General features: G+C 58.2%; 53 protein-coding genes and 1 other RNA gene (1 of these 54 only partly in view). 29 read left to right on the top strand and 25 right to left on the bottom strand.

Annotation, left to right across the window (positions count from 1 at the left end):
* Positions 1-22 precede the first annotated feature (22 nt).
* The 5 genes from RBB77_RS02475 to RBB77_RS02455 all read right to left on the bottom strand — a co-directional run bounded on the left by RBB77_RS02475 (position 23) and on the right by RBB77_RS02455 (position 3,399).
* Positions 23-889, bottom strand: a complete 867-nt coding sequence (locus RBB77_RS02475; RefSeq protein ID WP_353064603.1) for a class I SAM-dependent methyltransferase — start codon at positions 887-889, stop codon at positions 23-25.
* Between the two features lie 78 nt (positions 890-967).
* The gene (gene accD, locus RBB77_RS02470; RefSeq protein WP_353064602.1) at positions 968-1,807 is read right to left on the bottom strand and encodes an acetyl-CoA carboxylase, carboxyltransferase subunit beta; all 840 of its coding nucleotides are present in this window, start codon (positions 1,805-1,807) and stop codon (positions 968-970) included.
* An 81-nt stretch (positions 1,808-1,888) separates the two neighbouring features.
* Positions 1,889-2,419, bottom strand: a complete 531-nt coding sequence (locus tag RBB77_RS02465; RefSeq protein WP_353064601.1) for a hypothetical protein — start codon at positions 2,417-2,419, stop codon at positions 1,889-1,891.
* A gap of 5 nt (positions 2,420-2,424) precedes the next feature.
* Positions 2,425-3,201, bottom strand: coding sequence for a hypothetical protein (locus tag RBB77_RS02460; protein WP_353064600.1), 777 nt, complete (start codon positions 3,199-3,201; stop codon positions 2,425-2,427).
* Positions 3,202-3,231: 30 nt separating this feature from the next.
* A complete protein-coding gene (locus RBB77_RS02455) occupies positions 3,232-3,399 on the bottom strand; it encodes a hypothetical protein (protein WP_353064599.1) in 168 nt (55 codons plus the stop codon).
* A gap of 281 nt (positions 3,400-3,680) precedes the next feature.
* Between RBB77_RS02455 and RBB77_RS02450 the strand changes: the two genes are divergently transcribed.
* On the top strand, positions 3,681-3,923 hold the full coding sequence (locus RBB77_RS02450) for a hypothetical protein (RefSeq protein WP_353064598.1): 243 nt from the start codon (positions 3,681-3,683) through the stop codon (positions 3,921-3,923).
* 20 nt (positions 3,924-3,943) lie between these two features.
* On the opposite strand, the gene RBB77_RS02445 is transcribed toward RBB77_RS02450, so the two are convergent.
* The 6 genes from RBB77_RS02445 to coaBC all read right to left on the bottom strand — a co-directional run bounded on the left by RBB77_RS02445 (position 3,944) and on the right by coaBC (position 9,319).
* On the bottom strand, positions 3,944-4,393 hold the full coding sequence (locus RBB77_RS02445; RefSeq protein WP_353064597.1) for a 23S rRNA (pseudouridine(1915)-N(3))-methyltransferase RlmH: 450 nt from the start codon (positions 4,391-4,393) through the stop codon (positions 3,944-3,946).
* 42 nt (positions 4,394-4,435) lie between these two features.
* Positions 4,436-4,978, bottom strand: coding sequence for a ribosome silencing factor (gene rsfS, locus RBB77_RS02440; RefSeq protein ID WP_353064596.1), 543 nt, complete (start codon positions 4,976-4,978; stop codon positions 4,436-4,438).
* Between the two features lie 164 nt (positions 4,979-5,142).
* Entirely contained in the window at positions 5,143-6,534 is a 1,392-nt protein-coding gene (locus RBB77_RS02435; protein WP_353064595.1) for a methyltransferase domain-containing protein, read from the bottom strand.
* Positions 6,535-6,687: 153 nt separating this feature from the next.
* Positions 6,688-7,287: a nicotinate-nucleotide adenylyltransferase gene (nadD, locus tag RBB77_RS02430; RefSeq protein WP_353064594.1), complete on the bottom strand. Its 600-nt coding sequence runs from the start codon at positions 7,285-7,287 to the stop codon at positions 6,688-6,690.
* A 27-nt stretch (positions 7,288-7,314) separates the two neighbouring features.
* Positions 7,315-7,950, bottom strand: coding sequence for a hypothetical protein (locus tag RBB77_RS02425; protein WP_353064593.1), 636 nt, complete (start codon positions 7,948-7,950; stop codon positions 7,315-7,317).
* Positions 7,951-8,041: 91 nt separating this feature from the next.
* Complete coding sequence (gene coaBC, locus RBB77_RS02420; protein ID WP_353064592.1) at positions 8,042-9,319, bottom strand: bifunctional phosphopantothenoylcysteine decarboxylase/phosphopantothenate--cysteine ligase CoaBC; 1,278 nt, start codon at positions 9,317-9,319, stop codon at positions 8,042-8,044.
* A 160-nt stretch (positions 9,320-9,479) separates the two neighbouring features.
* Between coaBC and RBB77_RS02415 the strand changes: the two genes are divergently transcribed.
* Complete coding sequence (locus RBB77_RS02415; RefSeq protein ID WP_353064591.1) at positions 9,480-10,502, top strand: proline iminopeptidase-family hydrolase; 1,023 nt, start codon at positions 9,480-9,482, stop codon at positions 10,500-10,502.
* A 15-nt stretch (positions 10,503-10,517) separates the two neighbouring features.
* Here RBB77_RS02415 and RBB77_RS02410 read toward each other — a convergent pair whose 3' ends face one another.
* Both RBB77_RS02410 and RBB77_RS02405 read right to left on the bottom strand, forming a co-directional pair.
* Positions 10,518-11,057, bottom strand: a complete 540-nt coding sequence (locus RBB77_RS02410) for a hypothetical protein (RefSeq protein WP_353064590.1) — start codon at positions 11,055-11,057, stop codon at positions 10,518-10,520.
* Positions 11,058-11,110: 53 nt separating this feature from the next.
* Entirely contained in the window at positions 11,111-11,761 is a 651-nt protein-coding gene (locus RBB77_RS02405) for a ribonuclease T2 family protein (RefSeq protein WP_353064589.1), read from the bottom strand.
* 14 nt (positions 11,762-11,775) lie between these two features.
* Here RBB77_RS02405 and ruvA point away from each other — a divergent pair, with 14 nt between their 5' ends.
* A complete protein-coding gene (gene ruvA, locus RBB77_RS02400) occupies positions 11,776-12,426 on the top strand; it encodes a Holliday junction branch migration protein RuvA (RefSeq protein WP_353064588.1) in 651 nt (216 codons plus the stop codon).
* A 222-nt stretch (positions 12,427-12,648) separates the two neighbouring features.
* Here ruvA and rnpB read toward each other — a convergent pair.
* Positions 12,649-13,106: RNase P RNA component class A (gene rnpB / locus RBB77_RS02395), an RNA gene on the bottom strand.
* Positions 13,107-13,438: 332 nt separating this feature from the next.
* On the opposite strand from rnpB, the gene RBB77_RS02390 reads away from it, so the two are divergent.
* From RBB77_RS02390 to hpnI, 5 genes are all read left to right on the top strand, one after another.
* Complete coding sequence (locus RBB77_RS02390) at positions 13,439-13,951, top strand: carboxypeptidase regulatory-like domain-containing protein (protein WP_353064587.1); 513 nt, start codon at positions 13,439-13,441, stop codon at positions 13,949-13,951.
* Between the two features lie 10 nt (positions 13,952-13,961).
* On the top strand, positions 13,962-15,644 hold the full coding sequence (locus RBB77_RS02385; RefSeq protein ID WP_353064586.1) for a carboxypeptidase regulatory-like domain-containing protein: 1,683 nt from the start codon (positions 13,962-13,964) through the stop codon (positions 15,642-15,644).
* Positions 15,645-16,050: 406 nt separating this feature from the next.
* Positions 16,051-17,274: an ABC transporter permease gene (locus tag RBB77_RS02380; RefSeq protein WP_353064585.1), complete on the top strand. Its 1,224-nt coding sequence runs from the start codon at positions 16,051-16,053 to the stop codon at positions 17,272-17,274.
* A gap of 24 nt (positions 17,275-17,298) precedes the next feature.
* Entirely contained in the window at positions 17,299-18,546 is a 1,248-nt protein-coding gene (locus RBB77_RS02375) for an ABC transporter permease (protein ID WP_353064584.1), read from the top strand.
* A 202-nt stretch (positions 18,547-18,748) separates the two neighbouring features.
* Entirely contained in the window at positions 18,749-19,930 is a 1,182-nt protein-coding gene (gene hpnI / locus RBB77_RS02370; RefSeq protein ID WP_353064583.1) for a bacteriohopanetetrol glucosamine biosynthesis glycosyltransferase HpnI, read from the top strand.
* Between the two features lie 346 nt (positions 19,931-20,276).
* On the opposite strand, the gene RBB77_RS02365 is transcribed toward hpnI, so the two are convergent.
* Complete coding sequence (locus tag RBB77_RS02365) at positions 20,277-21,113, bottom strand: alpha/beta fold hydrolase (RefSeq protein ID WP_353064582.1); 837 nt, start codon at positions 21,111-21,113, stop codon at positions 20,277-20,279.
* 134 nt (positions 21,114-21,247) lie between these two features.
* Entirely contained in the window at positions 21,248-22,609 is a 1,362-nt protein-coding gene (locus RBB77_RS02360; RefSeq protein ID WP_353064581.1) for an SGNH/GDSL hydrolase family protein, read from the bottom strand.
* Positions 22,610-22,771: 162 nt separating this feature from the next.
* On the opposite strand from RBB77_RS02360, the gene alr reads away from it, so the two are divergent.
* Complete coding sequence (gene alr, locus RBB77_RS02355; RefSeq protein WP_353064580.1) at positions 22,772-23,959, top strand: alanine racemase; 1,188 nt, start codon at positions 22,772-22,774, stop codon at positions 23,957-23,959.
* A gap of 84 nt (positions 23,960-24,043) precedes the next feature.
* Here the strand turns inward: alr and RBB77_RS02350 are convergent, their stop codons facing one another.
* Positions 24,044-24,901, bottom strand: a complete 858-nt coding sequence (locus RBB77_RS02350; protein ID WP_353064579.1) for an alpha/beta fold hydrolase — start codon at positions 24,899-24,901, stop codon at positions 24,044-24,046.
* 130 nt (positions 24,902-25,031) lie between these two features.
* Between RBB77_RS02350 and RBB77_RS02345 the strand changes: the two genes are divergently transcribed.
* The 4 genes from RBB77_RS02345 (at position 25,032) to RBB77_RS02330 (ending at position 27,485) form a co-directional block, all read left to right on the top strand.
* A complete protein-coding gene (locus RBB77_RS02345) occupies positions 25,032-25,241 on the top strand; it encodes a hypothetical protein (protein ID WP_353064578.1) in 210 nt (69 codons plus the stop codon).
* On the top strand, positions 25,241-26,302 hold the full coding sequence (locus RBB77_RS02340; protein ID WP_353064577.1) for a Gfo/Idh/MocA family oxidoreductase: 1,062 nt from the start codon (positions 25,241-25,243) through the stop codon (positions 26,300-26,302). The genes RBB77_RS02345 and RBB77_RS02340 overlap by 1 nt, the downstream gene beginning before the upstream one ends.
* A 254-nt stretch (positions 26,303-26,556) precedes the next feature.
* Positions 26,557-26,931: an energy transducer TonB gene (locus RBB77_RS02335; protein ID WP_353064576.1), complete on the top strand. Its 375-nt coding sequence runs from the start codon at positions 26,557-26,559 to the stop codon at positions 26,929-26,931.
* Between the two features lie 68 nt (positions 26,932-26,999).
* On the top strand, positions 27,000-27,485 hold the full coding sequence (locus RBB77_RS02330) for a hypothetical protein (RefSeq protein WP_353064575.1): 486 nt from the start codon (positions 27,000-27,002) through the stop codon (positions 27,483-27,485).
* Here the strand turns inward: RBB77_RS02330 and RBB77_RS02325 are convergent.
* The 3 genes from RBB77_RS02325 to mltG all read right to left on the bottom strand — a co-directional run bounded on the left by RBB77_RS02325 (position 27,482) and on the right by mltG (position 30,629).
* Positions 27,482-28,411, bottom strand: coding sequence for an NADP-dependent oxidoreductase (locus RBB77_RS02325; protein ID WP_353064574.1), 930 nt, complete (start codon positions 28,409-28,411; stop codon positions 27,482-27,484). The genes RBB77_RS02330 and RBB77_RS02325 overlap by 4 nt on opposite strands.
* A gap of 184 nt (positions 28,412-28,595) precedes the next feature.
* Positions 28,596-29,480, bottom strand: a complete 885-nt coding sequence (locus RBB77_RS02320) for a LolA family protein (RefSeq protein ID WP_353064573.1) — start codon at positions 29,478-29,480, stop codon at positions 28,596-28,598.
* A 171-nt stretch (positions 29,481-29,651) separates the two neighbouring features.
* Entirely contained in the window at positions 29,652-30,629 is a 978-nt protein-coding gene (gene mltG / locus RBB77_RS02315; RefSeq protein WP_353064572.1) for an endolytic transglycosylase MltG, read from the bottom strand.
* A 148-nt stretch (positions 30,630-30,777) separates the two neighbouring features.
* Here mltG and ruvX point away from each other — a divergent pair, with 148 nt between their 5' ends.
* The 3 genes from ruvX to RBB77_RS02300 all read left to right on the top strand — a co-directional run bounded on the left by ruvX (position 30,778) and on the right by RBB77_RS02300 (position 32,630).
* A complete protein-coding gene (gene ruvX / locus RBB77_RS02310; protein ID WP_353064571.1) occupies positions 30,778-31,323 on the top strand; it encodes a Holliday junction resolvase RuvX in 546 nt (181 codons plus the stop codon).
* Positions 31,324-31,422: 99 nt separating this feature from the next.
* Positions 31,423-31,902, top strand: a complete 480-nt coding sequence (locus RBB77_RS02305) for a GreA/GreB family elongation factor (protein ID WP_353064570.1) — start codon at positions 31,423-31,425, stop codon at positions 31,900-31,902.
* A gap of 89 nt (positions 31,903-31,991) precedes the next feature.
* Positions 31,992-32,630 carry a CDP-alcohol phosphatidyltransferase family protein gene (locus tag RBB77_RS02300; protein ID WP_353064569.1) on the top strand — a complete coding sequence of 213 codons (639 nt, stop codon included), beginning with the start codon at positions 31,992-31,994 and terminating at the stop codon, positions 32,628-32,630.
* Positions 32,631-32,756: 126 nt separating this feature from the next.
* Here the strand turns inward: RBB77_RS02300 and poxB are convergent, their stop codons facing one another.
* Positions 32,757-34,493: a ubiquinone-dependent pyruvate dehydrogenase gene (poxB, locus tag RBB77_RS02295; protein ID WP_353064568.1), complete on the bottom strand. Its 1,737-nt coding sequence runs from the start codon at positions 34,491-34,493 to the stop codon at positions 32,757-32,759.
* A gap of 84 nt (positions 34,494-34,577) precedes the next feature.
* On the opposite strand from poxB, the gene RBB77_RS02290 reads away from it, so the two are divergent.
* From RBB77_RS02290 to RBB77_RS02280, 3 genes are all read left to right on the top strand, one after another.
* Entirely contained in the window at positions 34,578-35,498 is a 921-nt protein-coding gene (locus RBB77_RS02290) for an isoaspartyl peptidase/L-asparaginase (RefSeq protein ID WP_353064567.1), read from the top strand.
* Positions 35,499-35,862: 364 nt separating this feature from the next.
* Positions 35,863-39,561 (top strand): TonB-dependent receptor, encoded by a 3,699-nt coding sequence (locus RBB77_RS02285; RefSeq protein ID WP_353064566.1) that lies wholly within the window; start codon positions 35,863-35,865, stop codon positions 39,559-39,561.
* Between the two features lie 155 nt (positions 39,562-39,716).
* The gene (locus RBB77_RS02280; RefSeq protein WP_353064565.1) at positions 39,717-40,751 is read left to right on the top strand and encodes a hypothetical protein; all 1,035 of its coding nucleotides are present in this window, start codon (positions 39,717-39,719) and stop codon (positions 40,749-40,751) included.
* 12 nt (positions 40,752-40,763) lie between these two features.
* On the opposite strand, the gene RBB77_RS02275 is transcribed toward RBB77_RS02280, so the two are convergent.
* Positions 40,764-41,363 (bottom strand): hypothetical protein, encoded by a 600-nt coding sequence (locus RBB77_RS02275; RefSeq protein WP_353064564.1) that lies wholly within the window; start codon positions 41,361-41,363, stop codon positions 40,764-40,766.
* Positions 41,364-41,447: 84 nt separating this feature from the next.
* On the opposite strand from RBB77_RS02275, the gene RBB77_RS02270 reads away from it, so the two are divergent.
* The 4 genes from RBB77_RS02270 to RBB77_RS02255 all read left to right on the top strand — a co-directional run bounded on the left by RBB77_RS02270 (position 41,448) and on the right by RBB77_RS02255 (position 45,060).
* Positions 41,448-42,551, top strand: a complete 1,104-nt coding sequence (locus RBB77_RS02270) for a nucleoside hydrolase (RefSeq protein ID WP_353064563.1) — start codon at positions 41,448-41,450, stop codon at positions 42,549-42,551.
* An 84-nt stretch (positions 42,552-42,635) separates the two neighbouring features.
* Positions 42,636-43,430 carry an NIPSNAP family protein gene (locus RBB77_RS02265; protein WP_353064562.1) on the top strand — a complete coding sequence of 265 codons (795 nt, stop codon included), beginning with the start codon at positions 42,636-42,638 and terminating at the stop codon, positions 43,428-43,430.
* Positions 43,431-43,490: 60 nt separating this feature from the next.
* Entirely contained in the window at positions 43,491-44,396 is a 906-nt protein-coding gene (locus RBB77_RS02260) for a D-hexose-6-phosphate mutarotase (protein WP_353064561.1), read from the top strand.
* A 61-nt stretch (positions 44,397-44,457) separates the two neighbouring features.
* Positions 44,458-45,060 carry a Maf family protein gene (locus RBB77_RS02255; RefSeq protein WP_353064560.1) on the top strand — a complete coding sequence of 201 codons (603 nt, stop codon included), beginning with the start codon at positions 44,458-44,460 and terminating at the stop codon, positions 45,058-45,060.
* A 9-nt stretch (positions 45,061-45,069) separates the two neighbouring features.
* Here the strand turns inward: RBB77_RS02255 and RBB77_RS02250 are convergent, their stop codons facing one another.
* Positions 45,070-46,008, bottom strand: coding sequence for a M20 family metallopeptidase (locus RBB77_RS02250; protein ID WP_353064559.1), 939 nt, complete (start codon positions 46,006-46,008; stop codon positions 45,070-45,072).
* A gap of 351 nt (positions 46,009-46,359) precedes the next feature.
* On the opposite strand from RBB77_RS02250, the gene lpxC reads away from it, so the two are divergent.
* The 4 genes from lpxC (at position 46,360) to RBB77_RS02230 (ending at position 51,214) form a co-directional block, all read left to right on the top strand.
* The gene (lpxC, locus tag RBB77_RS02245) at positions 46,360-47,277 is read left to right on the top strand and encodes a UDP-3-O-acyl-N-acetylglucosamine deacetylase (RefSeq protein ID WP_353064558.1); all 918 of its coding nucleotides are present in this window, start codon (positions 46,360-46,362) and stop codon (positions 47,275-47,277) included.
* Between the two features lie 96 nt (positions 47,278-47,373).
* Positions 47,374-47,859 carry a 2-amino-4-hydroxy-6-hydroxymethyldihydropteridine diphosphokinase gene (gene folK / locus RBB77_RS02240; RefSeq protein ID WP_353064557.1) on the top strand — a complete coding sequence of 162 codons (486 nt, stop codon included), beginning with the start codon at positions 47,374-47,376 and terminating at the stop codon, positions 47,857-47,859.
* A 94-nt stretch (positions 47,860-47,953) separates the two neighbouring features.
* Positions 47,954-50,371, top strand: a complete 2,418-nt coding sequence (locus RBB77_RS02235; RefSeq protein WP_353064556.1) for an ABC transporter permease — start codon at positions 47,954-47,956, stop codon at positions 50,369-50,371.
* Between the two features lie 135 nt (positions 50,372-50,506).
* Positions 50,507-51,214, top strand: coding sequence for a CADD family putative folate metabolism protein (locus tag RBB77_RS02230; RefSeq protein ID WP_353064555.1), 708 nt, complete (start codon positions 50,507-50,509; stop codon positions 51,212-51,214).
* Here the strand turns inward: RBB77_RS02230 and RBB77_RS02225 are convergent.
* Both RBB77_RS02225 and RBB77_RS02220 read right to left on the bottom strand, forming a co-directional pair.
* Entirely contained in the window at positions 51,207-52,649 is a 1,443-nt protein-coding gene (locus RBB77_RS02225; RefSeq protein WP_353064554.1) for a pyridoxal phosphate-dependent decarboxylase family protein, read from the bottom strand. The two genes, RBB77_RS02230 and RBB77_RS02225, sit on opposite strands and share 8 nt — an antisense overlap.
* 93 nt (positions 52,650-52,742) lie before the next feature.
* A complete protein-coding gene (locus RBB77_RS02220) occupies positions 52,743-54,530 on the bottom strand; it encodes an AI-2E family transporter (protein WP_353064553.1) in 1,788 nt (595 codons plus the stop codon).
* Positions 54,531-54,712: 182 nt separating this feature from the next.
* Here RBB77_RS02220 and RBB77_RS02215 point away from each other — a divergent pair, with 182 nt between their 5' ends.
* Entirely contained in the window at positions 54,713-56,086 is a 1,374-nt protein-coding gene (locus RBB77_RS02215; protein ID WP_353064552.1) for a DUF2252 domain-containing protein, read from the top strand.
* Between the two features lie 18 nt (positions 56,087-56,104).
* Positions 56,105-56,717, top strand: the start of a protein-coding gene (locus tag RBB77_RS02210; protein WP_353064551.1) for an FAD-dependent monooxygenase. It continues 1,040 nt past the right edge of the window; only the first 613 of its 1,653 coding nucleotides appear in the window; its start codon is at positions 56,105-56,107; its stop codon lies off the right edge, out of view.

The raw sequence follows: 56,717 nt of genomic DNA, 5'->3' as shown, positions 1-56,717 counted from the left end.
AAACCGTGTCGGCCATCAAAGCTTACAGCCACGCGCTCAGCAGTCTTCCGGCGCTGCCGAGCGCCCGTAAATTATCCGCTCGACTATCGAAGTAACGCGCGTTGATCTCGGGGGAGCCAAGATCTTCGAGGTTGTAAAAAGCATCGAGTTCTGCGGCGATCTTAGACGGCGTGAAGAATAGTTGGAACGGTTCCCCCGCTAATTGAACCCGAGACGCCAGGGAGTCGTAAGCCAGCTGTTCGCGGAATGGAAGTGCCGATCGAGGTTGTGCGTAATCGAGAACAAGACCCGAACCGCGCGGCCGGGAGGCGATGAAATCTAATGTTGACCGAAAAGCCCCGTGGGTCAGATAGGGCACAACCCCCAACCATGCAAAGAAGGTGGCGGCTTCCGAATCAAAGCCAGCAGCACGCAGCTGCGTGGGCAGATCCTGTGTCTCAAAATCGACAGGAGCGTACACAAGATTTTTGGGCGAAGACAGTGTGCTTTCAGCCAATAACTCCCGCTTCCAACTCTGTGTTGCAGGATGGTCGACTTCAAAGACCCGTAGATCGGAGTAAGGATTGCGATGCGCGAAGGTATCGAGGCCCGCTCCCAGAAGAACGTACTGAGTAACTCCCAGTGCCACCGCATCTCTGAGCATGTCTTCTGCATAGCGGCTGCGCGCCACAATAAATGCACGCAGAGCAATAGAGAAAGGCCGATCCGGACGGATCGGCGTACGCCGCAGCTCCTCGGCATATCTCTCTCCCAGGATCGCGACTGCGATTGGATCGTCGAGGACGAGGGGTTTCGCATCATAGAGTTGATGCGCTGCGCGACGCAGCGCCACGCGAAGAGCAGTACGGGATGGAACTACGGCCTGCATTCGCTTTAAGTGTAGCGACATCCTTACAAGACATGTCGCATCAGCGATGAATTCGCATCCCAACGGGAAAATATTCAGACAAAGATGAACCAGTCGCGCCTAAGAACCCATCCAGCTCAGGGTCTGCGACAGGTACTGTTTCATCTCCTTGCGCGAAACAATCGCATCAAGGAATCCATGCTCCAGCAGAAACTCAGAGCGCTGGAAACCTTCCGGCAGCTTCTGCCGAATAGTCTGTTCGATGACTCTAGGCCCCGCGAAACCGATCAGCGCTCCAGGCTCGGCAATGTTCAGGTCACCAAGCATCGCGAAGCTCGCGGTGACGCCACCGGTCGTAGGATCGGTCATCACGGAGATGTACGGAATCTTCGCATCGTCCATCCGCCCCAACCCGGCAGAGATCTTCGCCAGCTGCATCAGCGAAGCGATCCCCTCCATCATTCGAGCACCGCCCGACGCCGCAACAATAATCAACGGATTGCGTGTAGCCAGCGAGCGGTCCACCGCACGGGCAATTGTCTCTCCCACAACCGCTCCCATGCTTCCGCCAATAAAGCCATACTCCATCACGCTCAAAACAACATTATGTGGCCCAAGCTGTCCAACTGCATTGATGATCGCATCATTCAGGCCCGTCTTGTTCTGCGCCTCGGCAAGACGCCGCTTGTAGGGCTTCAAGTCGGTAAAGTTCAACGGATCGGTAGAACGAAGTTCCAGGTCGACCAGCTCGTAGCCCGGCTCGAGGAGATTTTCGATACGCGTGCGAGCATCGATCCGAAAGTGATGACCGCAGTGCCAGCACACCTTCTGGTTGGCCTCAAGCTCCGCCTTGAACAGAATCTTGCCGCAGTCGGGGCAACGAATCCACAGACCTTCGGTACGAACCGTCTTCTCCGAGTCGTTGACGATCTCGTTATCTTCGCGCTTGAACCAACTCATCCTTGCATGCCCTTTCGACCGTCGCCCTGCCTATTGTAACGACTGAACAGGGTGCGCGGTGCGGTGGTCGTTGAGTTGGAATCAGAGCGCTTCGGCGAGGCGAGAGTAGAGGCCGGCATGATTGGTCTCATACAGAACAAGAAGCCTCTGCCGCATCAGGTAGTACGAAGAAGCCACTTCGTGAAGATAGAAGGGAACCCGCATCTTTTGTCTGCCGAAGAAGGTCGCTAGCATGATCTGAGTAACTGCACGACGCAACTGCAATCCATCGCGGCGCATACGTTCGGCGATGATGATGCCTTCGTCAAAGTTCCAGCGTTCCACATAAGAAGCAAGCGCGATCAAGATCCGGCCATTCTCGCGCATACGCTGAACCCCCTCCAGGCCGCCCATAAGATTCCACATCTCCTCGGGCTCCAGATTGAGAGCATCCTTCTGCGGCACGAGGTGGTTCAGCGCCACCGTCATCACGCCTTTCGACTCAACCCGATGAAGCTGGCCCACCAACTCATCCCACGTACAGCGAGCCAGTCGTCTGGCAGTCAAATAGGAATGCAGGAGCGCAGCACCTAACAGGACAGTAACCAGGGCGGTAATGACTATAGGGGCCATATGGGTTACGTGCGATCGCGGGTCTGAGTGACCTGCTGTAGATCGTACTGCACTCTACTGTGAAGAGCAACCAGATAATCTTTCATTTCTTCCGATAAAGGCGCTCGAACAGTCTCCGGTCTCCAAAAAGAAATGATCCAGTAGCACAAGACTGCAACATACAGAAAAGAAAGGGAATAATCTAGCACATGAAACTCGCGTGTCCAACCCAGGACAATGTGCGCCAGATCGCTCACCAACGCCCCAAAGGCCCAGGCAGTTACCCCCTGAGCCAATGCCATTACATGGTTCCGCCATTCCAGCCCAAGCCTGTTTGCTGCGTAGAGCATCGCGAGGAAGAGTTCGCAGTCCAGAAATGCTGTAAAAAGATTCCCGCGAACCTCCCAAATCCCTAGGGTCGAGTGCGCAAGCGGCTTCACCGCCAGGCAAAGCCCGATAGCAATGGCCGTGCCGATCACTCCCGCGATCACAAACGAGGAGCGCGCATCACGTACCCAACTTCCTGTCGGGCGCAGCACGACTCGTGAGATCTCGAAGATCAGACCGAGTTGAAACAAAATGTCGCCACCACCAAAAATCCAATAGGTGACAGCATAGGCGTGTTGGCTGCCATGTCGCGACACAAGAAAGAGCGTGATCGTGACCATTGCTTCGTAAGCAGCAAAGCAGGTCAGAATAGGAAACTGCTCCCAGCGACGCCTAATCAGCAACACGAAGAGCAGGGCGACGTGCCCGAGGAAGCCCGCCGCCCACAATAGGTTGTCGAGAGCCGATAAATTCATTCCTGCCTCGGTAGAATCACCGAAACGATCTTACAGCCCGGAGAGGGACAGTACGATACTTGCGTAGTCACCAAGCGAGATACCAACCGACACCAACTGTGGATGCGGATTGGTGCCCATGATATTTGCGAACGAGGGAACAGCAGTGGTGAAGAGGACGGCGGCGGTGAGAGCGAGATTGCGGATCGACTTATTCATGGGGAAGGCTCCTGGAGCGCAAATGTGCGCCTGCACCAGCGTAGGCCATGGAAGCTTCCTGAATAAAGAAAAACCCGCGCTAAACCTACACAAAAGAGTTATCTATTGTGGGATGGACGCTAATAGTTTCCTCATTTAGGACGACCACTCTCGCGACCAGAAGGCTTTCTCAAACAGTTCCCGAAGACGATTCTCGGCCCAAGTGAAGCGGAGGCAACAGATACCTCGCGCAACATTCTGCTCCGTCCATGTATCGTGGGTCACAAGGCCGCGGAGGTCAATTGCCGTACATCTATATCGACAAGGTCTTCCATGAGCTCAGGTCGGAGCTGCTATCCGCCATGCACTCTGCCCTCGAGGCGCAGGGACGCAAAGGCCAGGTCGACGTGGACCGGCTCTATCGTGCATTCACTCGCGCGGCCGCCGGTAAATGCGCGAATCCACAACGCGTCTCCGAGAAATGCGTAGCAGAGACGATGACCGCCAAACCTCGCAAGGCCAAAGACGCTCGCATTGACGAGTAGAGATACACCAGTCTCTAAAGTCAGTGACCTGAATGATAGGGGTGGCCTGCCAGGATGGTAAAGGCGCGGTAGACTTGCTCGGCCACAACGACCCTGGCCAGTTGATGGGGCAGAGTCATGAGCCCCAGGGAGAGAAGAAGATCGGCGCGCTGTTTGGCCGCAGCAGACCATCCATCCGCCGGACCGATGGCGAATACCACCCGCTGGGTTCCCTCATCACGAAGCCGCCCGACCTGACCGGCAAACTCCTCAGAGCTATACTGCCGCCCGCGACTGTCAAACAGAATCGCATAGGCACGGGTGCGACCCTGCTGCCGTTCGATCCACTCAAGCAGCGCCTTTTCCGATTCAAACGCCTGCGATTCGCAAGGAGTATATCGAGCAATGCGGCTGACATAGTCGTCGAACCACCGTCCCCCGGCCTCGGGGAGCGATCGCGTCGATAGAACCGCTGCGAGCGTGATCTTCATACTTAGTCAGAATCTACCGCTCATCGATCGAGCATCAAGAGATCACTTCTTTGGAGCTTTCTTCGCTGGCGTCTTTCTCGCCGGAGCTTTGGCCACCGTCTTCTTCGAGGTGCTTTTCTTAGTCGCTGCCTTTTTGGGAGCGGCCACAATAGCCTTCTTAACAGCCTTTTTAGCCGCGACCTTCACAGCCGCTTTTTTGACCGTCGTCTTGGCGCGACTTTCCTTGATACGGGCGGCTACCTCTGCATCAAGATCGGCCACACTGATCGTAGTCGCTGATTTTCGCAGTCGCTCAAGACCGTAAAACGCGCGTTTCTCGGCCGAAAACACATGAACGATGAAATCGACATAGTCCATCAAGATCCATTCACCCTGGCGACGCCCTTCGACAGAGTTGGGATAAACACCGAACTCGCGCTTCAGGCGAAGCTCGATCTCATCTGTGATCGCCACGTTCTGCCGTTCATTGGTTCCGTTGCAGATCAGGAAGTAATCGGTCAGGCCGCTCTCGGCCGGATCCAGCGCGAGAATGCGAATATCTTCAGCTTTCTTGTCTTCACACGCGGCCGCGGCGGCGAGCAGCAATTGGTTACTTTCAATTGAGGGCATGAGACTCCTTGGACTTCCATGGTAGCGGGTCGCGCCTCCAGAAGCCAGCCTTTACGCGGACGATAACGACCTCGTATCTCTCAGACGGGCGAGCTCCCGCTCCGCAACAAGCGGGTTTCAAGCCAATGCAGAAGCCCGCGCTATCTCTTTCGAAGGTGAAAGAGGATTCGACCATTGGCCAGAGTCAGCTCCTCAGAGACTGAGAAGTCGTCATAGAAGGCCTCGCGAAAGGATGCCTCGGTAATGTGCTCGTAGAGTGCCGCACGGCCCCGGAGAAGCTCCTGAAATTTAGGATCCGTCGGTGGCACCCATTCCACGATCAGGTGTTGCGTGGTCAGCTTGCTACAGAGCGCGGCGACACTCTTCATTGGTATCTGGTTGTGAAGCAGTAGATGGTGCAACACCGCAAGCATCATCACGGTATCGAATTGGCCGACACAGCGATCCAGAAAGGACGCGCTCTCGCGATTCTCCCAACCAGCCGCCGGGGTAGGATGTGCAAGATCGACACAGAGCGGAAGAATGTTCTTCCCGCTCACCTTCAGACCCGCGAATAAACGATCGACCGCCTGCAGATCGGTGTCGATCGATACCACCTCGGCTCCCGCGTCTGCCGCCAGGTTTGAGTAAACCCCCGTATTGCAACCCACGTCGAGCGCTTTCGAAGGCCGTGCTTTCCCCAGTGCGACCCTCACAAACCTTCGCTTTTCCTCGTGATCGTCGTCGCTGTAGTGGTTCGCGGTCTCAGCATAATCCGACCAGGTCGAGGAGCGATGAGCCGGTGTCACCTTCCGCATCTGCTTCAGTAGAGTTTTCAACGTCCTGAGCAGAATCTCTTTCGCAAGACCGGGATCCTTTACCGATCGCGTTGCAACCGCGCCGGAACTTCCCTTCTTTGTCTTCGCCAACAGAGAAGGGAGCGTGACAGCTGACAGCGCAGGTCGCGTGATCCGCGAAGCCAACGAGAGCGCGGGATAGACCTCCTCCGGTTCATATCCATCGCGGCGCGTCAGCGAAAGTTGCAGCGGCCATCCCAGACGTGAGTGAGCCAGCATCGGCAAGAGAAACGTCCGAACGAACTGGCCATAGGCGAGCCAGATTGGTTGGTGCGGATCGACACGCTCGATGGAAAGCACATCGACGAAGACCGGCCGTGCTCCTCGAAACAGCACATTCAGCGGCGTTGCATCCTTCAGCTGCCAACCGTCCTTGACCAGGTCGCTGCACAGAGTCAACGTAAGCTCCGCCGCGGCAAGCCACATCCCCGGACTCCACTCCCAGGGATAGGATTGAAACGAAATGCGCGGATGGCGCAGCACCAGCGTCTCCGCATCTGTCCCCGAAACGATCTCGCTGGCTACAAGCCGTCCCTGCGCGACCAGTTCGGACGCGAGCGGCAATTCCAGGAAGGCGAGAATCTCTGTGTCGAAAGGAGCGTAAATGCTCCGGTATGCTCCGTCAGGACGAACCTCGACGCTGCCCGCAGGATCGCGAAAGGTAGGAAGGGCGGGGAGTGTCAAAAATTCTGTCATCAAATATCACAATTCTGCTCTTGCGAGTGCAATGGATCCAACAAATAAAAGGGACGCTGGTTAGGCGCACATCTGTACAGACATACTTCTGCTCAAGAAAGTTTCGGAGAAAAACGAAGTTTCTCTCCCGTTCGAAAACTAAATGGATTCGCGCTATTGGTAAAGGTGGTGGCTCTGTATGTAATCCAAAACGGCCGGCGCGATCAGATCGCGACAAGGATCACCCGTCTCCAGTCGACCGCGAAGTCCGGTCGCGGCAATATCTTCATGAACGTTGTTCAGAACGTGTACACGGCTCTGCTGATGCACATCGAGCCCCAACAAAGAGAGGCTCCCAATCTCGAACCCTGGCCGGCTCACAACAATCCACTCAGCCAGTTCCAGTAGGCGTGCTGGCTCGTGCCATCGCGGCAGGCTCAGGAAACTGTCCGCTCCCACCAGATTGAAGCGCTTAGCCTCCGGCATCCTCCGCTCTAATTCGCTCAAAGTCTCCACCGTGTAGTTCGGCAACCCGTCGGCCCGGGGCGCATCGATCTCCGATGCCGTAAATCGAGAATCCTCAAGGCACGCAAGCTCGACCATCGCAAGCCGGTCCTCAAAAGAAGTGACCGTCCCATCAAGCTTCAGGGGCTGACGGCCCGCAGGAGCGAACAAAACAGAATCCAGTCGAAGCGCATTCGCCGCCGCCGTAGCGATGGCAAGATGACCATGATGCGGCGGGTCGAAACTGCCACCGAAGAGAGCTACGCGCATGAACTATTCTCTCGCGAACCGTCGCTACTAGAACGGAAGATGGAACACGAAGCCCATGCTGACCTGTTTGATCGGATAGTTATGGCTATTGTTGCCGAAGGGATCAAGACCCCCATAGCCGAACTCGGCGACGCGGTAGTCAAGGACGGGCAGCAGCTTGATATCCAGCCCCGCCAATCCCTCATATTCAAAGTTGTTGTAAAGGATATCCTGGCCGGTGGATGTGGTATTCGAGAGACCATAGTCACTCCGACCAAGTCCAACCGAACCTTGAATATAAGGTTTAAGCCAGTTCTTCGGTGTATGAATGACGCCGCGAACCCCTCCGAGTACTGAGTAGATGCGCGTTCCACTGGCGTTGAAGTTGACGTCTGCGCCTCGCTTGGTCGTCAGAATGGTGCCGCGCAAATCCGCCCCCAGCGTGAACGGTCCAACCTTTTTGAAGTCGTAGTAGACTCCGCCCGTCCCACCCAGTGGATCCACCGTGTTGGTGACCGCCGCAGATTTCCCATCTATAAATGGCGGCGGCGCCAGAGGCGAAGACTGAATATTGCTCAGCCGGTCAACGGTGAACATGCCATAAACGCCAAACTGTGCGTGAGCGGAGGCGGTACTGACAACGGCAACGGAGGCAAGAAGGAGAACTGCTTTGCGGAAACTCATGTGCCGTTAGTTTACTAGTTGACGCGCCCCGAATGCACCGCCCGCCACGATTTGTGCCCCACACCACCACCGCACACCCAAAGATATCTCCTCAATGAGCAGTCCCGACCCGCAGCTTCAACACCTCGTCCAGGATCCGTTCCGCCATCTCCGCCTTGCTCATCACCGGAAACTCAACCATCCCATCCTTCGTCAAAAAGCTCCCCGCGTTCTGCTCCGAATCGAACCCAATCCCTTCCTTCGAAACATCGTTCACCACCACCGCGTCCACGCCCTTACGCTCCAGCTTGCCGCGCCCATTCGCTATCGCATCCTCGGTCTCCGCCGCGAACCCGACCACCAGCGTCCCATCCCGCCGCCGCCCCACCACCTCGCGCAAAATGTCTACCGTTCCCGCAAGCTCCAACGAAATCGCCTGCGCCCCATCGCGTTTCATCTTCCGGTCCGCAACATCCTTCACCCGATAGTCACTCACCGCCGCAGCCATCACCACCACCGTAGCCTCGTTCAGCTGAGCCATCACAGCCGCCCGCATATCCTCCACGCTCACCACCTGCTCCACCTCAATACCTGCCGGACAAGGCAGCGTCGTCGGAGCACTAATCAACACCACTCTCGCCCCCCGTCGCATCGCCGCCTCCGCGACCGCATATCCCATCCGTCCACTCGATCGGTTCCCGATATACCGCACCGGATCGATCGGCTCCCGCGTCCCACCCGCCGTCACCAGCACCACCTCGCCGGTAAAATCCCGCCGCCCCTGCTGCCCTGCGTCATCTCTCGCATCTTCAGCCAACATCTCCGCAACCGCAGTCACAATCGACGCAGGCTCAGCCAGCCGTCCACCCCCCACCATCCCGCACGCCAGATACCCGCTCCCCGGCTCAATCACCTTCACGCCCCGCGCCCGCAGCGTGGCCACATTCGCCTGCACTGCAGGATGCTCCCACATATTCACATTCATCGCCGGAGCCACAATCACCGGAGCCGTCGTTGCCAAATACATCGTCGAAAGAAAATCATCCGCCAGTCCATGCGCAAACTTCGCCAGCATATTCGCCGTCGCCGGAGCCACCACCAGCAGCCTCGTCGACTGTGCCGCCTGTATATGCTCCACGCTGCTATGCTCGGCCTCGGGATCTTCCTCAGCAGAACCCGTCCCGGCCTCCTCGCTCCACAACGAAGTAATCACCCTATGCCCCGAGATCGCTGCAAACGTCAGCGGAGTCACAAACTTCTCCGCAGCAGCCGTCATCACCACATGCGGGTCGTACCCTGCATCCTGCAACAGCCGCACCAGCTCCACAGACTTATAGGCCGCAATCCCCCCGCAAACCCCAACCGTAACCTTGATACGTTCTGCCTTCATATCTTCTTCTCTCTTTACCATCTCGAGCACACAACTCTATCGTACCGAAGCCACTTCCGAGAACAGAGCCCGTCTACCCAATCCCACTTTCGATATGATTTCAAACAAGAACCGTTGAATCGCACACAATCATCCCGCGAAATCAACTCAAGGGGCGTTCGTGAATCGTCGTAGTTTCCTGGCTTCAACCGCTGCATCCGTACTAGCCACCGCGACTGGCAATAAAGCCCTGGCATCTGTCTCCACCCCGCAGTTGTCTCGCTACACCGCGCCGCCTAGAGACACTCTGAATCCGCAGGGTATCCGCACTGCAGGAATCCGTATGGTTCCTGTCGTCCAAGGCAAGTACAAGGTGTGGACCAAGCGGCTCGGCAGCGGTTCCACCAAGGTGTTGCTGCTCCACGGCGGCCCCGGCTTCAGTCACGAGTATCTCGAAGCGATGGAGTCCTTCCTGCCCGACGCAGGCATCGAGATCTACTACTACGACCAACTCGGCTGCAACAACTCCGACCAGCCCGACGACCCTTCCCTATGGACACTCGCCCGCTACACCGAAGAAGTCGAAGAGGTGCGTCGCGGCCTCGGGCTCGATCAGTTCGTCCTCTACGGCCACTCCTGGGGCGGCATCCTCGCCATCGAGTACGCCCTCAAATACCAGCAGCACCTCAAGGGCCTCGTCATCTCAAACATGACCGCCGGTACGCAGTCTTATCTCAAGCGCACGGCCAAACTGAAGCACCAGCTTCTCTCCCCAACCTCTCTCAGGACTTTGGAAGCACTCGAAGCAAAGAACGCCTACGACTCCCCCGAATACGAAAAGATCATGATGACGGAGCTCTACCCTCAGATGATCTGCCGCACCAAACCCTGGCCCGAGCCCGTCGACCGCGCCTTCCGCCACTCCAATCAAAAGATCTACAACCAGATGCAGGGCGTCAGCGAGTTCGTCGTCACCGGCAACCTCAAAGACTGGGAGCGCTGGGACCGCCTGCACGAGATCAAAACCAAAGCCCTCACCATCGGCGCACGCTACGACGAGATGGACCCCAAGGACATGACAAAGATGGCCACCCTCATGCCCAACGCATCCTCCTTCATCTGCCCCGACGGCAGCCATCTCTGCATGTGGGACGACCAAGCCTTCTACTTCAAAAACCTTCTAAGCTATCTGCAAACCTTATAGCCCTTGGTGTTGATCTTAGGGGGAAACATTAGCTGAAGGGCTTGAACCGCATTGGTCCTGATTACTGAAGGCGCCGCCGCCTGCCTTAACCCAACCGACTGATCCATCCGTTCGTTTAACCCGGACCCACCACGTGGTCTTCGGTTGACGTTTGTCTCCTGCCTCCGCATCGTAAGTCTTCCCGTTAAACCAGATCAGCCAATAAGACTCCCCTTCGTAATGAAGAACGTAGAAAACATCCCCTGGATGAATACTGGCCTCTGGAACATCACGGCTCGCAACAATCCGCAACGGTATGGAATATGTTGCACCATCTAGCGCCTGAACCCACTCTCCCTTCGCAAGTTGAGAGACCTTTTTGCCATTGGGCTGGTCAAAGACCACCACTGTTCTCTCTGCAAGCCACTTCCGATAGACACAGCATTCGAAAGGACAAGCCCCCACATCGATATAAGGGCTGGGCGGTTTCAGAGCAGAAAAAGCGCTCACTCCATGTGTCAGAAGAGTTACGAAAACGAGAATCCTTGCTAGAAAAACTATGTCCTGTCTCTTCATGTGTGAAGTTCTACCTCTTTGAAAGGGTTCTCATGAATATCGGGTTCACGCGATCACTCTCTTGAAGTGGGCAAAATCTTCACGGCCTCCGAATCGCATCCGTGCAGACCCTGACAAGAAATCGGCAACAATCCATCCTTCGCCAGACAAACCTCAACCGCTGTCAGCCGTTCCTTCGCGCAACTCACAACGATGCTTCCTTGCGGGAACGAAGGATTAGCCTTCGCAAACAAATGGAGGATATCTTTCGGCCTCAACGGCTCCTCGTGCTTCAGATCACGCAGCTTCTTCGGAATCCTCACCGAATGAAACGCCTGATGTTCCAACCCAAAGAACTCCTCCGGCGACATCGTCGTACACGTCCCATGTTTCTTCCACTCATGATCCAGCAGCGGAAGGTCGGGAGTGATATCTAAATTCAGCTCAGGGTGCGACGGCCCCGAACGTTCCGCGCAGTTCACCGGATACGATCCGTTGTAGTTCTGCGGCCACAACCCATGCAGCACGAATCCACGTGGTGCCTTACACTCCGAACCCGCCCCCGGAACCGAACAGAACTCCGGTCCCCACGCAAGATTCATCAGATAGAAGTCGAACTTCCCCGGCTCTCCTTTCTCCTGAGCACCGCTACGCAAACAACAAGCCACCAATACCAGCAATGGCAGACAGGTCGCCATAAAACGCCGCACAGAGAAAGTCTTCATAAGCCAACATGCTAATGCAGCACCACCGAACAAACCCAAACCAACACGCTACAATCACCAACAGCATGATCGCCCACCTTCGCGGACGCCTCCTCTCAAAGACTCCCAATCAAGCCATCCTCGAGTGCGCTGGCGTAGGTTACGACGTCACCATCAGCGTCGCCACCTTCTCCGCGCTGCCCAACGAAGGCACCGAAGCCACGCTTCACATCCACACCCACGTCCGCGAAGACCAGATCGCCCTCTTCGGATTCTCTGAAACTCAGGAGAAGCGCCTCTTCGAAAAGCTCCTGACCATCTCCGGCATCGGCCCCAAGCTCGCCATCACGGTCCTCAGCGGCATCGACGCCAGCCGTCTCATCACCGCCATCCGCTCCGGCGATCACGCCACCCTCACCCGCATCCCCGGCATCGGCAAAAAGACCTCCGAACGCGTAGTCCTCGAACTCAAAGACAAACTCGACGACCTCGCCACCGCCATCCCCACCACCACCGGAGGCCCACACCACGGCCCCGCAGGCGACGATGCCCTCTCCGCCTTGGTCAACCTCGGCTACCCCCGCCCCATCGCTCAGAAAGCAATCGAAACTGCCATCACCAAGGACCCCAACGCCGCCCACGACTTCGAAACTCTCTTCCGCGCCGCCATGGCCGCCATCCGCTAAAAATAAATCTCAAAAAGTTGGCGTATTTTTCGTCGCCCAAAAGCGTGCTCTTCCAGCCACGCAAAACACCACAACGTCACCACGTTTCACCATCCAAAACACCACATTACGCAACCATAATTCGCAAAAAACCCAGCAAAAACGCCTCTCCACCACATCCAAAAAAAATACGCAGGAAAATGAGACGGCCCCGAAACCGTTTGAGCGATTTCGAGGCCATAGGTTTGCAGACGGCCCGTAAGCCGAATTCTGTTTTAGACGATCATTCCTCTACGCGACGCATTACTGCGGCGCTTTAGCAACCTACCCGCAAGTTTCGGCTCTCTTTCGAGTCTCTCCGCCTGGGCGCATCGGGCCGATACGCTCACGCCGCCTGAAGAGGAGCGGCGAGATCCCTGCCTATTTGGTCTTGCTCCGTGTGGGGTTTACCCTGCCGCGTCCATTACTGGCCGCGCGGTGCGCTCTTACCGCACCTTTTCACCCTTACCCCAAGCCGCTAACGGATTTACCGAAGTAAATCACCAACCTGAGGCGGTTCATTCTCTGTTGCACTTGCCGTCCAGAGGTCTTGAAACCTCCGTCCCGGACGTTATCCGGCACACTGCCCTGCGGAGTTCGGACTTTCCTCCCCCGCCAAACACCTTTTGGGTGAAGGCGGCAGCGATCATCCAGCCGCCTGCAGGTATAAGTGTATCCCACCGGTTGTTGGGTGGTGGGCAGCTTAGAGTCCGAGATAGTCGAAGTTGCCGAAGCCCCCGTTTTCAAGGAACTACCGGACGTCACTTGTCCGACAAGCCGACCACTCGGCAACTAGCCTTGATCTCATTTGTTGATGAGTGCATCGGCGATTTAGCAACAACTGAGCTTGTACCATGTACTATCGGAAGTTGCCGATTCAAGGCCGCGTCGAACAGGCAGGCCCCCATCGCAGTAAATGGCTTCTCACAGCCCAGCAGGTAACAGTCAACCGCTGCCTATTTGATTGTAAAATCACGACATTTGGCGGGGATCAATGGAAGTCCAGATTTTTCGGACACTCGGAGGCATTGCGGGGCTGGCCGGATTGGCCATTGGGATGATCCTGTTCTTGTATCGCGAGATTCTTCGTAAAAACGTTTTTCCGACCCTTACCAAAAGGGATGCCTATCGACTTTTGAGAAACATTGCAATCCTCTCGTGGAGTATTGCGATGTTCGGGATTCTCGGCTGGGCCTGGTCGACAGCAATTCTGCATAGGAGTCAACCTGCACCCGACGGCGTCGCTGCCGCACCTGATGAAGCGCTGGTCATTGCCGGAACGGTGGTGGATCAGTCAACTAATATGGGGATTGGCCAAGCTACCATCGTAATTGACGGGCAGAGTTCCAGTTTCACCTCGGAAGATACCGGCAACTTTCGAATTGCATTGCCCGGAATAAATCGGGATCCCGTTCGGCTCTCGGTGACAAAAAACGGCTATTTCAAAGTAGATCAGTCAGTGATTCCTCCCACCCACGCCCTGATTCTGCAGATGCGGCCTAAGTGAAATCATCAAAATGATCAAGACGCTCCCACGCTCGGTTTGCCTCTGGTTCCTTTTAGGTTCCTGCGTTGCCGCGCAGGACAAAGTCACCAAATTAAGAGGAACCGTTCAGGATGCAACAACCAAAAACCCTGTTGCCGGGGCGACTGTCAGTGCGTCGGGAGATACTGCGCAGCAGAGCGAAATCACCGATGGTAAGGGATTCTTCCGGCTCCTAATCGAAGGGGTCCCTCCAGGGGACCTGGTACACATTCGCGTGGAGAAGGCAGGTTACGCCGCTTACGATCAGCAGTTTGCCGCGTCGGAGGAGATTCCTCTCAACATTTTGCTTCGGCGTACAACCACAGCAACACCACCGCCTAATCGGAAGACGATCGAGCCAGCCGCGCCAGTCGATCCGGTCACCGCTCGCTTTGTCCAGGAGATGAAGGATCCTAATTACACGGTCCGGCTCAATGCTCTTAAGGTGCTGGTCGATAGCGCTCCGACCGACAGCGCCGCGATGTCGGCGGTAATTGCAGCTGCGCTCGATTTTTCTTACCAGATCAAGCTGAACGCTATACAAGCCATTGAGCGGTTGAAACCCACCTCGAAGGATGCGGTTACGAATCTCCTGGTCGATCTGCACGATATCGAGCCTCTTGTGCAAGCCCAGTCAATTGACGCTCTGGGCAGCTTCCCCAAAGACAAGGATGCGCAAGCTGCTCTCTTTCGATTGCTGGGGACTCCACCGTCAATCAACGAACGAGCGATGTACAGCCTGGTTCGGTCAGGAGTAGAGGATCCGCGGCTTTCGGAGGCCATATTCTACGAGGTAACGATTGGGAACCAGTATGCGGTCGGTGTGATGTCGAAGGAAACTCCCTTATCGCCGGAGTGGATCTCCCGGCTAATTGCGGAGCTGGGAAAGAACCTCGATTTTTCACAAAGCTTCAAGGCGCAGGGAATCATCCGGGTTTTGCTGAAGGGTGGCGGCGAAGCGGGGCATAAGGCGATGCATCAGTTTCTGGCTACCGCCGATCCTTACCGCCAGTCGCGCCTTGTACTGTGCTGGCTCGAAGTAGATCATAAGGCAAAGGACGAGATTCTTCAGGTCGTTCGCGTAACCGATATCACTACCGAGTTGAGAAAGGCGTTGGCCAGCACGCAGCCGGAGTCGGTCTTCCTTTCGTACGTGGTTTATGTTTCCGATGCACCTACTGGTTGCTCCCGCGGTGTCACGCTGAGAGCAGCGATGGGTATGCTGATGCTGGATCTGGAGCCTCACAAAGATGCGTGGGACGCCCTGGCCTTCGACCTGGATCGCACCCACCATTCTGAAGTGGCGTGCAGCGTCTATTCTGGTACTGTACTTGTCTGGCTCGGTCAGTCTCGGGCGAAACCAATAATCCCGTTATTGATTGACGACCTGCGATGTAATGGGAGCCCACAGTTCGATTTTTCGGAGGAGCCTCCCACCCGCCCGGGACAACGTCCCACGCAGCCTCAGCCTCGACCTTCCGTGAACCGAGATTTAATACTGATTGTGAAGACCACACTGGTCAAGATTGGCGATGAGGATACGATAACCCTTCTTCAGCAGTATGCAGCACAGGGGATGATCATCTGCGGGCATAAGAGTGAAGATCCTGATCCTGATGGGAAGAAGAGGCTAGCAGACTTGATCGCCCGCATTCGCAGCCGAACCGATAAATGATCAGGAACGACAAAAGTCGGCCTATCGGCAGTTGAATCTCAATTGGCAAGAACAGGCCATTGCGCTCATCGAACTATTCAGATCGATCTGTGTTTTGGGCAACTGGCCGTAAAACCGGCTATCCGGAAAGGTGAGGCGGACCCTGTCTGAAAAGTCGGGTTTTCGGCAAGTTGAGTCGTTCACATCAAACTGACCGCTGCCGGTTGTTGGGTCGCGCGAACAATTCTCACTCGAATGCCGGAGGGGCGGCTGGATGGAGGACGGGCACTTTTTTGGAGGTGAAAAACAGGCACCTCTCTCACTGGGCGAACAAAACCCAGCTCGATTGCGTATGAGAGGCAAGGGAAATCTCGCTTTGGAGACTCCCTGGCTGATAGTCTCTAGCGTACCCAAGGTAGACAAGGCTATGGAATTCAAAGAGGCGGTAAAGATCGCGCTGCAGTCGCTCTGGGCGAACAAGCTTCGCTCTGTCCTGACCCTGCTTGGCGTCGTCATCGGCGTGGCCAGCGTGATCGCCGTGGTGACGCTGGTCAACGGCGCGAACACCTACGTCACGACAAAGTTCGCCAGCTATGGTGCGGACGTTTTCACAGTCTCGAAGATGCCGCAGATCATTACTAGCCCGGAGGACTATCAGCGGTATCAGAAGCGCAAGAACATCCTCTACCCTGACTTTCAATATGTGGCTGCGAACTGCAGGCACTGCGTCGGGATTGGCGCACAGCAGACCGTGATAGGGAAGATCGTGCGTGGGACGGAGTCCACGACCGATACCAGCATCCGGGGCTATACGTGGCAGATGCCTTCGCTGCAGAACCTGAACATCATGCAGGGGCGCGGGTTCACGGAGGCGGATCAGGAGCATGCCTCGCATGTGGCGATCATCGGGACCGATATTGAGGACCATCTTTTTGCTGGAGTGGATCCGCTGGGACAAGAGTTGCGGGTAGACGGCACGCCGTACACGGTGATTGGGATCAGCGAGAAACAGGGGAGCACGTTTGGTGCGAGCCAGGACAACTGGGTCGCCGTGCCGCTGACTGCGTTTCAGAAGAGCTATGGGACGGCGAAGACGCTAATAATTTATGTGAAGGCGGGCGAGGCTGGACCGGTGCTGGAGACGGCGGCGGACGAGGTGAGGGTTCTGGTGCGATCGAGCCGGCATGACGCTCCGGGAGCCGAGGATTCGTTTGAGTTGGATACGAACAATACGCTGGTGGGATTCTTCAGCATCGTGACCCGGTCGTTTGGGGCTGTCGCCGGGGCTGTGGCGCTGATTTCGCTGGTTGTCGGCGGCATCGTCATTATGAACATCATGCTGGTGAGCGTGACTGAGCGGACCCGCGAGATCGGCATCCGAAAGGCTCTCGGCGCGCGTCCAAAGGACATCCTGATGCAGTTTTTGATCGAGTCAGGGACAATGGCGCTGGTCGGCGGAGTCTTCGGCGTGATCGGAGGAATTCTGGTGGCGCAGGTGATTACGATTCTGGCGGGATTTCCTTCGACAATTGCGCTGTGGAGCGTCATTGCCGGGCTGGTGATGGCCACCGGTACGGGAATCTTCTTCGGTGTCTATCCGGCGCGAAAGGCCGCGCAACTGGATCCGATCGTGGCGCTGAGATCGGAGTGAAACACGGGAGCAGGGAGGTCGTTGATGCGGATCGCCGATACGAAAGAAACGGTAACGATGGCTCTGGATACGCTGCGGGCGAACAAGCTGCGCAGCGGACTGACGATTCTGGGAATTGTGATTGGCGTGATGACGGTGATTATCATCTCGTCGGTGATTAATGGATTGAACTCGAGTGTGGCTGGCCTGGTGGAGTCGCTGGGGACGAATGTGATCTGGGTCTTCCGGTTTCCGGTGATTGGGGTGCGGCCTACGACAGAGATGCTGACGCGGAAGCAGTTGACCTATGAAGATGCGATGGCGATGAAGGATCTGCCGCATGTGTTGGCCGTGACGCCGGGATTGCAATATCGGGACAACAGCGGGGTGGAGGGCACGGTAGCGGTGAAATACGGCAGCAAGATCCTGGAGGGGACGACCCTTGAGGGTGACACGGCGAGCGTGAAGGATGTGTATGAGCTCAACTTGAAGGATGGACGCTTCTTTAACGAGAGCGACGTGGAGCGGGCGGCGAACGTTGTCGTGCTGGGGATCGATACGGCGGACGGGCTGTTCGGCCCGACGGATCCGGTGGGCCAGGATGTGACCATTGCGGGCATGACGTTTACCGTCGTGGGTGTGATGGAAAAACAGAAACAGGCGTTTGGGGGAGGCAAGAACCCGGAGGACAACAAGGCGTTCTTCCCGGTGACTACGTTCCATAAGATCCACCCCGAGATACTGGACTACTGGATCAGCCTGAAGTTTGATGACCAAAAGAACAAGACGCTGGTTCAGGATGAGATAGAGGAGCTGCTACGGCGCAGGCGGAAGGTGAAGAACGAGGCACCGAACAACTTCGCGATCTTTGGAACCGATTCGCTGACTCGTTTATGGACAACGATCACGGGCGGCCTGTTTTTGCTGCTGTTTGCTCTCTCCAGCGTGGCGTTGTTGGTGGGAGGGGTCGGCGTGATGAATATTATGCTGGTCAGCGTGACGGAGCGAACGCGGGAGATCGGGGTGCGCAAGGCGATCGGCGCGAGCAAGCGGACCATCCTCGCGCAGTTCACGCTGGAGGCCATTACGCTGTGTGCTGTTGGCGGCGTCATTGGCGTACTCATTGGCAGTGCGATCGCTTTGGTGCTGCACCTCTTCTTTCCGTCGATGCTGTCGGCGCTGTGGGTTGCCCTTGCCTTCTGCTGCTCGTGCGGGATCGGACTTCTCTTTGGGATTTATCCGGCTTGGAAGGCGGCGAACCTGAACCCGATCGAAGCGCTGCGGTACGAGTAGGGTCACTGCCCACTGCGCGTGGGGCGGTCACTTCGTGACTTGTATACCCCTTCGGTTGGTGCTCCCGTTGGTCGCGGAGAGATATTTTCGCCGACCATCGGGAGGCCCAGGGCGAAGCCGGTATACGTGTCACGAAGTGACCGCAGCCCGCGCAGGGCGTACTCAAGCCAGGCAACGCGAGACTGTTCGGTAGACTACTTAGATGGCCACTGCAATTGAGGCGATCACGACACTGCTGACCCTTGCCGGGCTCGCTTATCTGCTGCTGGCGCTGTGGGGAACCCGGAACTTCGTACATTACTGGCAGCGGAAGAGTGTCGACGCCGGGTTTGCGCCCGATGTCACTATTCTGAAGCCGGTGAAGGGCGTGGACCAGCGCATGTATGCGGGGCTGGTGAGCCACTGCCGCCAGGAGTATGCGGGGAAGTTTGAGATTGTCTTTGGTGTGAGCAGCCTGAACGATCCCGCGGTGGGTGAGATCGAGCGGCTGCAGGCGGAGTTTCCTGACTGTGCAATCCGGTTGGTGGAGTGCCGGGAGCGACTGGGCACCTCGGGCAAGGTGAGCAACCTGGTGCAGATGCTGCGCGAGGCGAAGTATGAACATGTGCTGATCAACGACAGCGATATTCGCGTGTCTCCCAAGTATTTGGCGCGGGTGATGCAGTGTTTTTCGGACGCCAATGTTGGTATGGTGACGGCTCCGTATATCGGGCGCACTGCAGAGAAGGGTGGCGCGCTGACGGTGTGGTCGCGGCTCGAGGCTTTGGGAATTTCGACCGATTTTCTGCCGGGGGTGCTGACGGCGCGAAGGCTCGAAGGCGGGATTCGATTTGGGCTGGGCTCGACGCTTGCTACGAGCAAGGGAGTGCTGGCGAAGGCGGGAGGGTTGGAACCGCTGGCGGAGTATCTTGCCGATGACTACGAGATGGGCGCGCGTATCGCGGCGGCTGGATATCGCGTGGAGCTTTCGAACGAGGTGGTGGAGACGACGGTGCCGGAGTATCACTATCGCGGGTTCAGGGACCATCAACTGCGCTGGGCGCGGTCGACTCGGGACTCGCGAAAGCTGGGGTATCTGGGGCTGGGCGTGACCTACGCGTTGCCGTGGGCGGTGATGACCTGTGTTGCTAGCGGGCTGGCGCTTTGGAGTTTTTCTTTGCTGAGTGTTGTGCTGCTGGCTCGTGTGGCGGTGGCGCTGTCGGTGGGCGTGGGGGTGCTGGGCGATGAGCAGGTTCTGCGCGACCTTTCGCTGTTGCCATTGCGCGACTTCTTTGGGTTGGGCTTCTGGGCGTGGAGCTTCGCCGGCGATACGGTGGTTTGGCGGGGGGAGTTGTTTGCGTTGCGCGATGGGCGCATCAGCCCTGTCCGTCCTTTGAGTTCGTGAGGGCGGGATTTGGGTAGATCTGCGCATGGCTGATGCTTTCCGGGGGGTGCCCCCTGGGGGGTTATCCCCTTTAACTTGCTTTGAATGAGTTATTTGCGATTTTTGATGTCTGTAAATTCGCCCATTCAAATGGGTTACAGGTAAATTCGTCTTTCTAAAAGGGTTAGCGAAGGACAAAAGGACGGCCCCAGCGGTTTGGTCGCGGGGGCCTTCTTTTTCTCTCTGTTTCAATGATAGCGGAATGGGCGTAACTCATGCGCCACACGTATCTTGCTCATTTTATGGCTGATATCGGTTTTCGGGGCTTGACAGGTTTTCGGCACCTATACCCGTAAGCAATCTGTACTCAGAAGTCATGGGATTGGAGAAATCCGCTCACCAAGGAGAAGAAGGCTTCGGGTTTTTCCAAGTACATCAGATGGCCGGTATCGGGAACCACGACGCGAGCAGCTCCGGGTATTGCCATCACCAAGGCCCCAGCCACAGCCTGATTGTCTGCTATGTCGCCGGAGCCGATGAGAATCAACGTGGGCATGCGAAGTTGTTGCACATAAGGGAAGACTGGTTTTTCCGGCAGTGGCATGTCGTCGTGATCATGGTCCTGAGGTGCAGCTTTGAGCAGTCTACGAAGATGCTCTCGGGCAGCATCATTCCCCGGCACGATGAAGTAGGTATTTTGAACGCGTACTTCCGTTTGGTCCTTCGCGTTCTGAAATGCAAGCTGGTTCATCACAAAGTGCTCAGAGTACGGAAAACCTTCTGCCTCAGGACCTACGAGCACCAATTCACTCACTTGTGCGGGGTAACGCAGAGCGAAGCTCATGGCAATATTGCCGCCATGCGAGCTGGCCACCAGAGCGGCCTGAGATACCTTGCGATCATGAAGGAGAGTCGCGACATCATCGGCTTCGATATAGGGCTTCTTCGTGGCGGGTGAACGACCGTAGCCCCGTCGATCAAAACGAATGGTATGGAATTGTTTGCAAAACGCTGGCCATACATCATCCCAGACGGCTGAATCGACGACACCGTCATGGAGCAGGATGACAGCTTTCGGTCCACTTCCACACTCTTCGTAGTAGAGCCGTGAACCATCGACCTCCACAAATGCGCCCGGCGAAACTGTCGCACTCGGTGTTTGCGCTGACAGAATTCCTACCCCAATAGCTGATGCAAAAAGCATAAGGACGGCGAAGATTTTCATCCACACAGACTATGTTGAAGGATGATTAGCAGCAAGCCGTGCGGCCTGATTGCCTGCGGTGAGATGGTTGTCTCCATAGAGCCGCGCGGGAATTTTCTTTTCTTCTCCAGTGTCTAATTCTTTGGGCTTAGGAGCGCGGAGATTGGCTTTCCGGCACTGGCTGGGATGATTCTTGGGCGGGCGGAGGGTGCTACCTGGGCTGCGAGGTTGGGCGGCCAGAAGGGATCGGTGGCAGCGACGGGAGCGAGGGGGATGTCGGGGATCTTGGTGTTGATTCCGGCGTTCATGGTGTCGATGAAGGTGTTGGCGATGACTGCGTAGCCGACGTTGGTGGGGTGGATGCCGTCAAGGGCGAAGAAGCCGCCGAGGAAGCTTGAGTTTCCGGTGTAGCCGCTGATGGTGAGGCCGTTCGCGGAGACGGTGTTGAACAGGGCGTTGATGTCGACGAGGGTGGCGTTGGCGGCCTTGGCCTGGGCGGCGATGACTTGGTTGAAGGCTGCGACCTGGGCCTGTACGGTGACGACCTCGGCGGCGGAGAGGAAGCCGGCGTCAGTGATGGGTCCCTGCTGCTGGCCTTTGAGGATGAGCGGAATCTGGGTGGTACCGGCGAGGTTGACGAGGTCGCCGGGAACGATGCCTAGAATCTGGCTGAGGGCGGAGGCGGGGAGGCCGGTTTCGGCGGAGACTTCGCCGAGGACCAGCGCGGCGGGGGTGAGGTAGGGGACTTTGGTGACGTCGGGGATGTTGGCGATGACGAGGTGGGCGGGGGCCATCGTGGTGAGTTCGGTGATGAGGGCCTGGTATTGGCTGGTGAAGTTGGCGACCGAGGTCATGGTGGAGGGCATGCCGGTTTCGTCGGCGACGAGGGCGTCGTTATTGCCGATCCAGAGGAAGATGGTGGTGGGTTGAGCGTTTACGGCGAAGGTGGCCTGGCTGTTGGCCTGTCCGTAGCCGAGGCCGGGGAAGCCGAGGACTAGCTGGTTGAGTTGTGCCTGGCTGCCGGGCGCGGGGTTGACCTCGGGGATGGTGTTCATGACGTCGTTGAGAAAGGCTCCGGGGACGGCGAGGTCGGTGACCTGGGTGGCGAAGTTATCGCGGCCGGTGGAGGTTCCGGCGACCGGGGTGATGACGGGCGGTGGGCCGAGGGAGTCGAGATGGAGGACGTTGGGGGCGCCGGGGTAGGCGATGAGGGGTTGGATGATGTTGAATCCGGCCTGAGCGGCGAGGACGGGGGCCCAGCCGTGGACCTGGGTGGTGTCAAGGAGGGAGCCGCTCTGGAAACCGGCGGTGAGGGAGTCGCCGAGGAAGACGGTGTTGGAGAAGTTGCCGGCGTTCTTTGCCTGCTGCGCCTGGAGGGCGGCGAGCTGCTTGGAGGCGCTGCTGCTACTGCTGTCGTTGTTGCAGGCGGTGAGGGAGAGTGCGAGGGCTGCGGCGAGGCTGGAGTGCAGCAGGACTGAACGGCTATTCATTTTCATGGCGACGAACGGACCCCTTGGAGAGGTCGCGGACTTGGGAAAGTTCGCGACGGTGTGTGCTTTCTTTAGACGTGGCTTTGTATCACACTCGGGGTGCGATGGGGAACAAGAGGTATTTGAGGAGGTATCTGCGGGAGGGGGTGGCGACGGTAGGATAGGGATGTGAAGAGCTGGGTGGAGGTTTCAGAGCGGCGGCTGGCGGGGAACTACAGGCTGCTGCGGGATGCGGCTGGTGGGGATACCGCGGTGCTGGCGGTGGTGAAGGCCAATGCTTATGGGCATGGGGCGGCTGTTTGTGCTCCGGTGCTGGTAAGGGCAGGGGCGGAGTGGCTCGGGGTGACGGATGTCGCCGAAGGGGCGGCGGTGCAGAAGGCGCTCGAGGTGGCGGGGGTTGCGCGGAGGGAGCGGCCGGGGATCCTGGTGATGTCCGGGCTGCTACGGGAGGATGCGGAGGAAGTGGTGCGGCTGGGGTTGACGCCGGTGGTTTGGCTGCGGGAGCAGATGGAGTGGTTGGCCGAGGCGGCGAAGCGGCTGGGGATGGGGCCGGTGGGGGTGCATGTGGAGATTGATACGGGGATGGCGCGGCAGGGGGTGGCCGTCGGGGTCGAATTGGAGGAGTTGGTGGCGTGGGTGCGGGGGGAGTCGGGGATTCGGGTGGATGGAGTGATGACGCACTTTGCTTCGTCGGAGGTGGCTGGGTCGGCTCAGACGGTGTTGCAGCGGAGGCGGTTCGAGGAGGCGATTGGTGTGGTGCAGGCTGCGGATCTGCGGGCGTCGTGGGTGCATGCGGGGAACTCTTCCACGATCGACAACGAAGGGGTGCGGAATGTGGCTTGGCTACAAGGGGTGGCGGAGATTGTGGGGGCGCGGTCGATGGTGCGGACGGGGATTGCGTTGTATGGGTACTGCTTGCCGATTGAGGGTGAGGGTTTGAGTGAGGTGCGGCAGAAGCTGCAGCCGGTGATGACGTGGAAGACGCGGGTGATTGGGCTGCGCGAGGCGGAGGCGGGAGATACCGTGGGATACAACGGGATCTATTGTGTGCCGCGGGCGATGCGGTTGGCGCTGCTGCCGGTGGGGTATGCGGATGGAGTGCGGCGGGAGCTCTCGGCTTCGAATGCGCGGGCTGGTGGGTGGGCGATGGTGCGGGGGGAGAAGGCGCCGATTGTGGGTAGGGTGTCGATGAATCTGACGATTGTGGATGTGAGCGGGATTGAAGGCGTGGCGCTGGGGGATGAGGTGGTGGTGCTTGGGGATGGCGTGACGGCGGAGGATCATGCGCGGCTGGCGGGGACGATTGCATATGAGATTGTTTGTGGGGTGCGGCCGGCTCATCGATCTGGGGTTTAAATACGCCCTGCGCGGGCGGCGGTCACTTCGTGACTTGTATACCCCTTCGGTTGGCGCTCCCGTTGGTCGCGATTCGTATTCGTGTCACAAGGTGACCGCCCCACGCATGCTCGGCCTGTCTGGCAGGACTTCTGTGATGAAAGCTAGCATGGCGGCGTTGAAGATGTGTGGGCGCTGGAGCGGTACGAAGTGGCTTACGCCTTTGAGGATGATGAGCTTGGCGTTGGGGATGGTGCGAGCCAGGTACTCGGCGTGTTCGTCCTTGATGAACTCATCGTGTTCGGCTTGCACAATGGCTACGGGCACACTGACTCTGGCGAGGTCTTGTGAGGTGTAGTTGGGTTGGGTGTTCATCATGATGCGGACGGCGTGGGCGAACTCGTTGAACTGGTCGGGCGTCGGTGAAAGCTGGGCGTAGTCCATTGCGTGGCGTCCGAGGCAGCGGTGCAGGAGCGGGTTGCGCTCGTTGATTTGTTTGAGGCCGCTGGGGTCCATGTTGCACCCGAAGAAGAAGGCTCCGGCGACGCGGAAGGGCGCTTGATCGGCGAGGATGAGAGCGATGCAGGCGCCGTCACTCCAACCGACGAGGGCTGCTCGTTCGAGGTGCAGTGTATCCATGACGGCGAGGACGTCTGAGGCCATTAGTTCGTAGGAGTAGGGGCGATCGTCGCGCGTACTGCGGCCGTGTCCACGGCTATCGATGAAGATGACGCGGTGCCCGGCAGTGAAGAGGTCGGGAAGCTGATAGCTCCAATTGCCGCTGTGTCCGAAGCCTCCGTGGAGAAGGATGACGGGTGAGCCGGAGCCGTAGGTGGCGTACCAGATTTGGGCTCCCTTGTGTTCGACGTAACCCTGGGTGTCTGGGTTCGCAGGAAGTGTGGCGCCGTGGGCTTCGAAGTTCGTCAGATCGTCGTCGCTGAATTCGTCGTCACAAAATTCCAAGTCTGCCTCCGTCTGCTTGTGTCTGAGGAGAAGTCTATCGTCTGTTTATCGTTGAGGTGAGGAGGCGTATTTGCGTGCATGGCATGTGGGCCGTTAACATCAGCTGAGAGACACCGAGAGGAAACATTTCATGGAATCCATCAGCACGGCGCGCCGTACCGAAGATATCGCGCTCGATCTACTTAAGTTCGTTGCAGCGCAGGCCAATGTCGGAAGCAAGTCCGCTGGATCGACTGGTTTTGGTCTGCCGAGCTCGCCTAAGAGTGATGACCAGGTGACGCACCTGCTCGAGCTGTATGCCCGCTGCCGCGAGGCAGTTGAGGCTCCGGTCGAAAAATAGTGGCGGATACGCGGGCGCTGCGGGTTGCAGTGGTTGGGGCGGGAGCCTTTGGGCGCAACCATCTGCGGGTGCTGCGGGAGCTTCAGCAGGCGGGGCAGGCGGTCGAGCTTGTGGCTGTGGTGGACCGTGATTCGGTAGCTGTGGCTGCGGCATCGGAGAAGTTTGGCGTGCCGGGCTTTGAGACGATCGAGGCTTGCCTGGCCGCTGTTGGCGGGCTCGATGCTGCATCGGTTTGTGTGCCGACGGTGCATCATGCTTCCGCCGCTGTGCCGCTGTTGGCAGCTGGTGTGGATCTGCTGATTGAGAAGCCGCTGGCCGCGAGTCTCGCGGATGCTGATTTGATTCTTGAGTTGGCCGCGAAGCATGGGCGCATCGTGCAGGTTGGGCATCTGGAGCGGTTTAATCCAGCTGTGACTGCGGCGAAGGCGCATCTGCATAAGCCGATGTTCTTCGAGGCGCATCGGCTGAGTATCTTTACGCCGCGTTCGCTTGATGTGGATGTGGTTTTGGATCTGATGATTCATGATCTGGACATTGTGCTGAGCCTGGTGGCTTCGCCGGTGCGCGAGGTAAGGGCTGTGGGGCTTCCGGTGCTGTCGCGCAAGGTGGATATTGCGAATGTGCGGGTGGAGTTTGAGAACGGCTGTATCGCGAACTTTACGGCCAGCCGGGTGAGTACGGAGCGGGTGAGGAAGCTGCGATTCTTTCAGCCGCATCAGTATTTGTCGCTGGATTTTGCGCGGCAGGACCTGTTGATGATCGATGTGACTGCGGCGGCTGGAATGGATCCGGCGATGTTGGCTGCGTTGGCTGAGAAGGCGCAGCAGGCGGGGGCGCTTCCGGGAGGACATCCTTCGGCGGGGTTGTCGCTGAAGAAGGTGGCGGTGGAGTTGGGGGAGCCGTTGCGACTGGAGATTGAGTCGTTTTTGAAGGCTGTGCGTGAGCGCACAAGGCCTGTGGTGTCGGGTGAGGATGGACGCGCGGCGCTGGCGCTGGCGCTCGAGATCAACGAGGCGATTGTGGTGCATGCGGAGCGGGCAGGGCTTCGGGACTTTATGTAACTGCGAATGTTTCCCTGTTTGGAAACGGTGCTGATAGGCGGCCGCGCGCCCCAGTCCTCTATCGGGAACGGCGATGATTTCTTTACAGCCGAACTGATTTCGAAACTCCACAGGGGATATAGTTGGCTGGAATGACCGTTCATACCTACTGCCGCTCTATATTTCGGCTCGTGTTGCTTGTCTCCGCTCTGACCAACTGCTCTGCTCAGGATGGCGGCTCTTCCGCTAAAGCGGTGGAGGTTCCTGAAACAGTTATGGCTAAGCGTCTGGACCATGTTGTTGCGCCAAAGTTGCCCGAGGGGGCAATAAAAAAGTGCTCGAACGCTATGGTGATACTGAAGGTTGCCGTCGATGAGAAAGGAAAAGTGAGTGACGCGGAGTTTGTGAGTGGGTATGACGAACTGAAAGACTCGGCGATGGTAGCGATCAAGGAGTGGACATATAAACCTTACGAGAAGCACGGACACGCGATTGCCGTGCGCACCAGCGTTTCAATCTTCTATCTCGGAGATGGCGAATCCTTTCCGGTCTACATGCCCGACGGCAAAGGTGGCGTGAAGGGTGGAAACATGATCCCGTTGCCTCCTGGATGCGGCTCTGGGCCAGTCATCAAGAGGACCCCCAGTTAGCCTTTCACCGAAATATAGCGACAGTTCTGATATGGGTTTATTTGAAGTTGCGGTCTGAGTGTCTGAATATGAGAGCTTCTCGTGTTGTGACGTTTGCTTTGTGGGTGGGGCGCATTGCGCTGGCGATGACGCTGCTTTCGGCTGTGGCCGACAGGTTCGGGCTGTGGGGGCCGTATGGGTCGCCTCGAGCTTCGTGGGGGGACTGGGCTCACTTTGTGGCTTATTGCGGAGTGGTGAACAGCTTTGCGCCGAAGGCGCTGATTCCTGCGCTGGCTTGGATTGCGACAGGGTTCGAAGTTGTGTTTGGGGTGGGGCTGCTGATTGGATACAAGCTGGAGTATGTCGCGTATGGGGCGGCTTTACTGTTCGCGCTGTTCGCGCTGGCGATGACGTGGAGTGGGGGGATTAAAGGGCCGCTAAATTACTCGGTGTTTGCGGATGCTGGAGGAGCGCTGTTGCTGGGGGCCTTGGCTTCTGCAGTGAAGAACGAGGGGCGGTCGAAGCGCGGTTCGTATACGGTGGCGGATGCTGGCGCGCGCTGGGCGGAGGACTAGTCGGCGAGGGTGATGACTACTTTGCCGTAGCCTAGTTTTTGCGAGATGGTTTTGGCGTAGGCAGCCGCTGCGTCGTCTAGTGGGACGGCGGCGCTGACGAAGGTTTTCAGCGATCCGGCGTCGAGTAGTTTTGCGATTTCTATGAGTTGAGTCTGGCTGGGCTCGACGATGAAGAAGCTTTCCTTGGCGCGAGGGTCGGTGCTGGTTTCTGCGTCGGCGGCGATGGTGATCATGCGGCCTTCGGGTTTGAGAATGGGCCAGGAGAGGTCGCGGGTTTCGCCGCCTACGGTGTCGAAGACGACGTCGATTTCGTGGACGAGATCTTGGAAGCGTGAGGTTTTGTAGTCGATGACCTCGTCGGCGCCGAGCTGCTTGACGAGATCGAGGGTTGGGGTGGAGGCGGTGGCGATGACGTAGGCTCCGTGGTTGTGCGCGAGCTGGACGGCGAAGATGCCGACGGCCCCGGCGCCTCCGTGGATGAGGACGCGCTGCTTGGGCTGGAGTTTGGCGTGGTCGAAGAGGCCCTGCCATGCGGTGAGGGCTCCGATGGGGATTGTTGCGGCTTCGGCGTGGGTTAGAGTGGCCGGTTTAGGCGCGATGCTGGTGGGGATGGTGAGGCAGAACTCGGCGGTGGCTCCTTCGGCGAACCAGTCGTTCATGCCGTATACAGACTGGCCGAGGGTGAAGCTGGTGACGTCTTCGCCGAAGGCTACGATGGTGCCGGAGAACTCGTGGCCGGGGATGGCGTTTTCGCGCTTGGCTCCAGCCTTGGAGTGGGTGGTGGGGTACCAGTCGAGTTCGGTAGGGGTGACTCCTGCGGCGTGGACCTGGATCAGAACCTCTGCTTTGCCGGGCGTGGGTTCAGCGACGCGGCCGAGGTGGAGGGAGACGCCTTCTGGAGACTGATAGAGCTGCATCGCTTTCATGGGTCACCTTTTTGCACCGGAACCGTGAACTTGGATGCGGAAGGGAGATTTGTCGATTCAGTGACTGGAGTTCGCATGCAGAGGTGAAGAACAGACATAGGGTCTCTCCGCTTCGTTGGAGATGATGGGGCTATTGGGATGTGGGAGGAGAACGGGCAATGACTGGAAGTCGGCGCGGAAGGAGCTAGTCCATGTTTTTGACTGGGACGGTGTCGGGGATTCTCAGCTCGAACTGGTCGTCTTCGAGTTTTTGATTGAGGGTCAGCTTGGTGACGGTGATGGTGAGGTTGTACTGGTCCTGGGGGCGACTGATCTCGATCTTCATGGGGAAGGGCGTGTCACCGAACTTCTGATAGTTGCTGTAGAAGGCGCGGGTGACGATGGTGCCGTCGGGGCCGTAGATGTCCTGCTGGTAGGGCAGGAGGTTATTGCGGCCGATGTGAATGACGCGGACGGCATGGGCGGTTTTGCCCTCAGGCTGAGCCAGAAACTCGAGGTCGTAGTCCTGCTCCTCGACGAGGTCCTTTTTGTCCTTGTCGTTTGCGACCACTCGCGTGTCCTGGGTGAGGACGACGACCTGATCGGGCCCAAGACCGTGGACGAGGAGCGAGTCAAAGAAGACGGCGGGGCGGAGGTTTTCGAGGCCGTTGGTGGAGGGCTTGGTGACTTCGCTGGTGCCGATCATGGCGAGGTTGCGGCGGGGGACCCAGAGCTTCCAGGTTTTGCCGTTGCTGACCATGTCGAGCGCCACCGAACCGAGAAAGGGCACGCGGAGCAGGACGCGAAGGTCCTGTGGCTTTCTGATGAAGATATACCCGCCGAAGCTGGGGTAGGTGGTTTCTTTGCCCTGGCGGCCGCCGCCGGTGGTGGCGACGATTTCGATGGCCGCGTTCATGGTCTGGACGGCTTCGAAGCGCTGATCGACCTGCTTGAGGAGCTGACCGAGCTCGGCGTTGAGGACGACGTCGGCGGGGCGGGTCTTGGGGACGATGCGGGTATGGGTCAGGCATCCGGTGAGCGCCGGAGCCAGCCCAATGATTGCCATCGCCGCCGCTTGTCTTATCCTCATGAGCACAAACTTCAAGTATATCTTTCCCGGCTCGGATGCTCTTGCTGGGGGCCGTGATGCGTCCGCTCTCGATTATTTCTATACGGTTTGGATGTGTTGGGGTTCCGAAGTGTTTCTCAAAGTTGAAGGCTGAACGGAAGTTAGCTGGGGCGAAACGCTGATTCGGGGGTGCTAGTGTTTTTGGGCCTGGCGGTAGGACTGGACCTGTTGGGCGTGCTCCTGGAGGGTGGCGGAGAAGCGGGTGTGGCCGGCGGCGTCGCTGACGAAGTAGAGGTAGTCGGTGCGGGTGGGGCGCATGGCTGCGCGGAGGGCGGCGATGCCGGGGTTGGCGATGGGTCCGGGGGGGAGACCGGCGTGTTTGTAGGTGTTGTAGGGCGACGGGGATTGCAGGTCGGAGGCGTAGATGGTGCCGCGCCAGCGGTTGTCGAGCAGGGCGGCGTAGATGACGGTGGGGTCGGTGGCGAGGGGGATGCCTTTGGCGAGGCGGTTGACGAAGACGCCGGCCACGAGGGGGCGTTCGGCATCCTGGCTGACCTCCTTTTCGATGAGGGAGGCCATGATGACGGTGTGGGACACGTCGTGGATGAGGCCTAGCTGTGCGGTCTCCTGGTGAAAGCGGCGGACCATGGCGGAGAGGATCTGGAGCGGGGTGGCGTGGCGGGAGAACTGGTAGGTGTCGGGGAAGAGATAACCTTCGAGAGAGGCGGGGGTTGGGCCGTCGGTCCAGGCGGCGATGAGCTCGGTGTGCTGGCGTTCGGCGGCGAGGAAGGCGTCGCGGGAGCCGAAGCCGGCGTCCTGGACTGCCTGGGCGATGTCGAAGATGTTGAAGCCTTCGGGGATGGTGAGGGGGCGGGTGTAGATGTCGCCGTGGAGGATGTGCTGGTAGACGTCGGGCATGGGGAGCTTGCGATCGAAGCGATACTCGCCTGCCTGGAGACGGCCACCTTTGGTGAGGCGGAGGAGATAGAAGCCGTAACGGCTGCGGATGACGCCGCTGCGCTCGAGTTGGGCTGCGATGGATTCTGTGCTGGTGCCGGGGGCTATGTCGACGAAGGTCTCGGTGGTGGGGCCGTAGGGAAGGTAGATAACGCCGGCGGCGACGGCTGCGACGATGAGCAGAAGCAGCAGAAGGGTACCGAGAAACTTCAAGGGGATGCCTCCGGGTTTGAGACTTAGAGCTTAGTGATCAGGGCTTAGCTGCAGGCTGTGGTTAGGGTTGCCGGGCTGCGAGTCAGTCGCGTCGTCGCTCCATTTTACGGCTGAGCTGGGGAGGCGGTGACCAAGTAGACTCAAATTCGTGACTACCGATGAGAATCCGAGGGTAGATGAGGACGCCGAGGATGTTGGGTCGGGGTCTTCGGAGTCGACGGGGGCGCTGGTGGCTCGCGTGCTTGGGTTCGACGTGGGCGACCGGCGGATTGGATTGGCGATCTCGGACCCGCTGGGATATACGGCGCAGCCTCTGTTTACGCTGCATCGGACGGGGCGGCGAGCGGATTTGAAGTCGGTGGCGCGGGTGCTCCGCAAGCATGGGGTGACCGAGGCGGTGGTGGGCAATCCGTTGTATATGTCGGGGGACCAGAGCCCGCAGGCTGCGAAGGCGCAGGCGTTTGCGGAGGATCTGAGGACGGAGTTTGGCCTGACGGTGCATCTGTGGGATGAGCGGCTGACCACGACGCAGGCTCACCGTCACCTGGATGATGCCGGACATGCGGCGATGGGGCGCAAGGGGATCATCGACCAGGTGGCGGCGGTGTTGATTTTGCAGTCTTTTCTTGAGGCTAGAGCGAATGAACGGGGCCGGGCGCTGGGGTCGTCGGGCAGCGGCGGCGAGGCCACGTAATTGGGGTTTGATCTTGCGCCATCGTATAATCGAGTTTTGACCAGAGTGCGCTGCTGCGATAAGGCGAGCGCGCTCGCCTAGTTTTAACCGGAAGGCCCCATGCCAGAACAAGTAAAGAAGAGGCTTGCAGAAGAGATTAAGTTGTTGGAGCACGAACTCACGACTGAACTTCCTGCAGAGATTAAGAAGGCCGTCGCACTGGGCGACCTGAGTGAAAACGCCGAATACCACATGGCCAAGCAGCGCCAGGTTTTCGTCAATGCCCGACTGGGGCAGTTGAAGAAGCGGATGGGCGAACTTGCCATGGTGAACCTGGTCAATATCCCTAATGACAAGGTTGGGTTTGGCTCGCACGTAACGGTCTTCGACTCAAGCAAGGACGAAGAGATCAAATATCAGCTGGTTACGAGTGAAGAGTCCGATGTGGCCAAGGGGTTGATCTCAACGACTTCGCCGATTGGACGGTCGTTGCTGGGGAAGCAGGTTGGCGATACGGCGACGGTGATTACGCCGAACGGCAAGCGCGAACTTGAGATCCTGAAGCTGTTGACCATTCACGACGTCGCCGACGGAGAGTAACTCAAGGCGTCGACGGTGTCCTACACACGTTGCGATGTGGTATCAAGAAAGCGGTAAAAAGCGGGGTCTTCTCCCCTGAGGATTAGTTTTTGACCTGGACAAGCGCATTCGGCAAAGGCAGCGGCTGGCTGCTGCAGAAGATCGTGAACGGCCTTGCGCTGACCCGCATCTCGCCTAACGCACTGACGTTTATTGGACTGGTGATCAACATCATCGCCGCGTGTTTTTTTGGATTTGCGCGCCCCAATAATGCCAACCGGATGTTCTTGTACGCTGGGTTGATCATCATTGGAGCGGGCGTCTTCGACATGGTCGACGGACGGGTGGCGCGGAAGACGAACCAGGTTTCGGTGTTCGGCGCGTTCTTTGATTCGGTGATGGACCGCTACTCGGATGTCGCGATTTTCTTTGGGCTACTGATTTATTACGCGCGCGGCAACCGGTTGTTTTATGTGGGGCTGGTAGCGTTTGTGATGACGGCGTGCGTGATGGTGAGCTATACGCGGGCGCGGGCTGAGGCGCTGATTGGGACGTGCAAGGTCGGGTTTATGGAGCGGCCTGAGCGGATTGTTTGCGTGATCCTGGGGGCGTTGTGTAATCGGTGGGGCGTTATGGCTCCGGCGCTGTGGGTGCTGGCGCTGTTTGCTACGCTGACGGTGATTCACCGCATCCGCTACACCTATGTCGAGACTGAGCGCAGGAAGAAGCTGATTACGCAGACGAAGTAAATGCCTTAAGGCGCGCCCTGCGCGGGCGGCGGTCACTTCGTGACTTGTATACCGGCCTCGCCCCGGGCTTCCCGATGGTCGGCGGAAGGATCTCAACCGACCTATGGGAGAGGCTAGCGATTCGCACTACGACAGAAGTCGCTGGATTACGTTTGTCTTTGCGAGGTCGATGATCTCGTCGCCGCGTCCGCTGAGAACACTCTTTGCCATGTAGAGAGAGAAGCCTTTCATCTGCTCGAGGCTGATGTGCGGCGGCATGGAGAGTTCGAGACGATTCACCATCACTTCGACCAATGCAGGGCCCGAAGTTGCAAAGGCGGTTTTTAGCGCCGACTCGAGTTCGCTTGGTTTCTCTACGCGAACGCCTTGAATGCCAATTGAATTGGCGAGAGCGGCGAAGCTTGGGTTGTCGAGATCGGTGGCGTAGGTGACGATGCCTCCGGCCTTCATCTCGAGTTCGACGAAGGCAAGAGCACCGTTATTGAAGACGACCATTTTGATTGGTAGCTTTTGCTGGCGAAGGGTGAGGAGATCGCCGAGCATCATGGCCAGGCCACCGTCGCCGGAGAGCGTGACGACTTGACGGTTGGGGAATGCTGATTGGGCGCCGATGGCCTGGGGGACGGCGCAGGCCATTGATCCGTGGTTGAAGGAGCCGAGGAGACGACGGCGTCCGTTCATGGCGAGGTAGCGGGCGGACCAGACGGTGGGCGTACCTACGTCGCAGGTGAAGATGGCGTCATCGGCTGCGAGTTGGTCGATGAGTTTTGCGACGTATTGCGGATGGATGGGGGTCGTGTCTCCGTCGGGACCGGCCAACTCGGTGAGACCTTCGCGAACTTTTTTGTAGTCTTTTGTCTTGGCGTCGAGGTGGGCTCGGTCGGTCTTTGTCGTAAGCAGAGGTAGGAGAGCGGAGAGGGTCTCTTTGATGGAGCCGATGAGACCAAGATCGACTTTGGCGCGACGGCCAATCTGGTTGCCACGAAGGTCGATCTGAATGACCTTTGCGCGTTTGGGGAAGAACTGCACATAGGGAAAGTCAGTGCCTAACATCAGCAGGACGTCGCAGTCTTCCATCGCGTGATAGCCGGAGCTGAAGCCGATGAGACCGGTGAGGCCTACGTCGTAGGGATTGTCGTACTCGATGTACTCCTTGCCGCGGAGGGCGTGGACGATAGGTGATTTCAATGCCTCTGCGGTTGCGATGAGCTCTTTGTGTGCGTCCTTGCAGCCCGCTCCGCCGAGAATCGTGACTTTGGCTCCTGCGTTGAGGATTTCGGCGGCATCGCGAAGTTCGTCGTCGTTGGGGCGTATGACCGGACGGGCAAGCCTGATGGGGGCGGAGTTGGACTCGGAGGGGGCGCTGTGGAGGGCGACGTCGCCGGGGATTACCACGACAGAAACGCCGGAGAGATTGATGGCGGTGCGCATGGCGATCTCGAGGACGCGCGGCATCTGTTCGGGGATCCCGACCATTTCGCAGTAGTCGCTGCACTCCTTGAAGAGATTTTGCGGATGAGTCTCCTGAAAGTAGTTGGAGCCGATCTCGGTGCTGGGGATGTGGGCGGCGATGGCGAGTACAGGCACGCGGTTGCGATGGCAGTCGAAGAGGCCGTTGATGAGGTGAAGATTGCCGGGGCCGCAGCTTGCGGCGCAGACTGCGAGGGTGCCGGTGAGGTGGGCGTCTGCTCCGGCGGCGAAGGCAGCGACCTCTTCGTTGCGCACGTGGATCCATTCCATGGTGCCGTCTCGGCGAAGCGCGTCGGTAAATCCGTTGAGAGAGTCGCCAGGAAGACCGTAGACGCGCTTGACGCCAGCGTTCTTCAGGGTTTCCACGATTAAGTCAGCGATTGTCTTTGCCATTTGATTCCTCGATTTGTTTGGTGCTACGACGAGCTGGTGTTGATTTGAAAACTGGAGAGGTGAATCCCGTAGACTTGAGATGCGATGAGTGTTCAACCAGTTCTGTTAATTCATGGCGGTGCGTGGGCGATGCCTGACGATGCCATTGCTGCTCACGAGGATGGCATCGCGAATGCGCTTGCTGCCGGTTATGCGTTGTTGGAACGAGGCGCTGCGGCGGTGGATGCTGTGGAGGCTGCGGTTGCGGTGATGGAGGATGACGACACGTTCGACGCGGGTCGTGGATCGTTTCTGACGCAGGATGGCCGGGTGCAAATGGATGCTCTGCTGATGAATGGGGAGAATCTTCGTACCGGCGGTGTGGCGTGCGTGGAACGGCTGCGGAATCCGATACGGGCAGCGCGGTTGGTGCTGGATGAGTCGCCGCATGTTTATTTTGTCGGGGTAGGGGCTGAGAGGTTTGCACGACAACATGGGATGACGCTTTGCGACAACTCTGATCTTGTGGTGCCGCGGGAGCGGGAGCGGCTGTATAAGGCTCAGGCGGACGAACTGGCGGGGCTGCCGGATGTGACTTTTTCGGGGAGTCTTGAATCGCACGATACGGTGGGGGCGGTGGCGCTCGATGTTCACGGCAATATTGCTGCTGGGACGAGCACGGGCGGGACGCTGAATAAGGCTCCGGGCCGCGTGGGGGATTCTTCATTGATTGGATGTGGCTGTTATGCCGACAATCTTTCGGCGGCTGTGTCGCTGACCGGTTGGGGCGAGCCGATTATGAAGCTGGTGCTGGGTAAGTGGGCGGTGGATCGAGTGGCGGGCGGGGCAAGTCCTGATGAGGCTGCTCATGAGGCGATCGATTATCTGTTCAATCGTCTGGGTGGGCATGGCGGGATTATTCTGCTGGGGCCGGATGGCCGGGTGGGGATGGCGCACAATACGCCGCGTATGGCGTGGGGGCTGCAGACTTCGGCTGGGAAGCAGTTGGGTGTCACTCGCAATTAGTCTTTCCGTTTTACCGAACGGGATCTGAGGGTGAAGCAGGCCGGTCGCTGTCTCACCATGTCGTTATTGACTCGGTTGGATTGCGGTAGCGCTCTAATGCGTGACATGTGGGTCCCGTTTTGCACGTGGCGGTGGGTGACTGGCGGGGATCACCGCGGCGGGAGTTGGGAGAGCGTGCAAAATCCACAAAACATGTGACGTTGGAGACTGTTCGCTCAAGGGGATTGATCAGTTAAATGCAGGGTGTCCGGTTTCCTCTTGCGTACTGAATGGTCATTCATGTAGAACATCGCGTCGTTAAAGTTGTCAGTCAGGCCGTTGCCAAATGAGTTGGGGCCTGCTGACACAACGGGGAGCAACACGCATGTTCAAAGTCAATTCGCGGCTTTTTGTCTTCAACGCTCTGGCCGCTGTTCTTCTTCTGGTGTGCTCTTTTTCCACCGGTCTATGGGCTCAAAACATCTCAACGGCGCAACTCAACGGCACGGTTCATGACCAGACCGGAGCTGTGATTCCCAACGCGACGGTCACGATCACAGATGACTCGAAGGGCTTCTCCCGAACGACGACTACGGACGCGCAAGGAAACTACCGCCTGCTGCTGTTACCCCCGGGGACCTATGCTGTGGAGGCGACGGCGAAGGGGTTCAACAAGTACATCAGCCAGAATGTAGTTTTGACCACCGGAGAACAGGGTGAGCTTCCTCTCTCACTAACGGTGGGGACGACGCAGGTTGTGACGGTGAGTTCGGGCGCCGACATCATCGAAACGCAACGGAGCTCGCAGTCCACTACGGTCGACGAACTTCGCATCGACAACCTGCCTACGAACGGGCGTAACTACATCAACTTCACGCTGACGAATTCGCAGATTGCGCGGGACGCAGCGCCTTCAATTGGCGCGATTCCGACCTCGGGGCTGAATTTCGGCGGCGTTCGGGCACGTTCAAATTCGATCAACGTCGATGGGGCCGATGCGGGGGATTACATCTCTGGCGGCACGCGAACGACGGTGTCGCAGGATGCTGTGCAGGAGTTCCAGATCATCACGAACGGCTTTGCGGCGGAGTATGGCAGAGCGTCGGGCGGCGTGGTGAATATTGTGACTAAATCAGGCACAAATGCCACGCATGGGAGCGCGTTCGGGTTTCTGCGCAATCGCTATATCCAGGCCACAAATCCGTTTTCGACCGTGTACCAGCCGGCTTATACGCGGGTTCAGGCGGGTCTTACGATTGGCGGCGCGATCGTTCCCGATAAGACGTTCTACTTCTTTTCGACCGAGATTACACGGCGGCAGGAGACAGGTTTTTCGGATATCGGATCGAACAACTTCGGCTTGACGAACATCGATGTGAGCCGGTTCTACGGGGTTCCGGGTGGGGCTCTTACGATTCAGGGAACGCCGGAGCAGCAGGCGTTTCTGCAGAATGCCGGAATTCCAGCCAATACGCCGGGGATACAGCAATACATCGCTCTGGTTGGATCAGGATCGTCGTTGGCAACGACCGGGCAGAATCCTGCGTTTCTGCAGTCGACGATCGGTCCGAGGAATTTTGTCACATCGGGCCAGGCGACGCCTGCATCGTTTACGCCGCTCAACAGTCTGATCGGGAATTTTCCAGTCACGGAAAAGACCGAGGTTTACTCGTTGCGAATCGATCACAAGTTGACGAGCAATCAACAGCTTGTTCTGCATGCGAGCGTGAGCCCGAGCTACATTACTGGAATCGAAGAGAGTGCGGCGAACCAGAATCTCGGAGAGAACTCCTTCTCGCGCACGGCCACGCAGAGTCTGCACGATTTTGCGATCGCCGGTCAGTACACGACAATCTTCGGCAACAACAAGGTGAATGACCTACGCTTTCAATATGCGCGGCATCCGGTGCGATTTGCGAATACCAATTCGCCGGGGGGCGACAACACAGCGGTGAATATTCCGGGCTATGCGTATTTTGGGAAGACACCGTTTTCAGTTGTGGATCGGATTGAGAATCAGAATCAGTTGCAAGACAACTTTACGTATACCGTCGGGTCGCACACGCTCAAGATGGGCGTGGACCTTCGGTATATTCCGATTAATCTGCTGCAGGGGCAGCTTTATGGTGGAGGCGACTACACGTTTGCAGGCTTGAACGCTACAGATGTTTCGCCGTTGCTTGAGGGGCTACCGGGTTTCTCTGCAGTTCAGGCGTATGGGCTCGGGATTCCACAGTCGTTCGCGCAGGGCATTGGACAGACGACCTATAAGTACGACCTGAAGACGCTTGGCTGGTTCCTGCAGGATAGCTGGCGCGCGACCAGCAGGATGACGTTGAACCTCGGGATTCGATATGACGTGGAGGCGTTTCCGACGCAACTGGCTCTGAATGAAAACACGAATGACGCTGAGAGACTTTACGGCGTTCGTGAGGGTATCCGGCTGGCGGCTACGAACTTCGCGCCACGTGTTGGGATTGCGTATGACGTGCGCGGAGATGCGAAGACAGTAATTCGCGCGAACTATGGGCTGTTTTACGATCGGGCACCGGGAAATCTTGAGTCGCAGTCGACCAGTTTTAACTCGACGAAGGTTCCGCTGGTAATTCTTGGCGGCGGTTCTCCCTGCAGCGTCGCCAGTCCGAATGCCGCTGCGAGTCCGCTGAATTTGAACGCTACCAACGCATTTCAGGGGTCGCTGGGAAATCCGAATTGCCTTGGTGCGGCCGCGGCTGGGGTTAACTACATTGCGAGTCAACAGCGGTTCGATCCTAACAATTCGAATTCAGTCTTCGTCAACCAGAACTTTTTGGCGGCCGGATTTCCACTGGCGATTCTTCCTTCTGGTCTGCCCGCAGATCTGCACTACGTGACACCTTATGTGCAGCAGATTTCGTTTGGTGTGGAGAAGGATCTCGGTCACGATATGTCGTTGAATGTTGCCTTCAATTCGACGGGTGGACGGCACCTGAATCGGCCTGTCAACGTCAATCCGGTGAATCCGCAACTGCTGACCGCAAACTGGCGCAATGCAGTGAATGCGGTGAAAGCAGGGATGGCAGCTCCTGGGACTGCAGGTCCTACGTCGAATCCGTTGACGGTCGGAACCGCGGCTGGGGTCAACCCCTGCGGTAACGGCCCTACGGGACCATACGTTACACCGGCTCTGTTGAACTTTTTCCGCAAGTCCGGGCTGAACACTTCGCTGGCGACCTTCCTTGCGAACCCCAACGTGGGGGGCGGTCAGTGTGTTGCGCTGGCCAGCGAGATTGCAGCGGCCGATGGGCTTGGCGTGGGTATTCCAGTTCCCTTCGGCGATATGACACCTAACTTGACGACCGGAACGTCGAGCTATAACGCTCTGAGCGTGAATCTGCGAAAGCGCTACACCACAAATTTCGAGTTCCTGGTCAGCTACACGTGGTCGCACGCTATCGACGACTCTACCGACGTTGTGTCCACGTCGGATGCGCCGCAGAGCAACTTCGATCCGAATGCAGAGCGAAGCAACTCGACTTTCGATCAACGGCATCGTCTGGTGCTTTCGGGGGTTTATAACACCGGCCATCTTGGTGGGGCGGGATTCTTTCCGACGGCGCTCTCCGGTTTTACGATTGCGCCGATCTTTGAAATCTCCTCGGGCAGACCATTCAATGTTCTGACAGGAACGGATACGAACTTTGACTTCGATCCGCTTACGGATCGGCCTAACGCGGTTGCGCCGGGGAGTGCGACCACGAGCTGCGGTACGGCCCCGGTGCTGTCGAAGTACTCTCCGACGGGGGCTTTCAATCTACCGTGCTATGCAGATGCACCAGCGGATGCAGGTCCGACAAGCAGCTACTATGCCGGGAACCTTGGCCGCAATGTCGGCGTAAAGCCTTATACCGTGTTTACGGATCTTCGCATTGCGAAGGCGTTCACGTTTCCGCATGAGATCGCGCTGCAAGTTACAGCGGACGTCTTCAACTTGATCAACAAGAACAACACACTGGATGTGAATCTGCTCTACACCGCAGCGGGTACGCCGACTGCTGCGTCTGATCCTCGTCAGTTCCAGTTTGGAGCCAGGGTTTCTTTCTAGCTGACGCTACAACTCTGCAGCCCCTTTTCAACCTCTAATCCTTATTTAGGACCTGTGTGAAAAGGGGCATAACCTCCTGCGAAAATAGGTGTTTGGGTCGATGAGCTTTGTCGCTTACATCGGGCGTAGAGAGATTTGGTGCAGAGGGGTTTGGGATGGGAAAGATACGCGCCTGTGTGACGGCGCTTGTAATTTCGGCGTTGGCGATGGGAGGAGTTCGGGCTCGAGCAGATGCGGCGCTGCTGATGGAAGAGCCCTACGGTGAGTTTGGGGCGTTCAATCCAACTGGCCACGCGGCAATTTATCTGAATCACATTTGCGCGGAGTCGCCGACTTTGCTGCGGCCCTGTCGAGCAGGCGAGCCCGGTGCGGTGATCAGCCGCTATCACAAGATCGATGGCTACGATTGGCTGGCTATTCCGTTGGTGCCGTATCTTTATGCGGTGGAGCGGGTGGAGGATGTGCCGAAGGCCGCGGACGCCGCGCTTGAAGTGAGCTTACGCGATCAATACAGGCGAGACCATCTGCTTGCGCTTGCGCCCGATGTTGAAAAGGGTAAGAAGGCAGGCGAAGCTCCGGGAGGCGAATGGACTCAGCTTGTGGGGGCGTCGTACGACCGCAGGATCTACGGCTTTCAGATTCAGACAACCGCAGAGGAAGATGAGCAGTTCATGGATCAGTTCAACGACAACCGGAATGTTGGGCATTTCAATCTGCTGTTTCATAACTGCGCCGATTTCTCGCGGACGTTGCTGGATGTTTATTATCCGCACAGCGTGCATCGGAATTTCTTTTCCGACCTGGGAATTACGACGCCGAAACAAGTGGCGCGATCGCTGACGAAGTATGCCGATCAGCATCCTGATTTGAAGTTTTCGACGTTCATGATCCCGCAGGTTCCGGGAAGTATTAAGCGAAGTCATCCAATCGACGGCGTGCTGGAGGCGGTGGTGAAGTCGAAGAAGTATGTTGTGCCGCTGGCGATCTTGAATCCTGAGGTGGCGGCTGGATTTGTGGTGGCTTATCTGACGGATGGACGGTTCAAGGCGCCGAAGGATGCTGCTGTCGAGGTGATACCGGGAGAGCCGACGACGCTGAATGGTGCTCCGTCTCCCGCTGGAGCGGAAGAGGTGCGGCGGCCATTGCCAGCTCCTGCGATGACACCTGCTCCGCTGGCTCCACAGAAATAGTGGTCATCGAAGTTAGTTGACTTTCAGGTTGGCGTCGGCGTCCATGACCAGAGATTCTCCTTCGACGAGGAGGGAGTGCAGCTTCAGCGAGTCGAGCGAGAGAGCGTAGCCGGTGGTTTCGGTGGAGCGGCTGAGGAGCTGACGCATTAATACGGCTGCGTTGACCTTCATTTGAGCGGGAACCTTGTGGCTCAGAAAGGGCGCGAGGACGAAGTTCAGTTCGCGGGATTCGCTGAGTCGCTCGATTCGTGCGTCGCGAAATCCAATGCTCTCCTCTTCAGCTTCGGGGATGAGCGATACGTCGGTGTCGGTGGTGAGCGAGACGCCGAGGCAGGTGCCGTGAACGGATGTGCCTAGCTTCGATTTCGCGTGAACGTGGACGACGATGCGATCCTGCATGAAGGTGACGTGGGGCGATTCTGCGTAGACATAACAGGGAGAGGTGGCGTCTCCGCGAATGTAGTAGCGGCCTTGTGGGCCATTGAAGAGTTGGGCCCGCAAGGTGCGTTCCAGCGCTTGCGCAGAGACCTTGACCTCGATGGCGGAGGAAGAGCTGGATGCCGAGAATAGAAGAGCCAGTGGAAGCAGCAGGTAGAGCTGGGGTCGGCGCATGTTGCTTTAAAGATAATGGCAGATGCGAGGAGAGCCTATTGTTTTGCCGTCGAGCCTCGTATGGGCTGGTAATCTGTGCTGACCATGACTCGAAAACTTTCTCTGTTCTTCGTCGTGCTCTTTGGCGGCTTGATCTCACAGTTCGGAAGCGCCGAGGGCAGGCGCATGGTCTTGATCGATCAGGATGGCTCCGGTCCAGGTGGCTCCAATCAGATGGCGATGATGGTGCTGCTGCAATCTCCGAAGGCGGAGGTGCTTGGCATCACGATGGTGAGCGGAAACGCGTGGGAGCCAGAGGAGGTGCAGCACACGCTGCGCATGCTCGAACTGATCCATCGCACGGATGTTCCGGTGGTTCCGGGAGCGATCTTTCCTTTGGTACGGACGGACGAGGAGACGAAGATTCAGCGGCAGTTGAACGGCACCCTCCCCTGGTACGGAGCGTGGGGAGATCTGGCAGCGAAGACGAGTGCCCAGCCTTACCATGACCCTTACGTACTGCCTAAGCTGAAAGAAGGTGAGCCCACGATAAAGCCGTTGGCCGAAGATGCAGCGCACTTTCTTATTCGTCAGGTGCATGCGCATCCGCATCAGGTCACGATCTACGCGGCCGGTCCGCTGACGAACATTGCGCTTGCGATCTCGATCGACCCGCACTTCGCCGAACTGACGCAGGGCATCGTGATTATGGGAGGCAGTTTGAGTCCGCAGACGAGGGATCCTGAGTTCGTCAACGATCCGCGCCACGAGTTTAACTTCTGGTTCGATCCTGAGGCTGCGCATATTACGCTGCGAGCGCATTGGCCGCGCATCGACCTGACTACGGTGGACATCTCGATAAAAACGGATTTTACGAAGGCGATGCTTGATGATATCGCCAGCTCCCCTAACCCTGCCGCGAAGTATCTCGCAGATTACACGGGCGAGTTCTATTACTTATGGGATGAACTTGCAGCAGCTGCGTGGCTCGATCCCGGGATTATCACAAAAGAGGAGAAACTGTATGTCGATGTCGATCTGACTCGCGGCCCGTTTTATGGAGACACACTCACGTGGACTGAAGACGACAAGCCTCGACTCGATTTACAGGCCGTACACGTACAGACGGACCTTGATTTGCCGCGATTCAACAAGCTTTTCCTTGAGCTGATGAAGAGTCCGCCTCAGCGGAGTTCCCTGGAGAGATAATGAGTACTTAGTATTCTGGCCTGTATTCTTTATTTGAAGTTTGGCTCGGCGTCTGGAAGGATTAGCTGCTTACCGGGAGACTTGATGGAAAGACGTGATTTTTTGACCGCTACTCTTGCAACTTCCGCTTTCGCGCTCGCAAATCAGTCGTCCGCGCAGACCTCCTCTGGAAAATCACGCGAATATTATGAGATTCGCAAGTATCACCTGCAGACTGGGCCGCAGATTAAGCTCACTGAGAGTTACATATCGGACGCATTGATTCCTGCGTTGAATCGGATGGGAATTGCGCCGGTTGGCGCTTTTCATCTGGACATAGGACCCGAGACGCCAACTCTTTATCTTTTGTTGCCGTGCTCAAAGCTCGAGACGCTTATCTCGGCTGAGTTGCAGCTTGTTCACGATGAGCAGTTCATGAAAGCTGCAGAACCCTTCTGGGATGCGCCGGCAACCGCGCCCGCATTTCAACGGATCGATAGTTCACTTCATATTGCTTTTGAAGGATGGCCTAAACTGACTCCGCCAGCTGCGACGGCTGAGCATGGCAAGAGAATCTTTCAATTGCGCACCTACGAGAGCCCGAGTAGCCAGGACCACGTTCGCAAGGTTGAGATGTTTCACCACGGCGAGTTTGATATCTTCCAGCGTGCAGGATTTAGTCAGGTTTTTTACAGCGACACGCTGATCGGCCCGCGCATGCCGAACCTGACGTACATGCTAAGCTTTGCCGATTTGACCGACCTGAATGCGAAGTGGGATAAGTTTCGGGCGGATCCTGAATGGATCAAACTTAGAAGTTCACCGCGCTACAACTTCGAAGAGATCGTGAGTAACATTTCGAACTTAGTTTTGAGCCCAACGGCTTACTCGCAGATCTAAGTTGTTGTTGACGGGTTGTTTTTACGGCTGCTGTAAACCAGGTGCATGGAAAAGGAACATATGGATATCAATCAACTGAACGAACACTTTGGTCTGCCGGGTGTTCTTGTATTTCACGCGACGCCGAGCGGGCTCATTCACGCGGACATTACGACTCCGCATGCGACCGCAACCGTGTATCTGCAAGGCGCTCACCTGGCAGCGTGGCAGCCCGCTGGACACCAGCCTGTGATCTTTACCAGCCGCAAGACCGAACTGGTGCCAGGGAAGGCAATTCGTGGTGGAGTGCCGATTGCATTTCCGTGGTTTGCGAACCGCCACGACGGAAAGACAGGGCCGTCGCATGGCTTCGCGAGGATTCAGGATTGGACGCTTGTTTTTGCCGCGCTCGCCGGCGATGATCTGCACCTTACGCTTACGCTGGGGCCTAACGAGCTTAGCCGCAGTCTGGGATTCGATCAGTTCCGCCTGGCCTATCAGTTGACCATCGGGCGCACTCTGACGATGCAGCTTACGGTGGCCAACGATGCTGGTGCGCCACTCGTGTTTGAGGAAGCGCTACATACCTATTATGCGGTGACGGATATTCATGAGATTGCCATCTCCGGCCTTGACGGCGTGAGCTATCTCGACAAGGTCGACAACTTCAATAAGAAGCTGCAGCAAGGTGACATCACAGTGGCAGGGCCGACCGATCGCGTGTATCTGGACACGACTGCGACCTGCGTGCTGAAGGATCATGCGGGCAAGCGCCACATCAACGTCGCGAAGACCGGATCGACGACAACGGTCGTATGGAATCCGTGGGAAGATGGAGCGGCGAAATTAGCTGATATGGATCCGACGGAGTGGCATGAGTTTGTGGCGATTGAAACGGTCAATGCTGCGAAGGATACGATCACGCTTGCTCCGGGCGCTACGCACACGATGCAGGCGCGGGTTACGGTGGAGACGGTTGAGAGTTAGTTCCTGCTTCGGGCTGGGAGACTTTGCGGATGGGCGGCTGTGCCGATAGTCTCAGAAGGTGATGCTTATTCTTGCCTCCGCTTCGCCACGTCGCCACGAACTTCTCACGCAGGCCGGTCTCAGGTTCACCGCAGAGGCTGCAAATCTTAACGAAGACCTTCTGCCGAATGAAGCCGCCGCTGCTTACGTCCAGCGGCTGGCTGAAGAGAAGGCTCAGGCGGTCTGGAACGCTCATCGGTCCTCAGATTCGGCTGATGACCCGCTGGTTGTTCTGGGTGCAGATACCTGCGTCGTCGTTGAAGGCAACATTCTGGGCAAGCCCGTCGATAGCGCTGATGCGCGTCGCATGCTGGAGATGCTGAGTGGACGCACTCACGCTGTGCTGACGGGGATTGCAGCGATCTCTGCGAAGAGGACGGTTCGGGATCTCGATATCACGCAGGTGACCTTTAATGTGATCACCGACGTTGAGATCTCGCGATACATCGTCAGTGGCGAGCCGCTTGATAAGGCCGGGGCGTATGCGATCCAGGGCTATGCTGCGCGTTGGATCCCGCGGATCGAGGGTTGCTACTTCAACGTGGTCGGTCTGCCGATTGCTCGCACGATTGCGGCGCTGGCGCACGCTGAGGCGGAGAGTGGGCCTGTCGTGGAGAAGGTTTAGACGGTCGGTTCATTCGATGCTGGCGATCATCGCTGCTAACAGAGCTGTTCGCGGGACGAGATGTTCGATGATGATTGATTCGTGCGCGGCGTGGGCTCCGTCTCCTACTGCGCCCATGCCGTCGAGCGTGGGCACGCCGAGGGCGGCGGTGAAGTTGCCGTCCGAGCCGCCGCCGGTTGAGGCTTCTTCGAGCGCGAAGCCGAGTTCTGCTGCGAGCGACCGCGCCTTTTTGAAGAGGGCGACTGTGCCGGGTTTGCGTTCCATGGGGGGGCGGTTGATGCCGCCGGTAATGGTGAGTTTGCAGTGAGGGTCGGAGACTTTGAGGCTGCGGAAGAGTTTGTCGACGTAGGCGGCGTCGCTGGTTTTGGCGATGCGGACGTCAACCTCAGTGGAGGCGTGTGAAGGGACTACATTGGACCGTGTTCCACCAGCGATGACACCACAATTTACCGTCAGTTTTCGCTCGAGATTGGTGAATCCGGAGATGGTTTGGATGAGTTTTGCCAGTTCCAGCACGGCAGAATGGCCGCGTTCGAAGTCGACTCCGCTATGTGCGCCAATGCCTGTAACCTGCACATTGTATTGGCCTACTCCCTTGCGCGCGGTCTTGTAGGCGAGTCCCTGGGCGGGTTCGAGAACCAGAACCGCGGAAGACACTTGAGCTAACTTCTCCGTGACAGGACGAGAAATGGTGCTCCCCACCTCTTCGTCGCTGTTCAGAAGAAGAATTACTGGGCGCGCTAACTTCAGCTGATGCAAGGTTTGAATGGCAGTCAGAGCCATTATTACGCCGGCTTTCATGTCCAGCACGCCGGGTCCCCACAATCGTCCCTCAGCCTTACGCCATGGCATCTTTTGGATGGTCCCTAGTGGCCAGACGGTATCGAGATGGCCGAGGAGCAGAACGGGCTCTTGAAGGGAGCGCGCGGGACCGAAACGAAGCTCCAAAACGTCGCCGAATTGGCGCTGCCTATGGCGTCTGGCTCGTCCTCCCATGTTTCCGGCCCAATGTTCGACCAAGCCTACGGCTGCGTTAACTGCCTGCCGGTCTTCACTTGGAGACTCCTGCTGGACAAGTTCTCGGAGAGTGTCTTGTAGCCACCCTTTTTTCTTTTCCACGGCGTTGAGGATCGCAGCGGCATCCATGGACGGATGTTATAGCAATCAAAGGTGTTAGTTTGCGAGTTTCCTGAGGAAAAAAGTAGTCATTTCGAAGGTGGTTATGTGGCTTATTTGCCACATCGCTCGTATTGTTTTCGGTTGTAATCTCGGAAGTGGTTTTGTCGGAGGCGCCGTTTCGTGGCTTTGGAAGCTCATTTTGAGCAGACAATCCGTTCGGAGATAGAGTTCAGTGGCGTTGGCTTGCATAGCGGGGCGCCTGTGCTCATGCGGTTGATCCCGGCACCGGCTGGATCTGGTATCGTCTTTCGTCGCACAGACTTAGATAACTTCGAGATTGCCGCGATCGGACGGAATGTCGCTAAGGTGAGCTACGCGACGAGCCTTATGCGGCAAAGCGTTCTGATTTCAACTACAGAACATTTGCTTTCTGCTCTTATCGGCTTTGGCGTGGATAACGTGATCGTCGAGGTGGATAATCTTGAGGTCCCCATTCTGGATGGGAGTGCTTTGCCTTATGTGCAAGCCTTTCATTCTGTGGGACTTAAACAGCAGAGGCGAAAGCGGGAGTATCTAAAGATTTTAAAAGAGGTTGAGGTTCGGGAGGGATCGAAGTTTATCGGGGTCTATCCGGGGACCGGGTACCGCATTCAGTACACGATCGACTTTCCGCAACCCATTGGATATGAGACGTTTAAGGGTGATCTGGCGACTGGGGATTACGTTAAATTAATTGCTCCCGCGCGGACTTTCGGGTTTAAAGAGGATGAGGCGATGTTGCGGGATATGGGGCTGATTCGTGGGGTTTCGGACGAGAGCGCTATTATTCTTTCGCGGCAAGGTGTTGAAAATGGGCCACTTCGGTTCGACGATGAGTTTGTTCGGCATAAAGTGCTGGATTTGATTGGGGATCTGGCGTTAGCGGGGCGCAGGATTCAGGGATGGGTGGTGGCCGAGAGGGCGGGACATGCGATGCATACTGCTCTTGTGCAACGACTTATGCGTGACCGGTCGGCGTGGGAGCTGGCTCACGGGTATGATGAAGTGGCGGAACCGGCTGGAATGTTGGGAAGGTTGCAGCCAGCAACGGTTTCGTAATTCTGTGGTGAAAATGCGTGGTTGGGTGATGGTGGATTGTGGTGAAGATGTGGTGATTTGTGTGGCTGCTGCGCACTGTTTTCAGGTGGTGCATGGATGAAGGCTGTCGCAGCGATTGCGTTGGGGTCAAATCTTGATTCTGACTTTGGAGACCGCCAGGCGAATCTTGAGCAGGCCGTCGGATTGATTGCGGAGTTGGGTGAGGTGACCGGGGTCTCTTCGTTTTACGATACGGAGCCGGAGGGAGTTGTGGAGCAGCCGAGGTTTCTCAACGGGACTTTACTGCTTGAGACCGATTTAGAGCCGGTCGCTTTGCTGCGCGAGCTGCTTACCGTGGAACGGGCGATGGGTCGGGACCGGGCGGCGTCGGTGGCGAAGGGGCCTCGGGTGATTGATCTGGATCTGCTGCTTTACGCCGATCGAGAGTGGGGCGATGTGGTGATGGAGACAGAGGAGCTGACGTTGCCGCATCCTGCAATGCAGGAGCGCCGGTTTGTGCTTGAGCCGCTCAAGGAGATTGCGCCGGAGTGGGTGCATCCTGTGCTGGGGCTGACGGTGGGGGAGCTGCTGGAGCGGGTGTAGGTTCGTTGGGACTGAGCTTGCTTGCACCGATTTTTTTGTTTCGCGTGACTATGGGTTAGTCCTCTCGTCTACCTGACAAGGACGGACACCCCCTATGGACAATTTGTTCAGCGATATTCGCTATGCGGTGCGGCAGTTGGGTAGAGCGCCGGGATTCACTGTTGCGGCGGTGCTTACGCTTGCTTTGGGGATCGGGGCGAATGCGGCGATTTTTAGCGCGGTGTATGCGCTCCTGCTGAAGTCGCTGCCGTTTCAGAGTGCGGATCGCGTCGTGGGGATCTATGAGACGCATCCGCAGGTAGTGGCCGGGGCTGAGGTCACGTTTCCTGACTATCTGGATTGGAAGCGGCAGCAAAAGAGTTTTGAGCAGGTGTCGGCTTACGCTACGAGAGGGCCGGAGACGATGTCACTGGTTGTCGATGGCCGGGCTGAGCAGGTGCGCAAGGTGCTGGCGTCGGGAAATTTCTTTTCGCTTCTGGGTGCGACGCCGCAGCTTGGCCGCACGTTTGTGGAGCAGGATGACAGTGCGGGGAACAACCATGTTGTGGTGCTGAGCGCGGACGCCTGGCAACGATACTTTGGTCGCGACCGTGGTGTGATTGGGCGCACGGTCGATTTGAATGGCGCGGCCTATACCGTGATTGGCGTGTTGGCTGCGGGTGCTGCGTTTCCTGCGGAGGGCGAGGTGTGGCTTCCGCTCTCGTTGTTGAGCAAGGAGGAGCAGGAGTCGCGGGTGTGGCATACGGTGAATGTGCTGGGACGGCTGCGACCTGGGGTTTCGGTGGCGGAGGCGCGGGCGGATATGCAGACGGTGGCTGGAGGTTTGGCGCTGAGTTATCCGGCTACGAATGGATCGGTGGGCGTGGTGCTGCGGCCTTTGCGTGAGCAGCTTGTCGGAGCGCTGCGTCCTGCGATGTTAAGCCTGATGGGTTCGGTGGTGCTGGTGCTGCTGATTGCGTGCGCGAATGTTGCGAACCTGCTGATGGTAAGAGCTGCTGCGGACCGTCGTCAGATTGCGATTCGGCAGGCGCTCGGAGCCAGTGGAGGTCGGTTGTTTGGCCAGTCGTTGACGATGACGTTGATACTTTGTGTGCTTGGCGGTGGGTTGGGGACGGCCTTTGCTGCGGTGACGCTGCCGTTGTTGCGGGTTGCGCTGTCGCATACCGCCGGGGTAGACCATGGGCTGATTCAGTCGATCCGATTGAGCGTGCCGGTGCTGCTGGTGACGTTTGGCGTGTGTACGCTGATGGCACTTGTGTTTGGGTTGTTGCCGGTGATGAAGCGGCCACGTGAGTTGGTGGATGCGCTACGGCCGGGAGACCAGAGCAGCACGGGGCGACGGAGTAAGAGCCTGTTGATGGGAGTTGAGATTGCCTTCGCGGTGGTGGTGCTGTTTCTTGGCGCGATATTGCTGCGCAGCTTTCAGAGACTTGCGGCGGTCGATCCCGGATTTCGTACAGATCATCTGCTTAGCTTCGAGATAACGCTGCCGGAGCCGAGGTATCAGGACGAGACGCCGGAGACGAATCGGTTTTATGGACAGCTTCTGGAGAAGGTGGGACGTGTGCCGGGAGTTTTGTCGGTTGCGAGTACAACGCAGATTCCACTGAAGAGTTCGCTTTCGATGTCGCGCTTCCTGATTGCGGGAGCGCCAAAGCCGGCGGCGGGGACGTTTCCGTTTGCGCAGCTTCGCACGGTGAGTCCTGACTACTTCAAGACGATGGGGCTTGGGCTGCGACAGGGACGGCTGTTTGAGCAGAAGGATCTTGAGAAGGGTACGGCTCTGTTTGTTGTGAATCAGGCGTTTGTGGATCGGTATTTGGCTGGCCGAGATCCGGTGGAGACGACTCTTCTGCTGGGAGTGCTGGATCCGAAGCCGGAGAAGTTTCCGATCTATGGTGTGGTGTCGAATGCGCGTGAGGTGGGCGTGAGTGCGGAGGCGGAGCCGGTGATGTATATGCCGGGATTTGGAACGCACGCGGTGGTGCTGGTGCGAACGCAGCTTGCTCCGGAGAGTGTGGTGTCGGCGGTGCGTGAGGCGGTGCATGAGATCGATCCGACTCAGCCGATCTATCACGTGCAGACGATGGATGAGGTGCTGTCGGACACGGTGGCGCGACAGAGGGTGACGGCGATTCTGCTGGATGTGTTTGCGCTGCTGGCGCTGATGCTGACCGGTGTTGGGATGTATGGCGTGCTGTCTTACTCGATTGCGCAGCGGACGCGGGAGATTGGGGTTCGGATCGCGGTTGGGGCGACGCGTGGAGATGTGGTGCGGCTGGTGCTTGGTCAGATTGCGTGGCCTGTTGTGTTTGGGCTGGTTGCTGGGGGAGTGGTGGCGTTTGCGGTTGCGCGTGTGGTGCGGGGGTTGCTGTTTGGGACGAGTAGCCTCGATCCTGCGTCGGTCGTGATAACGGTTGGTGGAGTTGTTCTGATAGCAGTGGTGGCTGCGGTGATTCCGGCGCGGCGTGCGGCTTCGGTGGATCCGACGGAGGCTCTTCGGGCTGAGTGAGTTCTGGTTCGTAGATGGGATTGGCGGGGAGTAGATTTCCGCATGTGGATCTACGTGACGGCTGGGGGCGCGGTACACTGACAGCAGCGCAACGTATGGTTCTGCTGCGCGCAATTTTTTGATTGGAGCTTGATTATGTCTTTGACGATTTCGAGGAATGCTGGGTTCTGGAGCCGTTTCGAGGAGCGCGTTGCGCCGTTCAACCTGTTGCAGCACCCGTTTTATCAGGCGTGGTCGAAGGGTGAGTTGACGCGCGAGGATCTGCGGGAGTATGCGGCGGAGTACTGGCATCATGTGTCGGCGTTTCCGACTTATCTGAGCGCGCTGCACTCGCGGCTGCCGGATGGGGAGATGCGGCGTGAGGTATTGCGCAACCTTGCTGAAGAAGAGGGCGTGGATGCGGCGACGGCTCGTGCGCATAGCGATTTGTGGATGGATTTTGCTGCACGGATGGGTGCTTCGCGTGGGGAAGTTGAAGGGCGTGCGGTGCAGCCTGAGATGACGGCGCTGATGGCGACGTTTCGTGAGCTGATGCAGGAGGAGAAGGCTTCGGCTGCGATGGCGGCGCTGTATGCGTATGAGTCGAAGGTGCCGGCGATTGCGACGACCAAGGCTGAAGGGTTGGCGGAGCATTATGGGACCGAGGGTGCGGCGGCGCGTTACTTCACGCTGCATCAGACGGCCGATGTTGCGCATGCTAGTGTGTGGCGCGAGTTGATCGATAAGCAGCTTGCGGGTGCGCCCGAGGATGAAGAGGCTGTGCTGGCGGCTGGAGAGCGTGCGGCGAAGGCGCTTTGGGTTGCTCTGGATGGCGTGGAGCGGCAGCGGACTTCGGTTAATTAGTTCGCTCGTTCGCGGACATTTTTTCGAGAACTTTTGAGACGCAGCGGCAGACCCGATTCACATCTGTGGAGGAGGTCTGCCAGTTGCAGACGCTGACGCGCATGGCTCGGAGGCCTCGCCACGTTGTGCCGGTGAAGAAGGCTTCGCCGGTGGCTAGGATTTCGGCGATGACGCGGTTGGTGAAGGCGTCGTGATCCTGCTCGGTGGCTTCGGGGTTGGGATGGTGAAAGCGGAGGAGGCCCTGGTTGATTTGAGGCGTCCCGAGGATCTCGGCGTTGGGGAGAGCGCCAATGCGGGTGACGATTGCGTTTGCGTGGGTGCAGGTTCGATCGATCAGGTCGGTTACGCCGGAGATTCCTAGTTGCCTGATGGCGGCGTAGGTTGCGAAGGCGCGGGCGCGACGTGAGAATTCAGGGTTCCAGTCCATCTGGTCGCGGGCGTTGTTCTCGTCGTGGGTGAGGTAGGTGGCGTGGTAGGCGAAGGAGGCGCGGTGGGCAGCTCGATCGGCCACGAAGGCGTAGCCGGAGTCGTAGGGGACGTTGAGCCACTTGTGACCGTCGACGACCCATGAGTCGGCAGCTTCGACGCCTTCGAGGAGATGGCGGAGGCTCGGGCTTGCAGCGGCCCAGAGACCGAAGGCTCCGTCGACGTGAACCCAGGCGTTGTGTTTTTTTGCGAGAGGGATGAGGGTGGCGAAGTTGTCGAAGGCGCCGAGGTTTAGGTCGCCGGCTTGAAGGACGACGATGGTGGGGGTGGTGGGTTCGGCTTCGAGGGCTTGTCTGAGCGATTCTTCGGAGAGGCGGCCGTCGGGGTCGGCGGGGAGCGTGGTGATGTTTTTTTCGCCGAGACCGAGAAGGCGAACGGCGCGGTTGACGGTGCCGTGTTTCTCGGTGCTGGTGAGGATGCGGATGGTGGGAGAGCCGGAGAGACCATTCTGCTCGACGTCCCAGTGATTGCGCGCGAGAAGAGCGTGTCGGGCGGCTGCGAGGCAGGTGGTGTGGGCCATCTGAGCGCCGGTGACGAAGGCGAAGCTGGCGGAGGTGGGGAGATGGAGAAGCTCTTTTAGCCATCGGCCTGCTGTCTCCTCGACGACGGCTGCTGCGGGGGAGCAGGCGAAGAGGCCGGCGTTTTGATCCCAGGTCGAGGTGAGCCAGTCGGCAGCGAGAGCAGCGGGGAGTGAGCCTCCGATGACCCAGCCGTAGAAGCGGCCTCCGGCGGAGTCGATGATGCCGCCATCGACGCCTGAGACGAGATCGTTGAGGACTACCTTGGGTCCCATGCCTGCTTCGTTGAGAGGAAGGTCGAGTCTTTGACGCAGGGTGGCGAGCGAAGCGGGAGCGTTCACGGGACGGTGGTCGTCGGGGGAGAGGTGATCGAGCGCATGGGCCAACGCGAGCGTCAGGACAGAACTAAAGGTCGAACGGTTGTCTTCCATGGCGAGATTCTAGCTGGATTATTGAGGGGGACACTCCGTTTCGTGTCTGAAAGCATGCGCCGGGTTGGACTTTCTTCGCGTTCAGGCTGGCGTTTAGAAGCGCATGAACTGACTCGATTGCTGGAGATGCCAGTTCGTGACCTGCTGGAGGGCCTGGGCGAGTGAGGTCACGATGGTGTTGGGTTTGCCACTGCCGAAGCGCTCGATGAGTTGTTCGGGGGTCTGGTCGGGATCGCTGGGGGAGTTCCAGAGGCCGACGACGATGCGGTTGTTGGGCAGGTGAGAACGGACGCGCTGACAGATGGCGCGGGCCTGGGAGAAGGCGAAGGGAGGGAGGGCCGAGATGAAGACGACGGTGGTGGGCTCGGCGGCGAGGGAGTCGAGGATCTCGCCTGCAACGGAGGCGGCGGAGAGGAGGAGGGTAGGGTGAGAGGCACGCTCCATGAGCTGGCCGAGCATGAGGGTGGTGAGCTCGTCGGCCTGATCGCTGACGGAGATGCAGACGACGGCGAAGTCGGTTTCGACGGGGCGTGAGATGCGTCGTGGGGTTGTGGGGGCGGAGTCGGCTGGCTCCTTCTGGTGGTAATCGGTGAGTTCGGCGACGATTTCGCCGATGGTGAGGAAGAAGAAGTCGGAGCGCTTGTCGTCGAGGTTGCCCTGGTGACGATCCTGTTCGACGAGTGCGAGGGAGGGGATGAGGACGGAGTCGTAGAGCTCGACGAGGGGCTTGCCATCGAGGAATCGATTGGCGACGGCGCGGGCTTCCTGCTGGTCCATGGCGAGGAGGCGCTCGTAGAAGAGGGCTTCGGCGGAGAGCTCGGCGTCGGTGCCTAGGAGGGTGTGGAGGAAGGACAGCTGCGGTACGTGGCGGCCGAGGACGACGATGCAGACAGTGAGCGGGGTGGAGAGGATGAGGCCGGGCCATCCCCAAAGGAGAGCCCAGAAGATAGCCATGGCGAGGAGGGCGAGGGAGGAGATGCCGGTGCGGGTGCTGTAGAGCCAGGGTTCGACGAAGTTGGTGGCGGTGAGTTCGAGCGCGAGGAAGAGGCCGAGGATGAGGATGGGCGGCAACCAGGTGGTGGAGATGGCGAGCGAGACGATGAGGGGAAGGGCGAGGCTGGTGGCGGTACCGACGTAAGGGACGATGCGGAGGATTCCGGCGAGGGCTCCCCAGAGGGTGGCGTCGGGTACGCCGATGAGATAGAGGCCTCCGCCGAAGAGGATGCCGTAGGCTGCGTTGACCGCTAACTGGAAGAGCAGGTATTGGCTGATGCGGGTGGCGGCCTCCTGCAGGGCCTGGGTCATGAGGTTGATGCGTCCCATGCCTGCGAGCAGGAGAATGCGGTGGCGCAGCTCCTCGCGTTTCATGAGGAGGTAGATGGAGAAGACGATGACGACGCCTACGGTTCCGATGGGACGGAGGAAGCGCATGAGGAGGTCGGCGGTGGCTTGAAGCTGGGAGCGGTCGGTGTCGACGACGCGGACAGGCTGAATCTGTGTCAGGGGTTGCTGGAGAGCGGTGGGCGGAGCAGTTGTGGTGATGTCGCCGCTGATGCCCTCAACTGCGTTGAAGGCTTTCTCGAGAGATTGTTCGGCGGGAGAGTGGACGGTGGCCATCTTGCGCTGGATGTTGAGGCGATAGGCCGGGAGGTCGTTGGCTACGTTGAGAAGCTGGCGGGAGACGACATAGCCCACGCTGAAGATGCCGATGAAAGCCACGATGCAGGTCAGTGCGACGGCAAGGACGCGTGGGACGCGTCGGCGCTCGAGGCGGCTGACGGCCGGGGCCAACACGAACGAGAGAGTGAGCGCGAAGGTGAGGGGGATGAGGAGATCGCGCGCGAAGTAGAGGATAAGGACGATGACCGCGAGCAGAAGCATGGGCTCATTCCGGGATATTTCGGGGGTGCGAACGCGGGGCATTGAAATTGTGGGACCTCGTTGGAAGCTGCCGGATGGACTGAGCTTATGCGGGCAAGAATACATCATGGTGCTGACCGCTGGCGGTTATTTGCAACGCGAGTGGACTAGACTCTTGGTTGCAGATTTGTGGAGGAGTGAGGATGGAGACTACGCAAACGGTGAGTGCGAAGGAGAGCTATGTTTTTGGACAGCAACGGCGGAAACAGATGCGGCGTATGCATCATCGGACGTGGACCGCGAAGCAGCGGAAGGAAAGTCCGCTGAAGCTGCTGGAGGTGTCGACGCGCGGGCGCGTTCCTGCGCTGGTGGCGCTGAAGAATCAGTTGATGGCGGCGTCGCCGTTTGGATATTTTCGCGGGGCAGTGCCGGTGATGGCGTACGACCTGTCGCTGATGCAGAACACGGGGATCTGCAATCAGCTTTGCGGCGATGCGCATGTGAGGAACCTGGGGGCATTCGCGGCGCCGGATGGGCGGCTGGTCTTCGACATTAACGATTTTGACGAGACGATTGTGGCGCCGTTCGAGTGGGACGTGAAACGGATGGCGACGAGTTTGGTGCTGGCGGGACGTGGGGCGGGAGCGAAAAGCTTGCATTGCAGGGAGGCTGCGACGGTGTTTCTGGAGCAGTATCGGATGAAGATGCATGCGTTCGCGAGGATGCCGGTTCTGGAGGTGGCGAGGTACCAGGTGCATCGGCTGGGACAGGTGTCGCCTGTGGCGGGGATTTTGCTGATGGCCGAGCGAGCTACGCCGAGGCATACGCTGCTGACGCTGACTGAGGTGGAGGAGCAAAAGTCTGTTGTGAAGAAGGGCGTGAAGACTGGCAAAGTTGCGAAGCAGGTGGAGAGGCCGGAGCGGGTGTTTCGGACGATTCCTCCGAATTTGAAGCGGGTGACAGGGGGTGTTGCGGAGCAGGTGGTGGATGCGCTGACTCTGTATGCCCAGAGCTTGCAACCGGAGCGAAGACATTTTCTCGCGCAGTACAGGCCGATGGATGTGGCTTTCAAGGTTGTGGGGACAGGGTCGGTGGGGCTGCGGGACTACGTGATCTATATGGAGGGCAAGGGGCCGAAGGATCCACTTTTTCTGCAGGTGAAGGAGGAGGTTCCGTCCGGGTATGCGCCGTATGTGAAGGGTGAGTTGAAGGGGCGAAGAGCAAGGCAGCACCACGGACAGAGAGTGGTGAATGGGGAGCGCGCGATGCAGCTGCAGTCGGATCCGTTTCTAGGATGGACGACGATGGACGGCAGGGATTATCTGGTGAGGCAGTTGAACGATCACAAGGCTTCGATTCAGTTGGAGAATTTGAAGTCGGTTGGACTATTGGAGTATGCGGGCGTTTGCGGGGAGATGTTGGCGAGAGGGCATGCTCGGGCTGGAGATAGTGCGATGGTGGCGGGATATCTGGGGACATCGCCGCGGTTTGATGAAGCAGTTGCGGCGTTTGCGGAGGCTTATGCTGACCAGACGGAGTTGGATTGGAAGCAGCTGGTGAAGTCGCTGAAGAAGTGATGCGAGTGGAGGGACGATGTGAAAGATTTCGACATCGGTTCAGACAAGGTATCGGCGGAGGATAAAGGCGGCGGCGCGGTGCGCCGGACTTCTGTGCTTGTGGTCGGTGCCGGGCCGACGGGGCTGCTTCTTGCTTCAGAGCTTCGGCGGCGCGGAGTTCCGTGCCATCTGATCGATGCGCGGCCGGGGCCGCTTCACTGGGACCGCGCGACGGTGGTGCATCCTCGCTCGCTCCAGATATTTGAGTCGCTGGGACTCGTCGACAAATTGCTTGACGTTGGTTGCAGACAGAGAGTCATCAAGATTTACTCCGGGGGCAACGTGCTCGGAATGATTGATCTGTCGACGTGCGGAAGCGTCTACGGGTTTAATCTTGGTCTATCCGAGGACGTCACTGAATCGATTCTCACGGAGTATCTGGTTCAGCAGGGTGGTGAGGTGAATCGATCGTGTCGACTTGTTGGGCTGACACCTTATTCGGAGGGCGTGCTGGCTGAGATTGAGCGCGATGGTGAGCGCTACCAGGTGGACGCGCGGTGGGTGGTGGGATGCGATGGCATACACAGCGCGACGCGTGAACTGAGTGGCATCGGTTTTGAGGGACACAAAATTGCCAAGCAGTGGGCGGTCT

This window comes from Tunturibacter psychrotolerans, assembly GCF_040359615.1.
GTDB lineage: Bacteria > Acidobacteriota > Terriglobia > Terriglobales > Acidobacteriaceae > Edaphobacter > Edaphobacter psychrotolerans.
Note: the sequence above shows the minus strand (reverse complement) of the source record. Positions and strands in the feature narration are given on the sequence as shown.

Excerpts from the sequence above, each read along its gene's own strand:
- RBB77_RS02475 (WP_353064603.1), bottom strand. The coding sequence starts at position 889 with ATGTCGCTACACTTAAAGCGAATGCAGGCCGTAGTTCCATCCCGTACT.
- accD (WP_353064602.1), bottom strand. The coding sequence starts at position 1,807 with ATGAGTTGGTTCAAGCGCGAAGATAACGAGATCGTCAACGACTCGGAG.
- RBB77_RS02465 (WP_353064601.1), bottom strand. The coding sequence starts at position 2,419 with ATGGCCCCTATAGTCATTACCGCCCTGGTTACTGTCCTGTTAGGTGCT.
- RBB77_RS02460 (WP_353064600.1), bottom strand. The coding sequence starts at position 3,201 with ATGAATTTATCGGCTCTCGACAACCTATTGTGGGCGGCGGGCTTCCTC.
- RBB77_RS02455 (WP_353064599.1), bottom strand. The coding sequence starts at position 3,399 with ATGAATAAGTCGATCCGCAATCTCGCTCTCACCGCCGCCGTCCTCTTC.
- RBB77_RS02445 (WP_353064597.1), bottom strand. The coding sequence starts at position 4,393 with ATGAAGATCACGCTCGCAGCGGTTCTATCGACGCGATCGCTCCCCGAG.
- RBB77_RS02435 (WP_353064595.1), bottom strand. The coding sequence starts at position 6,534 with ATGACAGAATTTTTGACACTCCCCGCCCTTCCTACCTTTCGCGATCCT.
- nadD (WP_353064594.1), bottom strand. The coding sequence starts at position 7,287 with ATGCGCGTAGCTCTCTTCGGTGGCAGTTTCGACCCGCCGCATCATGGT.
- RBB77_RS02425 (WP_353064593.1), bottom strand. The coding sequence starts at position 7,950 with ATGAGTTTCCGCAAAGCAGTTCTCCTTCTTGCCTCCGTTGCCGTTGTC.
- coaBC (WP_353064592.1), bottom strand. The coding sequence starts at position 9,319 with ATGAAGGCAGAACGTATCAAGGTTACGGTTGGGGTTTGCGGGGGGATT.
- RBB77_RS02410 (WP_353064590.1), bottom strand. The coding sequence starts at position 11,057 with ATGAAGAGACAGGACATAGTTTTTCTAGCAAGGATTCTCGTTTTCGTA.
- RBB77_RS02405 (WP_353064589.1), bottom strand. The coding sequence starts at position 11,761 with ATGAAGACTTTCTCTGTGCGGCGTTTTATGGCGACCTGTCTGCCATTG.
- ruvA (WP_353064588.1), top strand. The coding sequence starts at position 11,776 with ATGCAGCACCACCGAACAAACCCAAACCAACACGCTACAATCACCAAC.
- RBB77_RS02390 (WP_353064587.1), top strand. The coding sequence starts at position 13,439 with ATGGAAGTCCAGATTTTTCGGACACTCGGAGGCATTGCGGGGCTGGCC.
- RBB77_RS02385 (WP_353064586.1), top strand. The coding sequence starts at position 13,962 with ATGATCAAGACGCTCCCACGCTCGGTTTGCCTCTGGTTCCTTTTAGGT.
- RBB77_RS02380 (WP_353064585.1), top strand. The coding sequence starts at position 16,051 with ATGGAATTCAAAGAGGCGGTAAAGATCGCGCTGCAGTCGCTCTGGGCG.
- RBB77_RS02375 (WP_353064584.1), top strand. The coding sequence starts at position 17,299 with ATGCGGATCGCCGATACGAAAGAAACGGTAACGATGGCTCTGGATACG.
- hpnI (WP_353064583.1), top strand. The coding sequence starts at position 18,749 with ATGGCCACTGCAATTGAGGCGATCACGACACTGCTGACCCTTGCCGGG.
- RBB77_RS02365 (WP_353064582.1), bottom strand. The coding sequence starts at position 21,113 with ATGCTTTTTGCATCAGCTATTGGGGTAGGAATTCTGTCAGCGCAAACA.
- RBB77_RS02360 (WP_353064581.1), bottom strand. The coding sequence starts at position 22,609 with ATGAAAATGAATAGCCGTTCAGTCCTGCTGCACTCCAGCCTCGCCGCA.
- RBB77_RS02345 (WP_353064578.1), top strand. The coding sequence starts at position 25,032 with ATGGAATCCATCAGCACGGCGCGCCGTACCGAAGATATCGCGCTCGAT.
- RBB77_RS02335 (WP_353064576.1), top strand. The coding sequence starts at position 26,557 with ATGGCTAAGCGTCTGGACCATGTTGTTGCGCCAAAGTTGCCCGAGGGG.
- RBB77_RS02330 (WP_353064575.1), top strand. The coding sequence starts at position 27,000 with ATGAGAGCTTCTCGTGTTGTGACGTTTGCTTTGTGGGTGGGGCGCATT.
- RBB77_RS02325 (WP_353064574.1), bottom strand. The coding sequence starts at position 28,411 with ATGAAAGCGATGCAGCTCTATCAGTCTCCAGAAGGCGTCTCCCTCCAC.
- RBB77_RS02320 (WP_353064573.1), bottom strand. The coding sequence starts at position 29,480 with ATGAGGATAAGACAAGCGGCGGCGATGGCAATCATTGGGCTGGCTCCG.
- RBB77_RS02305 (WP_353064570.1), top strand. The coding sequence starts at position 31,423 with ATGCCAGAACAAGTAAAGAAGAGGCTTGCAGAAGAGATTAAGTTGTTG.
- poxB (WP_353064568.1), bottom strand. The coding sequence starts at position 34,493 with ATGGCAAAGACAATCGCTGACTTAATCGTGGAAACCCTGAAGAACGCT.
- RBB77_RS02290 (WP_353064567.1), top strand. The coding sequence starts at position 34,578 with ATGAGTGTTCAACCAGTTCTGTTAATTCATGGCGGTGCGTGGGCGATG.
- RBB77_RS02285 (WP_353064566.1), top strand. The coding sequence starts at position 35,863 with ATGTTCAAAGTCAATTCGCGGCTTTTTGTCTTCAACGCTCTGGCCGCT.
- RBB77_RS02280 (WP_353064565.1), top strand. The coding sequence starts at position 39,717 with ATGGGAAAGATACGCGCCTGTGTGACGGCGCTTGTAATTTCGGCGTTG.
- RBB77_RS02275 (WP_353064564.1), bottom strand. The coding sequence starts at position 41,363 with ATGCGCCGACCCCAGCTCTACCTGCTGCTTCCACTGGCTCTTCTATTC.
- RBB77_RS02270 (WP_353064563.1), top strand. The coding sequence starts at position 41,448 with ATGACTCGAAAACTTTCTCTGTTCTTCGTCGTGCTCTTTGGCGGCTTG.
- RBB77_RS02265 (WP_353064562.1), top strand. The coding sequence starts at position 42,636 with ATGGAAAGACGTGATTTTTTGACCGCTACTCTTGCAACTTCCGCTTTC.
- RBB77_RS02260 (WP_353064561.1), top strand. The coding sequence starts at position 43,491 with ATGGATATCAATCAACTGAACGAACACTTTGGTCTGCCGGGTGTTCTT.
- RBB77_RS02255 (WP_353064560.1), top strand. The coding sequence starts at position 44,458 with ATGCTTATTCTTGCCTCCGCTTCGCCACGTCGCCACGAACTTCTCACG.
- folK (WP_353064557.1), top strand. The coding sequence starts at position 47,374 with ATGAAGGCTGTCGCAGCGATTGCGTTGGGGTCAAATCTTGATTCTGAC.
- RBB77_RS02235 (WP_353064556.1), top strand. The coding sequence starts at position 47,954 with ATGGACAATTTGTTCAGCGATATTCGCTATGCGGTGCGGCAGTTGGGT.
- RBB77_RS02230 (WP_353064555.1), top strand. The coding sequence starts at position 50,507 with ATGTCTTTGACGATTTCGAGGAATGCTGGGTTCTGGAGCCGTTTCGAG.
- RBB77_RS02225 (WP_353064554.1), bottom strand. The coding sequence starts at position 52,649 with ATGGAAGACAACCGTTCGACCTTTAGTTCTGTCCTGACGCTCGCGTTG.
- RBB77_RS02220 (WP_353064553.1), bottom strand. The coding sequence starts at position 54,530 with ATGCTTCTGCTCGCGGTCATCGTCCTTATCCTCTACTTCGCGCGCGAT.
- RBB77_RS02215 (WP_353064552.1), top strand. The coding sequence starts at position 54,713 with ATGGAGACTACGCAAACGGTGAGTGCGAAGGAGAGCTATGTTTTTGGA.